Annotated in this window: 46 protein-coding genes; 16 read left to right on the forward strand and 30 right to left on the reverse strand. The window is 30.4% G+C overall.

The genetic code is table 11. The features are described 5' to 3' along the window. Positions 1 to 248 precede the first annotated feature (248 nt). Complete coding sequence (locus RH99_RS00550; protein ID WP_010232985.1) at positions 249 to 2,150, reverse strand: sigma-54-dependent Fis family transcriptional regulator; 1,902 nt, start codon at positions 2,148 to 2,150, stop codon at positions 249 to 251. A gap of 374 nt (positions 2,151 to 2,524) precedes the next feature. Here RH99_RS00550 and RH99_RS00555 point away from each other — a divergent pair, with 374 nt between their 5' ends. The 3 genes from RH99_RS00555 to RH99_RS00565 all read left to right on the forward strand — a co-directional run bounded on the left by RH99_RS00555 (position 2,525) and on the right by RH99_RS00565 (position 5,969). Then, positions 2,525 to 3,511 (forward strand): zinc-dependent alcohol dehydrogenase, encoded by a 987-nt coding sequence (locus RH99_RS00555; protein WP_010232987.1) that lies wholly within the window; start codon positions 2,525 to 2,527, stop codon positions 3,509 to 3,511. A gap of 32 nt (positions 3,512 to 3,543) precedes the next feature. Beyond that, a complete protein-coding gene (locus tag RH99_RS00560; protein WP_010232989.1) occupies positions 3,544 to 4,563 on the forward strand; it encodes a 2-keto-3-deoxygluconate permease in 1,020 nt (339 codons plus the stop codon). 260 nt (positions 4,564 to 4,823) lie between these two features. Beyond that, positions 4,824 to 5,969, forward strand: a complete 1,146-nt coding sequence (locus tag RH99_RS00565; protein ID WP_010232990.1) for a glycerate kinase — start codon at positions 4,824 to 4,826, stop codon at positions 5,967 to 5,969. Between the two features lie 175 nt (positions 5,970 to 6,144). On the opposite strand, the gene RH99_RS00570 is transcribed toward RH99_RS00565, so the two are convergent. The 5 genes from RH99_RS00570 to RH99_RS00590 form a co-directional block, all read right to left on the reverse strand. Then, positions 6,145 to 7,431 carry a DUF2399 domain-containing protein gene (locus RH99_RS00570; protein ID WP_010232993.1) on the reverse strand — a complete coding sequence of 429 codons (1,287 nt, stop codon included), beginning with the start codon at positions 7,429 to 7,431 and terminating at the stop codon, positions 6,145 to 6,147. Between the two features lie 19 nt (positions 7,432 to 7,450). Continuing rightward, entirely contained in the window at positions 7,451 to 11,512 is a 4,062-nt protein-coding gene (locus RH99_RS00575) for a TIGR02680 family protein (protein WP_010232996.1), read from the reverse strand. Beyond that, positions 11,499 to 12,674 (reverse strand): TIGR02678 family protein, encoded by a 1,176-nt coding sequence (locus RH99_RS00580; RefSeq protein ID WP_010232998.1) that lies wholly within the window; start codon positions 12,672 to 12,674, stop codon positions 11,499 to 11,501. The genes RH99_RS00575 and RH99_RS00580 overlap by 14 nt, the downstream gene beginning before the upstream one ends. After that, positions 12,674 to 14,212: a TIGR02677 family protein gene (locus RH99_RS00585; protein WP_243441426.1), complete on the reverse strand. Its 1,539-nt coding sequence runs from the start codon at positions 14,210 to 14,212 to the stop codon at positions 12,674 to 12,676. The genes RH99_RS00580 and RH99_RS00585 overlap by 1 nt, the downstream gene beginning before the upstream one ends. Positions 14,213 to 14,377: 165 nt before the next feature. After that, positions 14,378 to 14,590, reverse strand: coding sequence for a hypothetical protein (locus tag RH99_RS00590; protein ID WP_010233002.1), 213 nt, complete (start codon positions 14,588 to 14,590; stop codon positions 14,378 to 14,380). Positions 14,591 to 14,912: 322 nt separating this feature from the next. On the opposite strand from RH99_RS00590, the gene ppnP reads away from it, so the two are divergent. The 4 genes from ppnP (at position 14,913) to RH99_RS00610 (ending at position 18,722) form a co-directional block, all read left to right on the forward strand. After that, a complete protein-coding gene (gene ppnP, locus RH99_RS00595; protein ID WP_010233003.1) occupies positions 14,913 to 15,227 on the forward strand; it encodes a pyrimidine/purine nucleoside phosphorylase in 315 nt (104 codons plus the stop codon). Continuing rightward, the gene (locus RH99_RS00600) at positions 15,217 to 16,737 is read left to right on the forward strand and encodes a SulP family inorganic anion transporter (RefSeq protein ID WP_010233004.1); all 1,521 of its coding nucleotides are present in this window, start codon (positions 15,217 to 15,219) and stop codon (positions 16,735 to 16,737) included. The genes ppnP and RH99_RS00600 overlap by 11 nt, the downstream gene beginning before the upstream one ends. Before the next feature lie 116 nt (positions 16,738 to 16,853). Next, on the forward strand, positions 16,854 to 17,432 hold the full coding sequence (locus tag RH99_RS00605) for an LOG family protein (RefSeq protein WP_010233005.1): 579 nt from the start codon (positions 16,854 to 16,856) through the stop codon (positions 17,430 to 17,432). Positions 17,433 to 17,918: 486 nt separating this feature from the next. Then, positions 17,919 to 18,722, forward strand: coding sequence for an alpha/beta hydrolase family protein (locus tag RH99_RS00610; RefSeq protein ID WP_010233006.1), 804 nt, complete (start codon positions 17,919 to 17,921; stop codon positions 18,720 to 18,722). 84 nt (positions 18,723 to 18,806) lie between these two features. On the opposite strand, the gene RH99_RS00615 is transcribed toward RH99_RS00610, so the two are convergent. Both RH99_RS00615 and RH99_RS00620 read right to left on the reverse strand, forming a co-directional pair. Continuing rightward, a complete protein-coding gene (locus tag RH99_RS00615; RefSeq protein WP_010233007.1) occupies positions 18,807 to 19,982 on the reverse strand; it encodes a S41 family peptidase in 1,176 nt (391 codons plus the stop codon). A gap of 59 nt (positions 19,983 to 20,041) precedes the next feature. Continuing rightward, positions 20,042 to 20,401, reverse strand: coding sequence for a winged helix-turn-helix transcriptional regulator (locus tag RH99_RS00620; protein ID WP_010233009.1), 360 nt, complete (start codon positions 20,399 to 20,401; stop codon positions 20,042 to 20,044). A 193-nt stretch (positions 20,402 to 20,594) separates the two neighbouring features. On the opposite strand from RH99_RS00620, the gene RH99_RS00625 reads away from it, so the two are divergent. The 6 genes from RH99_RS00625 (at position 20,595) to RH99_RS00650 (ending at position 26,058) form a co-directional block, all read left to right on the forward strand. Then, positions 20,595 to 21,404 carry a nitroreductase family protein gene (locus RH99_RS00625; protein WP_010233011.1) on the forward strand — a complete coding sequence of 270 codons (810 nt, stop codon included), beginning with the start codon at positions 20,595 to 20,597 and terminating at the stop codon, positions 21,402 to 21,404. Positions 21,405 to 21,718: 314 nt separating this feature from the next. Next, positions 21,719 to 22,417 carry a response regulator transcription factor gene (locus RH99_RS00630; protein ID WP_010233014.1) on the forward strand — a complete coding sequence of 233 codons (699 nt, stop codon included), beginning with the start codon at positions 21,719 to 21,721 and terminating at the stop codon, positions 22,415 to 22,417. Continuing rightward, positions 22,418 to 23,353: a sensor histidine kinase gene (locus RH99_RS00635; RefSeq protein ID WP_010233015.1), complete on the forward strand. Its 936-nt coding sequence runs from the start codon at positions 22,418 to 22,420 to the stop codon at positions 23,351 to 23,353. It begins immediately after the preceding gene. Positions 23,354 to 23,522: 169 nt separating this feature from the next. Continuing rightward, complete coding sequence (locus tag RH99_RS00640; protein WP_010233016.1) at positions 23,523 to 24,446, forward strand: ABC transporter ATP-binding protein; 924 nt, start codon at positions 23,523 to 23,525, stop codon at positions 24,444 to 24,446. Next, a complete protein-coding gene (locus RH99_RS00645) occupies positions 24,439 to 25,137 on the forward strand; it encodes an ABC transporter permease (RefSeq protein WP_010233017.1) in 699 nt (232 codons plus the stop codon). Before RH99_RS00640 ends, RH99_RS00645 begins: the two co-directional genes overlap by 8 nt. A gap of 213 nt (positions 25,138 to 25,350) precedes the next feature. After that, positions 25,351 to 26,058, forward strand: a complete 708-nt coding sequence (locus RH99_RS00650; RefSeq protein WP_010233018.1) for an ABC transporter permease — start codon at positions 25,351 to 25,353, stop codon at positions 26,056 to 26,058. Positions 26,059 to 26,239: 181 nt separating this feature from the next. Here RH99_RS00650 and RH99_RS00655 read toward each other — a convergent pair whose 3' ends face one another. The 18 genes from RH99_RS00655 to RH99_RS19100 form a co-directional block, all read right to left on the reverse strand. Then, on the reverse strand, positions 26,240 to 26,728 hold the full coding sequence (locus tag RH99_RS00655) for a GNAT family N-acetyltransferase (RefSeq protein ID WP_010233019.1): 489 nt from the start codon (positions 26,726 to 26,728) through the stop codon (positions 26,240 to 26,242). Between the two features lie 104 nt (positions 26,729 to 26,832). Further along, a complete protein-coding gene (locus RH99_RS00660) occupies positions 26,833 to 27,333 on the reverse strand; it encodes an NUDIX hydrolase (protein WP_010233020.1) in 501 nt (166 codons plus the stop codon). 156 nt (positions 27,334 to 27,489) lie between these two features. Continuing rightward, positions 27,490 to 28,368 (reverse strand): sugar phosphate isomerase/epimerase family protein, encoded by an 879-nt coding sequence (locus RH99_RS00665; protein WP_010233021.1) that lies wholly within the window; start codon positions 28,366 to 28,368, stop codon positions 27,490 to 27,492. A gap of 58 nt (positions 28,369 to 28,426) precedes the next feature. Next, positions 28,427 to 29,800, reverse strand: coding sequence for an ABC transporter substrate-binding protein (locus RH99_RS00670; protein WP_010233022.1), 1,374 nt, complete (start codon positions 29,798 to 29,800; stop codon positions 28,427 to 28,429). Between the two features lie 39 nt (positions 29,801 to 29,839). Further along, on the reverse strand, positions 29,840 to 30,682 hold the full coding sequence (locus RH99_RS00675) for a carbohydrate ABC transporter permease (RefSeq protein WP_010233023.1): 843 nt from the start codon (positions 30,680 to 30,682) through the stop codon (positions 29,840 to 29,842). After that, entirely contained in the window at positions 30,679 to 31,617 is a 939-nt protein-coding gene (locus RH99_RS00680) for a carbohydrate ABC transporter permease (protein WP_010233024.1), read from the reverse strand. Before RH99_RS00680 ends, RH99_RS00675 begins: the two co-directional genes overlap by 4 nt. A 166-nt stretch (positions 31,618 to 31,783) precedes the next feature. Then, positions 31,784 to 32,320, reverse strand: a complete 537-nt coding sequence (locus RH99_RS00685; protein WP_010233025.1) for a glycerol-3-phosphate responsive antiterminator — start codon at positions 32,318 to 32,320, stop codon at positions 31,784 to 31,786. A gap of 267 nt (positions 32,321 to 32,587) precedes the next feature. Beyond that, entirely contained in the window at positions 32,588 to 33,427 is an 840-nt protein-coding gene (gene ablB / locus RH99_RS00690; protein ID WP_010233030.1) for a putative beta-lysine N-acetyltransferase, read from the reverse strand. After that, a complete protein-coding gene (gene kamA / locus RH99_RS00695) occupies positions 33,420 to 34,727 on the reverse strand; it encodes a lysine 2,3-aminomutase (protein ID WP_010233032.1) in 1,308 nt (435 codons plus the stop codon). Before kamA ends, ablB begins: the two co-directional genes overlap by 8 nt. 193 nt (positions 34,728 to 34,920) lie before the next feature. Continuing rightward, a complete protein-coding gene (locus tag RH99_RS00700) occupies positions 34,921 to 35,529 on the reverse strand; it encodes a 50S ribosomal protein L25 (RefSeq protein ID WP_010233033.1) in 609 nt (202 codons plus the stop codon). A 476-nt stretch (positions 35,530 to 36,005) separates the two neighbouring features. Then, on the reverse strand, positions 36,006 to 36,797 hold the full coding sequence (locus RH99_RS00705; RefSeq protein WP_010233035.1) for an ABC transporter permease subunit: 792 nt from the start codon (positions 36,795 to 36,797) through the stop codon (positions 36,006 to 36,008). A 37-nt stretch (positions 36,798 to 36,834) separates the two neighbouring features. After that, entirely contained in the window at positions 36,835 to 37,635 is an 801-nt protein-coding gene (locus RH99_RS00710) for an ABC transporter permease subunit (RefSeq protein WP_010233037.1), read from the reverse strand. Between the two features lie 4 nt (positions 37,636 to 37,639). Then, positions 37,640 to 38,521 (reverse strand): ABC transporter ATP-binding protein, encoded by an 882-nt coding sequence (locus RH99_RS00715; protein WP_010233039.1) that lies wholly within the window; start codon positions 38,519 to 38,521, stop codon positions 37,640 to 37,642. 19 nt (positions 38,522 to 38,540) lie between these two features. Next, entirely contained in the window at positions 38,541 to 39,170 is a 630-nt protein-coding gene (locus RH99_RS00720) for a TetR/AcrR family transcriptional regulator (RefSeq protein ID WP_010233040.1), read from the reverse strand. A 239-nt stretch (positions 39,171 to 39,409) separates the two neighbouring features. Then, positions 39,410 to 42,904, reverse strand: a complete 3,495-nt coding sequence (locus tag RH99_RS00725) for an AAA family ATPase (RefSeq protein ID WP_010233043.1) — start codon at positions 42,902 to 42,904, stop codon at positions 39,410 to 39,412. Then, positions 42,891 to 44,114 carry an exonuclease SbcCD subunit D gene (locus tag RH99_RS00730; protein ID WP_010233045.1) on the reverse strand — a complete coding sequence of 408 codons (1,224 nt, stop codon included), beginning with the start codon at positions 44,112 to 44,114 and terminating at the stop codon, positions 42,891 to 42,893. Before RH99_RS00730 ends, RH99_RS00725 begins: the two co-directional genes overlap by 14 nt. 235 nt (positions 44,115 to 44,349) lie before the next feature. Further along, entirely contained in the window at positions 44,350 to 46,020 is a 1,671-nt protein-coding gene (gene abc-f, locus RH99_RS00735; protein ID WP_010233048.1) for a ribosomal protection-like ABC-F family protein, read from the reverse strand. Between the two features lie 498 nt (positions 46,021 to 46,518). Then, entirely contained in the window at positions 46,519 to 46,689 is a 171-nt protein-coding gene (locus RH99_RS19100; protein WP_010233052.1) for a hypothetical protein, read from the reverse strand. Between the two features lie 145 nt (positions 46,690 to 46,834). Here RH99_RS19100 and RH99_RS00740 point away from each other — a divergent pair, with 145 nt between their 5' ends. After that, complete coding sequence (locus RH99_RS00740; protein WP_010233055.1) at positions 46,835 to 48,049, forward strand: FprA family A-type flavoprotein; 1,215 nt, start codon at positions 46,835 to 46,837, stop codon at positions 48,047 to 48,049. An 83-nt stretch (positions 48,050 to 48,132) separates the two neighbouring features. Here RH99_RS00740 and RH99_RS00745 read toward each other — a convergent pair whose 3' ends face one another. After that, positions 48,133 to 50,058 (reverse strand): GTP-binding protein, encoded by a 1,926-nt coding sequence (locus tag RH99_RS00745; RefSeq protein ID WP_010233058.1) that lies wholly within the window; start codon positions 50,056 to 50,058, stop codon positions 48,133 to 48,135. Between the two features lie 143 nt (positions 50,059 to 50,201). On the opposite strand from RH99_RS00745, the gene RH99_RS00750 reads away from it, so the two are divergent. After that, positions 50,202 to 50,828 (forward strand): hypothetical protein, encoded by a 627-nt coding sequence (locus tag RH99_RS00750; RefSeq protein WP_010233060.1) that lies wholly within the window; start codon positions 50,202 to 50,204, stop codon positions 50,826 to 50,828. 351 nt (positions 50,829 to 51,179) lie between these two features. Here the strand turns inward: RH99_RS00750 and cls are convergent, their stop codons facing one another. Both cls and RH99_RS00760 read right to left on the reverse strand, forming a co-directional pair. Further along, positions 51,180 to 52,709, reverse strand: a complete 1,530-nt coding sequence (cls, locus tag RH99_RS00755; protein ID WP_010233062.1) for a cardiolipin synthase — start codon at positions 52,707 to 52,709, stop codon at positions 51,180 to 51,182. 69 nt (positions 52,710 to 52,778) lie between these two features. After that, entirely contained in the window at positions 52,779 to 54,287 is a 1,509-nt protein-coding gene (locus tag RH99_RS00760; RefSeq protein WP_010233064.1) for an FGGY-family carbohydrate kinase, read from the reverse strand. A 721-nt stretch (positions 54,288 to 55,008) separates the two neighbouring features. Here RH99_RS00760 and RH99_RS00765 point away from each other — a divergent pair. Further along, positions 55,009 to 56,955 (forward strand): purple acid phosphatase family protein, encoded by a 1,947-nt coding sequence (locus tag RH99_RS00765; RefSeq protein WP_010233066.1) that lies wholly within the window; start codon positions 55,009 to 55,011, stop codon positions 56,953 to 56,955. 281 nt (positions 56,956 to 57,236) lie between these two features. Here the strand turns inward: RH99_RS00765 and RH99_RS00770 are convergent, their stop codons facing one another. Further along, positions 57,237 to 57,425 (reverse strand): hypothetical protein, encoded by a 189-nt coding sequence (locus RH99_RS00770; protein WP_010233068.1) that lies wholly within the window; start codon positions 57,423 to 57,425, stop codon positions 57,237 to 57,239. Positions 57,426 to 57,671: the final 246 nt, after the last annotated feature.

The raw sequence follows: 57,671 nt of genomic DNA on the forward strand, positions 1-57,671 counted from the left end.
ACACGTAGTATATCTTATTTTTATAATTATTATATTAATATATTTTATACGATTAAATTGTTGATTTATTAACCTTCAATATTATTTTAGCACAATTTACTTTAATTTACAATACATTTATGATATTTTAATAATTTTTATAATGTTTTATTGTTAATTTAGCAATAATATATTCCCTTTAATAAATTTTTTCATTTATATTAACACCTATGTCACATCAAAACATTGTATCCATAAAAATCTATCTTTTATCTTACATCAAATTTTTTTATCTTTCTCCACAGAGTTGAACGATCAATTCCAAGAAGTTCTGCCGCCTTTTTTTTATTAAACTGTGTCTTTATTAATGCTTGTTCAATAATTTCTCTTTCAGAAGCATGCATGTCTATATTAAATGAATTATTGTTACTATTTAAAGTATAGTTGTCATCAAGCTCTCTATTATATAGGGAATCATACATATCAGAATAGCTCACAGTATCAGAATTACTTAGTACACATACCCTCTCCACTATATTTCTGAGTTCTCTTACATTCCCCTCAAACTCATAATTTTCTAAAAGTTTTTCAGCTTTAGAACTTAATGAACTTATTTTGCTTCCTATCCTCTTATTAAATATATTAATATAATACATAAATAACTGTAATACATCTTCCCTTCTATAATTAAGTGATGGAATATTTAACCTTAGAACATCTAATCTGTAGAGTAAATCCTTACGAAAAAGTCCATCCTTTACGAGCTGATATATATTTTTATTAAGTGCAGATATAATTCTTACATTTACTGATATAGTCTTGTCATCGCCTATTCTCCTAACCTCATGTTCTTGCAAAACTCTTAAAAGCTTACTTTGAAAGGCCACAGGGAGTTCTGAGATTTCATCAAGGAACAAGGTTCCATTATGTGCAAGTTCTATTAGCCCAACTTTACCACCCTTAACAGCATTAGTAAAAGCCCCACTGCTATATCCAAACAACTCACTTTCTATTAAATTTTCTGGCAAGGAAGCACAGTTTATTGCTACAAAGGGTCCATTTCTACGTGGGCTAGCATTATGTATGCTTTGAGCAAAGAGCTCCTTTCCTGTCCCTGTATCCCCAATAATTAAAATATTTGATGAAACGGATGAAATCTTTTTAGCCTGTTCAATTGTCTGTGCCATAAGATCACTTTTATATATAATATTTTCAAAAGTATATTTTGCCTGAAGTCCATTTACACTCAATTTTTTTCTGATTTGAATTTCATTTTGTTGAACATTTTCAATATTAGTGAAATTTATCATAATACCATTTATAATGCTACCAATATATATAGGTATATATGTTGCAGTTATATTGATATCATCAATTTTATGAAGTTCATTAGATATTTCTTTCTTCTGTAAAAGTACATTTTTGATATTATCATACATAAACGGAAATACATCCTTAATGTCTTTTTCATAAAAGTTTTTCTTTTTATAAAGTTTTTCAAGATATTTTTGAGCTTCCGGATTCATTAATGTTATTTTGAAATCCTTGCCTACATAGATTAAACTATCCTTGGAATTCTCTATAATAATTTTTGAAATTTTACTGCTCTTTATAATTTCATAACTTCTTATTGCTTCATTAATAGCATTCAAAATGGCTTCCTTACCCGTTTTTATTATTAAACACTTAGCATTTTGTTTTTTTACAAATCTACATACTGAGTATCCCCCTACAAAAGCATCACAACCATCTTTCTTTGCAGCTTCAAATATTGAAGGAATATTTTCTGCCTGTTTTTCATTGTAAATTTCTATATTGCAATTTAATAAATCAAAAAAAGGTTTAGCTTCTAATATGGATGTATAATCGCCCATTAAAGCAATCTTCTTAGGACTATACCTTTCATTACACATTCTCAATGCATTTATTATATCTACGGCACTTATAGTTAATTTAATTTTAGGCATTAATGGTTTATATTTTTTTATTTTTTCAAAGGTTAATCCCCTTGCAATTACAATATCCCCTTTTAGCTCATCTACATTTATCTTTTCTGCATGTACTACAGATATATTTTCGTAAAGCATATCTTTTTGAACATGATTATCAAATATCTCCTTTACGTTCTCCTCCATTTCAGGATAAGGAACAACAAAAACTATATTAATCATATTATCATCACTCCGCTCTAATATTTGTAAACGTTTTATAAGTTGCATATGCAACATTCACATATTGCAATCATACAACATATTTAACTTATTTCCAACAAATTTGTAAACGATATCTTTCTGAGGCTTTCATTTTAAATCTTTTTAAAATTTGCCTATATCCATATATATGCTTGTATTTCCTAATAAATTGACTACATTAATCTGAATTTATTCTTTATAAAATTAATATATAGTATAACTTGGCACATCAATTGCTTTATATAAATGTGTGTACACAAAATACTTATTAATCAATCTTGCTTAGTAAGAGTTTATCATTAAACTAGATTTAGATAATTACATTAAATTAAAATTCGAAGGGAGAAATAGACATGAGTGTTATAACAAGAGCAGCTTTATTAAAAGGACCATACGATATTGACTTAGTAGAAAAGGAATTAGTTTGTGGTGAGGATGAAGTAATAGTAAAAAATAATCTTATAGGAATATGCGGTTCAGACAAAAACTTTTATAGAGGTTTCATGCCTAAGAAAACTGCTGAATTCAGAAAAGAACCTAAATTTCCATTTGAACTTGGTCATGAAAGTGGTGGTGTAATAGTAGAAGCTGGAAGCAGAGTTACAGACTATAAAGTTGGTGATAAAGTTATTGCCTTCGGTTGGAACAATAACTACGCTGATTATTTCAAAACTCCTACTTGGCAGCTTCAACCAGTTCCAGAAGGATTGGATCTTGATATTGCAAGTCTTGGAGAACCAATTTCCTGTGCAATGTATTCTGGACTTAACAGCGGAGTACAATTAGGTGACACAGTGGTAGTAATGGGAGGAGGTTTTGCAGGACAAATTATAGCTCAATGTGCAAAGAAAAAAGGAGCCTTCAAAGTTATTGTAGTAGACGTTCTTGATGGAAAACTTGAACTAGCTAAAAAACTTGGTACTGACGTAACTATAAATTTAAAGAAAGAAAACGTAAAACAAATTGTAGATGAACTTACAAATGGAGTTGGTGCTGATGTTGTAGTAGAAGCTGCCGGTACTCAGGAATCTTTTAATATGGCAAGTAATATTATTAAACACAATGGCAAATTTGTATTTTATAGTTGGGTAACTCAACCTGTTACTTTAGATATTAGCAGATGGCATGATGATGGTATTGAATTCATTAATACCTGCCTTGTTCATCACACTTGGCATCACAGATATGTATGGACACCTGAAACTTTAAGACCAGTGCAACAGGGAATTATAGATATTAAACCTCTTATAACAAATGAATTCAAACTTAAAGATATTAAAGAGGGCTTTGATCTAGCTGACAAAGATGATACAGCTATAAAAATAGTATTCCGTCCTTAGTTTTTAATCTATTTATATAGGGGGAAATTTTTATGAAAATAATGAAAACCATGAAAAAGCTACCAGGAGGCGTTCTTCTAGCCCCTGCAATTATTGGTATATTACTTAACACCTTCTTCCCGGATGCATTAAAGATTGGCGGCTTTACAACCGCCCTTTTTAAAGCTTCAACTACAGGCTTCCTTGCACTTTTTATGCTTTGTGCCGGTTCTCAAATAGATGTAAAAAAGGCAAAGGTAGCCCTAGCAAAAGGTGCTGTACTAACAATAACAAAAATTCTTATAGGCGCCTGTATTGGCCTTCTCATAGGTAAAGTATTTGGTAACTCTGGAATCTTTGGTCTAAGTCTTCTTGCTATAATTCCAGCTATGACAAATTCAAACAGCTCGCTATTTGCAGTTTTATCCAGTGAAAATGGAGATGATACAGATGTAGGTGCGGTATCCGTAATAGCACTGAATAATGGTCCACTCTTTACAATGCTGATTTTAGGTGCATCTGGCTTTGCAAGTATTCCTGTAATTTCATTTGTTGCCGTTTTAATTCCAGTTATAGTTGGCTTTGTACTTGGAAATCTAGATCCCGATTGGAGAGAATTATTAAGTCATGGTCATATGTTAATACCATTTTTAGGTTTTTCTATTGGTGCATCTCTTAATTTACAAACTATACTTAATGCTGGTGTTCCAGGTCTCATATTAGGCATAATCACCCTTGTATTTACAGGACTTGGTGGTTACTTTGTATATGGAATATTTCATTGTAAAAGAGCCGTTGGTGCAGCCATAGGAACTACAGCCGGAATTGCATCCGCTACCCCTATGGCACTTGCAGCTATAGATCCAACATTCGCTCCTTTTGCGAGCAGTGCAACAGTACAAGTATCTGCCTCCGTTATAATCACTGCACTGTTATGCCCATTACTTGTAAATTATCTAGGAAAACGAGAAAAAAACCGACATCCTAAAGCAATATTAGAAAATAGTACAAAGGTCGTACAAAATACATTGAACATTGAAAATTCAGAAACTATAAACAATATAAAAAATTAAATACTATTTTATATAAATTTGCTTCATTTTCGAAAAGCCATTGTAAACGTTTTATATATAAAACAGTATAACTTTCTTTGGGGCTGTCTCAAAATGAATCCACCATGGAAAATGTTTACAATAAGGATATGTTAATTTTTAAAATTATATTTAAAAATATTGCTTTTAATGAAGTTAACAGCTAAATACATCTCTAATGCATTTTGAGGCAGCTCCTGCTATAATAAAATTGAACATATCTCATGAAGGGAAGCGAAAGTATGAAAATCGTAATTGCACCTGACTCATATAAAGGAAGTTTGACTGCCTTAGAGGTGGCAAACAGCATAGAAAATGGAATCCGCAGAGTATTTAATAATTCAACTGTTGAAAAAGTACCTATGGCAGACGGTGGTGAAGGTACAGTACAATCATTAGTTGATAGCACTGATGGGAAAATAATAAATACAGTGGTTAAAGGTCCTATTGGAAAAGATGTTACAGCCTTCTATGGCATACTTGGAGATGGTAAAACCGCCATAATAGAAATGGCTGCTGCCTCCGGCCTTCCACTTATTTCTAAGGAAGAAAGAAACCCTATGATAACTACAAGCTTCGGTACAGGACAACTCATAAAAGATGCACTGGACAAAGGTTGTAGAAACATAATTATTGGTCTTGGTGGAAGTGCTACTAATGACGGAGGACTTGGGGTAGCTAAGGCACTGGGAGTAAAGTTCTTTGATAAAGAAGGTAATGATATTGAAGAAGGTGGAGGCAGTCTAGATAAATTAAGTTCTATAGATGTGTCTGATATAGATCCTAGAATAAAGGAATGCAGCATAACTGCTGCCTGCGATGTAGATAATCCTCTTTGTGGCCCTAAAGGCGCATCTCACGTATTTGGCCCACAAAAAGGTGCTGATGAAAATATGATTGAAGTTTTGGATAAAAATTTAGCAAATTATGCTGAAATTATTAAAAAGAATCTATCCCTTTATGTAATAAATACTCCAGGTGCAGGTGCTGCCGGTGGGCTTGGTGCAGGACTTATAGCCTTCTTAAATGCAAATATTAAAAAAGGTATAGATATAGTAATAAACTTAGCAGACCTTGAGGAAAAAATTAAAGATGCAGATCTCGTATTCACTGGTGAAGGAATGATAGATTTCCAAACTGCCTTTGGTAAAACCCCTTTTGGCGTAGCAAAAATTGCTAAAAAATACAATATCCCCGTTATAGCAATTGCAGGAGGAATAGGAAAAGATGCTGAAACTCTTTATTCAAAGGGCTTTGACAGTATTTTTTCCATAGTTGATAGTCCTATGCCTCTTGATGATGCTATGGAAAATGGAAAGATATTAATTGAGAGAACTGCTGAAAGAATTATGAGAGTTTTTAAGGCTTGTAATTATAGTACTAAATAAGATTATAACCTAACTTTTAAAGTTCTCTATTATATTGATAAAATTGAATATTATGCCTGTGGCACTTTCCTTATACCATTAGTAATGTAGTTGCCATAGCTATAAGGTATAAATAGAGACTAACATTGGAATATTAATCCTTTATCAGTCTCTATTTATATGATTTAATTTACTATTAATTATTTTCTATTATATCCTTTACATACGACTCAATAAGTAACTCCTGGTACCCACACATTTTATCCTTTTCCATTTCTTCCTTCACCGCTAAAAGCTCCTTGCTTTCCAGCTTTAAAAACTTGCTTTCTCTGCCCTTAAAGTTCTTATTTCCCTTTATTTTTAAATAATCCTCAATTGTATATCTCCACAGTACTAATTTATCTTTATATCTACATTTAAGCTTGTCAGCTATCATAAGTCCCTCTGGATCAAAGTCCCCAGAATAATACAATATAACGTTATATTTAATAAGCCTATCCAAAAGCATAAAAGAAGCACTATTAAGCTGTCCTCCAGTACAAACAAGTGGCTTTTTTCTTTTCTCTATATTATTTATTACCTCTGAAAATACAGTTGGATTTTCAAAAATAAATACCTTATTATCATTAAATTTCAGCTTATCTACATTGTTAAGGTTTTTTATAGATACATGCAGAGGTTCGCATCTATCATAAAAGCCCTTCCATCCCTCATGTTCTACTTCGTTATTATAAGCTGATATTCCATATACTGTAGTAAATATAGACAATTCATCTCTGGCAATACCAGCTGCATATAATACTTCATTTATCTCCTCTACATTTTTAGGATATCTTATATTCAAATAATAACATAAACCACACATAAATAAATTGAAGGATGATGTCCCTATATCAAAGAAATGAGGATCCTTTGTAATTCGTGATGAAAATATAGGCAAAGGTTCTAATTTATCAGAATTTAATTTTATCTTTGATAAGGCCTTAATAGTTAAATATAATTTTTCATTTAATTCTTTACTATTTGCATTATACTCCTTAATAAAAGTTGAATAACCATACTTCTTTTGATTTAAAGCAGCCTTAAACCAGCTTATACCTCTTTCAAATTCACAAGTTCTTTCTATAATACTATTAAAATATTCCGCTCTTAAAAACTCTTCCTTCTCTTTTAATTCTCTATTAGTAATTAATTCATCTTTAAAGTATTGCCTCATAAAATCTTCAAAAACTAAATCTTTAAATTTTCCCTGCATAAAGTAGTCTATAAATTTTTTTATTGATAATTTTCCTTCTTTTTTCCCGAAAAGTTTATACTCCACAGCTCCTAATACTCTACTTTCCTCTTCAGTTATATTTGATAATATAATGTAGCCAGAAAATCTTCCTACAGACTTATACTTATTGAGTATTTCCTTGAAGATTCTATTTAATTCTTTCTTACCTTTAGCATATTTTACTGCTTCTTTTGTTAATTCCTTCATTTTATCACCTAATTATTCTCTAAACTAAGCACTTTTTTTCTATGCCATTCCAATGATATCTTATGACTGATACAATATCATCATTTTCCTCTCTCAGAAGTTCACAAATAGAAAGGTTATCTACGGTATCATAATCTCCCCAAAGTATTTGAGAATTCAAAACATAATCAAGCTTAAGATCTTTTAAAAGCTTAAACATATCCCTTATATTATTTTCATCCACACCTGCAAAAGCTTCATCCATTGCTATTATTCTTGGACAATCTTTTCTTGCATTTTCATATCTAGCATATACAGCAGAAAATAATGGAATATACATGGACATTGCCTTCTCTCCACCAGAAAATTGAAAGAATGCATTGTTAGTAAGCTCTCTTTTTCTTTCGTTTTTTTTAGTATAGAACAACTTAAATTCAAACCACTTTCTATAATCAAGCACTTCTTTAATTATGCTTTGATAATTTCTGGCTTCTCCAGTTTCCTCGTGAGAACGTATCGCTTCCCTCACTTTATCTCCAAAATGTACTGCCAATTTTTTCATATCATGGTCATTTGCTCTTCCCCCTCTTTCCATCATATCTAAAAGTTCCGTTATATCAAGCTGATCTTCTCTCTCAGCTTTTTGGGGTATCCATTTGAGACTTAAAGTTAATCCACTGGAAGTATCTCTTTCTTCCATAAGTGAATTTATCTTATCTACCCACTGTCTTGAAAGATATATTTTTGCACTTATCTTACTACTTATAGTGTTTAAAAGTACTTCTTCAAATATTCTCCTTTCCTCTGTACTAATTAAAAGCTTTAATTCTTCTATGTCCCTATTAATGGTTTCAAGTAAACCATTAAATGCCATTTTCTTACCCTGAACTCTACAATTTATATCTATTCTTCTTCTTTTATTGATAAAATCTAAATCAATGTCTTGGCTACTTTCTTCAAAAATATGTACTATTTTTGAATTAAATTCTCTAAGTTCTCCAGAATTTTTATGATGTGCTTCAATAAGCTGTTCAGAATAATAATTTCTGTCTTTATCCTCTGACATTTGAATTGTCTGAAGCACTTCTTTTAGCATTTCTATATCCCCTTGTTCTTCAGTCTGAAATATATATTTAAGTGAAACTTCTTCTAAAAATATATTTTCTAATACTTTTAAATATCCTTGTTTTTTAATAAGCTCTTCTTTATAATTATTTAAATCTTTCTCAGCATTCTTTAGGGAAGTTTCAACTTTTCCACTTTGCTTTTGAAGTGCTGCAATTTGCATAGGATTACTATTTTTTATTGACAGACAATGATCAATTTCTTTTTCAATAGCCCCAATATCAAATGTTTTTAATGTATCCTGTAAGGCTTTTTCCTCTGTTTGTGAGTTTTTAAATTTATTTTTATTTATGGATATTTCCCTGTAAATATTATCTATATCCTCATTTAAAGTTTCAATATTTTCCTCAAGATTTTTAATATTTATAGCAGCATTTTTAATTTCTACCTGAGTATATTTAATCTCCATAAGTTGACTTTTAAAATCCATTGCCAATTCTTCTGCTTCTTCGTAGTAGGAATATTTTTTAACAATATTTATACCTTGAGATGTTTCATATATTTTTGACTTTAACTCATTTAAAGCAGATTTTAATTTAAATACTTTATCCTTAACTTTTATTGTTTCATTTTCAAGTCTTTCAATTTCTCTTATTACTGCTGAAATTATATTTACACTTTCCTGCAAATCTTCAAAAGATGGTCTGCTACTATATTCTTCAGCCAATATTTTAATTGTATTATTTATTCTCTGAACAAGTTTTTTCAGTTCTTCAACAGCTTTCTCATTTTCTGAAATCTGTTTTTGTCTATCTTGTATAAGCTTCTCCCTATGCTTTTTTCTTGCACTAAGTCCAATATATTTTGGCTCATAAATTTGTGATGCTTTACCTCTCAATGCTCCAAAAACATAATTACCTTTTTCATCTAATGAAAATAATTTATCCTCATCAAAGTATATACCTTGAAGAATATTGTATACTTCTTCAGGTAAAACTCCCTTAAGTTCTTCTGTATTTACCTTGCAATAATTTGATAAATTATATCTCATCATATTACCTGTTAGGAATATATATTTATCCCACTGATTTTCCTCAAAAGCTAAAGCTTTTTGTCGATTCTCATTATTGACTATAAGTGCATCTAGTATACCCATATCATTTAATGCACTTTCAATAACCTTTCTTAGATTATCCGGTATATCTTTATCAAAATCAATTGCCTTATATAAAGGTATAAAAGATATTCCCTGCTTTGATAACCTTTCTCTATTTTTTTCAACACCTGCTTCTCTTTCAGGCTCTATGTTCTTTTCCATTAGCAGTTCTTCAATTTCATTCTCTAAAACTTTTATTTCTTCTTTTTTCTGTTCAATATTTTTATTTGTAAATTCAAGTTCAACTTTATTTTTAGCATTTATTGAATTGAAACTTGATGTAACTGAATTATCCAGTTCTGTAATAAGCTTATTCTCTGCAGTTCCATCTATTTCATTTATAAATTTAAAGACTTCATTTAAATTTTCCTTTGACAGCTTTAAAGTTTCATTTTTTTCTTCCCATTTAATATATTTTTCCTTAATTTCTTCCTTTACCTCTGTTAAAATCATATTACTTTTTTCAAGTTCTTCTTCTTTTAATTCTTTTTCATTAATCAATAGGTCACATTGCTGCTGATATTTATTAAAATTTTCTTCTTCACTTTCATAATCCCTTAAAAGTTTCTTAACCTCTTTGATTTTACTTATGTATTTTTGTAAACTTGATTCTAGAAATGAAAATTCATAGGTTTCTACATTATCTAAAACCTCTTTTTCAATATATTCACCTTCACTAAAATAAAAATCCTGTGCCAGATCTTTAAGTTCCCTAAGCTTTTCTTTAGCCCTAGAAAGCAGCAAATCTCTATTATCTGATACTTCTTTCAGCTTCCATCCTTTGCTTTTCTCATCTTTTTTCTTATTTTCCAGCTGATTTTCCTTAATTTCTACTTCTTTTCTAAATTCCTGAATTATATTATTAATACTGTTCAACTTTTCTTTTATTCTAAAAGCATCATTGTTTCTAAGACTATCATATTTTTCATTGGCATAACTTAGTTCATCTGAAAGCCTTATAAGTTTTGAACCTGTATCCTTTTGTTCATGAATTAATTTTTCATGTTCTTCTTCCAAAGTTTTTATTTCTCGTTTTTTTGTTTTTACTTCCCTATTTGCTGAATCATATTCTTTGGCCTTTTCATAAAGGCAAAATCTGTTATATTTATCATAATAGTATTTAATGCTATTTACTGCCTTAAGTGCCTTTTCTTTTTCCTCTAGGCTGTTTTGGAGTTGATCCATATTTTCCATAGATTCAGACATTGGTCTTAAATCATCTTCTGACAAAAGCTTAAGTGAATCCGTTAAAATATCATATATTCTAGTTGGTTTAAAATCCTTAGAGAGCTTAGGACTTCTTACTTGAATAAGAAGAGTTAGAAGTTCATCATAGTTCTCTACATCCTCATACCCAAAGAGTACTTCATTTACTTTTGCCATATATTTTTGCTGTGAATCTGTAAAAAAGCTACTGGCTCCCATTTCATTTTGAAGTTGTTTTTTTGTCAAAGCCACCTTAGACTCTAGCTTTTTATAGAGAAAAATATCCTCATTCACTCTTCTTCCATCATTTATAATGAAATACCATGAATCCATAGACTTACCCCTTTGTGCTTTAACTCCCATACCTAATGTAAGATAAGTTTCACTATTACTTCTTTTAAATTCTAAATATAGATAAGCTGTCTTCTCCTCTGTATTTTCGTCTAATAAATAATTTTCAAGCTTACGGGAACGAGTTCCAAAGGGATCAAGTCTTTCAGGAGATTTATTTCCATCCAATAATAAGGGTATAAAGCTCTGCATAGTTACTGATTTTCCACTACCATTTGTTCCTCTTAATAAAAGTTTTCCATCTGAAAGCTGAAATTCTTCTTCGTCATAGTACCAAAAATTTAAAAGTCCAAACTTATTTGCAATCCATCTACTTTGTTCCATTATTTTTTCCCCCTTTACCCTCAGCTTTTTGTTCTTTTAAATTATTATCATAATCTCTCGGATAATCCCCTACAACCTTTGCTACCAGAGGATATATATATATTTTATTATCCCTTTTATCCACCATAGAATAATTCTCCATATAATCAACTACATCAGCATATAATTTTTCTATACTGCACTCCCTATATTCCTTAACCCAGCCATGACCTTTTGATGACTTAACTGATTTTAAAATATTCATAAATTCATCTTCACCAATTATTATAACATCATTAATTTTTCTCTTCAGCTTTCCATCTTCTATCCATTGAAATATGTTTTTATTCAAATGAAGTACCACATCACTTATACCTAGTGAAGAAGGGAAACTATTTTTTACGTTCTCATTTTCATTTGGAACAACTATTGCGCCATTTCTATGTACATGTAAAGACCAATTTAAGTATTTCTTAAAATCATCTTCAATTCTTCCCCTAAATTTTTTTATATAATCATAATCTTCATCTTCAGCCCCTTCATTATACACAACAGGAGATAGTAAAAGCCTTCTATAAACTCTATTTCTTCTCATAAAACCTCTTTCACTATCTATAAGATTTTTATTATACTCCTCAAAATCTTTATAATCTTTACATTTCATTATATCAATAGAGAAATTTCTCACAAAATATTTAGAAATACCTGTATTTTCATAAAGTGCTTCTGATTCTTCATTTTGGGCAAAATCTTTATCCTCTTCTTCATTTACTACAAATAAATTGAGCTTTATAGCAAACTTTATAACATTTACAAGCTGCCTTCTTATTTTATATTCTGTCCAATTTATAGCTCCATTTAGACTGTTGGATGACATAAAATCCACTATATGAGATAAAAGAAATTGCTCTTCTTTATCCTTATCCTCGAGAAACATAAGTAAAAACATCAAAAACACATATTCATTTTTATCCCTAAAATCCTCAATTCCCATCCACTTTTCTGCAGTTCCTGGAAGCTTTTCAAGCTTTATAAAATCATTTCTCATCATAATATCATATCCAAGCTTTTCAGTAATAAAGCTCTTGTAATTCTTTAGACTATCTTTAACAGAATAATACAGTTCTTTATCCCTATCTTTTAAGATAAAATAACTTTCCAACAACTTCTTTAATTCTTCCATTACAAATTTTGCTCCTCAAATTTTATAATATAGTGAGGCATAGTAAAAACTCCATCTTCACATTTTACTTCTACGCTTCTTTCCACTAAATCATTTTTAATACTATACTCTTTACCAAACTCAGTCTTTGATTTTTTTAGCTTTGAATTTTTAGCTTTTGAAAGCCATCTTAATAGTACAAATCTATCCCTAGCAGTAATTTTTGGAAGTCTTTCAAAATCTATTTCATTATTCACTATAAGCCTTTTTATAACTGCTTCTTCCCTAGCTCTTTTAGCCATAATATTTTTAAGCTTTTCTTCCTTTTTCTTACTCTTATCTACTATTGGATTTTTAATAGTTTTTTCCCGGTAATTTCTAACCCTTGGTCTTAATATTACTTCTGTAGGAATTTCATCATATATACTACTGTTTATACTCTCTGTATCTCTAACTGGATTTGCTTTTATGTGATGCATGTTAAAAACACCGAATACAAGAGATGATAATTTATGTGCTTCACCTATACTTTCACACTTATCAAACATATAGGCAAGCTTTCTATACTCTTCTTTTCTATTGGAACTATTTCCCCTTTTATCTGCAATCTGTGCCGCAAACCTTGTTATTCTCCTTATTATTTCATTTGTATTGTCAATTAGCTGTTCAATAAGTGGAGCCCTGTTATTGTAACTTAAAAACCATTCCTTTATACTTAAAAATCTCCCCTTATTTATGTCCTTATATTCTTCTTCCTTAATTTCCTGAGTTGAAATACCTTTTTCATATTCATAGGTACACTGAATTAACTTTTCAATATCTTCTTCAGTAACATTTTTAAGAATTTCTTTTATGAGCAAGCTATTTATTTGTAGACCCCTTATAAAATCCCTAAGATAACTTATAAATCCCTCTTTATATAGGAGAAATTCAGTAGTCTTCATCATTTCCTCAGATTTAGGAGAATAGAATCTACTTACATAGTCCTGATAATTTTGATTTAACGCCTTAAAGTCCCCATTTAAATTCTTCCACCAATTATAAATTTCCTTATTACTCTTTGATAAAATGTTTTTAATTTCCTCAAAATCAATTTTAAAGCGCTCCACCATACTAGCTTCAAGGGAAGCATTATTTTCTACTGTCATGTTTTCAAGAGTTATTAACATTCTCTCTATTTCAATAGTATAGGGAGATAAGGTATACCTAAACTCCTTATTTTTAAACTGTTCTATTGACTTAACCTTAGATGAATCAGCCATAGCTAATAGGTTTTTCCAGCTAGTCAGTGCCTCCAAATCCGCCTTTAAATTGTCTATGGTATAATCACTGAAATCTTCATACTCCTTAAGTTTCAGCATTATATCTTCCTTATAGAACTCATATTTCATCTTTTCATAGCTATCATACATTATTCTAATTATAGCCCTGTATCTCCAAGTATTATCTGTAGACAGATATCTAGTTTCATCCACCTGTTTTTTTAACTTAACATCTAATCTCATACCATCACCTAAATTATCATAATTATTAAATCTACTAATATTATAAATCAACATACACTATTTTAATAAACAAATGTATTACAATGCGTCATTATTGTTTCAAATACTTTATGAAATCTTATGAATTTCTTCTAAACTATCTATTTACTTATTATAATCTATATTACTACTATCTTTCTACCTATTTTATATTACTTATTATTCCTTAAAATTGAAAATTCATGCAAACATAAGTTCTTTTTCAAAGTAAAAAAATCCAGTAAACCTGAAAGAATTTACTGGATTGTATGTTTCAATATATTTTATGCTATCTTCTGTTAACCATTTAGCCCGTCCTTTTTTTACTAGTTGCTTGGCTCTTTTCAAATAAGTTGATGCAATTGAATTATCTTTATTATCTATAACACAAATGTTTTTTATAATGGGTATCATCCCCTTGCTATAGTATTATGATTCTTAGTTTTTTATAATGGGTGCCTTCCCCTGAATCATTAAATTAATTGTACCATGTAAAGGTATTCTTGGATAGCTATTTCTGCAAATACATCTATGAATTTTTACCATATACCTATATAATTATAAAGTACTAATACTTTATCAATGAATCTGATTTCAAAGTCTATTTTATTACACCAAACTTTAGAAGTAACTATCTAGATGGATAACACTGTCATTGAAATCTTATACTCTATTAAAGTAATTAGTATTTAACTAAATAAAATTTACATTCTTATGAAAATTAGGAGGAAAACTAATGAAAAACTTTGAAAATGTATCAATTGTAAAGAAAGCTAATATCTATTTTGATGGAAATGTAACAAGCAGAACAATATTATTCGCTGATGGTGAGAGAAAAACTTTGGGAATTATGATGCCTGGAGAATACGAATTTGGAACTGGAGCAAAAGAACTAATGGAAATTACAGCAGGCATTCTTGATGTACTTCTACCTAATAGCACTGAATGGGTAACTTTTACAGCCGGACAATCCTTTGAAGTACCAGCTAATTCTAGTTTTAAATTAGTAGTAAAAGAAGTTACTGATTACTGTTGTTCTTATGGAGAATAGTATACACAAAATCAACTTTAAAACTGAAATACTCTCTGGACTTACAGTTGCTTTTGCTTTAATACCTGAGGCCTTAGCTTTTACCTTTGTTGCGGGAGTAGAGCCCTTAGTAGGATTATATGCTGCTTTTATAGTAGGATTTATCACATCAATTTTTGGAGGAAGACCTGGAATGATATCAGGCGCAGCAGGATCACTGGCTGTTGTTATGGTAGAACTTGTAGCTAAAAATGGTGTAGAATATTTATTTTTAACCGTAATTTTAATGGGTATTATTCAAATTATAATTGGATTGTTACGATTAGGTAAATTTATTAGACTTATCCCTAAACCCGTAATGTTAGGATTTGTAAACGGACTGGCTATTCTTATTTTTATAGCCCAATTAGGCCAATTTAAATTAAGAGATACAAATGGCTCATTACATTGGATGACTGGAACACATCTTTGGACTATGATTGGATTAGTACTCGTAACTATGGCTATAATTAAGCTTTTACCTAAATTAACCAAAGCAATACCAGCATCATTAGCAGCTATCATTATTGTTTATATATTAGTAAACTTTTTAGGTATAGATACAAAAATGCTTGGGGATGTAGCTAAAGTTGGTGGTGGATTTCCAGTATTTAAGCTGCCAAACGTTCCATTAAACTTGGAAACTTTGAAAATAATATTACCTTACTCGGTAATTCTTGCGGCAGTTGGATTAATGGAATCCCTTTTGACACTGGCTCGTATAGATGAAATTACAGAAACAAGAGGACAGGAAAACAGAGAATGCATGGGTCAAGGGCTAGCTAATATAGTCACCGGTTTCTTTGGTGGAATGGGTGGCTGTGCCATGATAGGACAAAGTATGATTAATATTAGTTCCGGTGGACGTAGAAGATTATCAGGGCTATCAACATCTATATTTTTATTAGGATTTATATTATTCGGATCTAGCCTTATAGAAAAAATTCCCTTATCAGCATTAACAGGTGTAATGTTCATGGTTGTAATTGAAACATTTGAATGGTCAAGCTTTAAAATTATGAAAAGTATACCTAAATCAGATGCTTTTATAATAGTATTAGTTTCAGCTGTTACAGTATTTACAGATTTAGCTATTGCTGTAGGTATTGGTGTTATTGTATCCTCGCTTGTCTTTGCTTGGAAAAAAGGTAAAAATTTAAATATAGAATCTACTATTCATAAAAGTGGTTTTAAAGAGTATTATATAAGTGGGACAATATTTTTTGCTTCCTCTCGCGATTTTATAGAAGCTTTTGATATCAAAAATGATCCAGATAAAATTATTATTGACTTCAAATATGCAAGAGTTTCTGACTATTCAGCTGTAGAATCTATAAATATGCTAACGGAAAAATATAGAAAACCAGGTAAAAAACTTTACTTGAGGAATTTGAGTAAAGAATGTTATAAATTAATAGAAGATGCAGATGGGATAGTAGAAGTTAACATAATTGAAGAAGTAAAATATAAAATGGCAAATGATACTTTATAGCAGATAAAAGTTAACTAAAATTTAGACTTTGAGATGAAACTTTTTGTAGATATTATTTTAGATAAAGATATAAAACTAAAATTTATATATAAAATAATTTTCAGGAGGGACTATCAATGAAAAGAATATGTGTCTACTGCGGTTCCAGTTCTGGTATCCGTCCAGAATATAGTGAAATCTCTAGATTACTCGGTAAAATACTAGCTAAAAACAAAATTGAATTAGTCTATGGTGGATCAAGAATAGGACTTATGGGTGAAGTATCAAATGAAGTTTTAAAAAATAATGGAAAAGCTATCGGTGTTATGCCTAGAGGACTTTTTACAGTGGAAACAGCCAGCGAACATTTGACTAAACTCATTGAAGTTGACACTATGCATGAAAGAAAACAAACTATGACCGATCTTTCTGATGGCTTTATAGCTCTTCCAGGGGGACTTGGCACTCTTGAAGAACTATTTGAGATGCTTAGCTGGGCTAGAATTGGTATTCATCAGAAGCCTATAGGACTATTAAATATATGTCACTTCTTTGATCCTCTTATAAATATGCTGAAAAACACCTGTAATGAGGGTTTCATGAAAGAATCAAATATGAATCTATTCTCTGTTTCGGATAATCCTTTAGAATTGATTCAAAAAATGAATGTATATGCTCCTCCAGCAATGGAAGCTAGATGGCGTAAATTGGGTTAATAATATTTTTATAGTAACTAAAAATATTAAGATGTCATAAGGCATGTGAAAATAAATAACAAGTCAAAGATGCGACGTCTATTTTGAATTATACAAGGAAACAGGTCCTGATGATAGTGGTGCTATCAGATGATTCTGCTGACGCAGTAGAATTCAAAATAGGCTAGCATACTGACTAGTTATTTATTTGAATGTGCCTAAAGCAAAAGTTAATAAATAAATTCTAAAACCAATTTAATACACAAAACGAAGCTGTCTCACAGTGCATATCTATGCATTGTGAGACAGCTTTTTAGACATCTTACTGCTAAAAATAATTATTGAAATTTAACCTTCTAATAATTTATACCATTTATTTCCTTAAGTTAAATTATAATACAATAACTTAACATATTTCTATAAATCTTAACCAATAAAAATAGGTTACTATAAGGCTTAATGTAGTATAATATATACTATGATAAACATTATATGGAGGTATTTTTAGTGCAAAGATCAGTAGAAATTAAAAATAGAGGATTAGCTCTAAGGGGAATGCTGCATACTCCAGAAAAAGTTCAAGGGAAAATTCCTATAGTCTGCATGTTCCACGGTTTTACCGGTGACAAACTCGGATCACATTTTATGTTTGTAAGACTATCAAGACTTCTAGCAGACAATGGTATTGCTTCTGTTAGATTTGACTTTATGGGAAGTGGTGAAAGTGATGGCAATTTCGCTAATATGACTCTTTCTAAAGAACTGGATGATGCTAAATTAATTCTCAATTATGCTAAATCTCTTGATTTTGTTGACACAGATAGAATAGGAATTTTAGGCTTTAGTATGGGTGGCGCTGTAGCAAGTATGCTTGCTGGAGATTGCAAAGATGACATTAAAACTCTTTGTCTATGGGCTCCTGCTGGAAACATGGCAAAAATAGTTATTGAGGGAAAAAGCAAAGCGGATATTGAAAAAGTACGTAAAATTGGATGCTATGATTTAGATGGATATCTGGTAGGTATAGATTTTATAGATGATGTACTTAACTTAGATATATTTGATAAATCTCATTCCTATGATAAAAATGTATTGCTAATACATGGTACTAAGGACGCCTCTGTTCCATTCAGTACATCAGAAAAATATCTAGAAATTTATGAAACCCGCGGCGTGCTGCATAGTATTAATGGAGCTAACCATTCTTTTAATAGTAGCGCTTTTGAAAATGAAGTATTAGATTATACAATAGGATTTTTAGAGGGAGAACTCAATACTGTTACCGAAAGAATCCATAGTTTCAATTCATAATTAAAAAATTATTCTTATGCCAAAAACTCTGTTTATAAAAAAACTGTGAAATTATTATAATTGATATAATACTTCACAGTTTTTTTATTTTAATTCTAATATATAATCTAAAAATGGATCAACATTGTTTTTATAATCCTCTATTGAAAAATCAAGCTTAATATCAGGTAAAAAACACATAGCTTTATCGTCTTCAATAACTTTATAATATTTTGTAGAATAATATATCTTAATACCATAGTTTTTGAGAACCATGTTTTCCACTTCACCATAACAATTAGGTTTTCCTCCAGTGGACTCACCAACAAATACGGCCTCTGTTTTCTTCTTTAAAGCTAATACATTTAGCAGAGCAGAAGAAAAGGTTTCACGTCCTACAATTACAAATAACTTTCCCTTTTTATTAATGATATTATTACTACTTAAATATTCAATAAAATTATCCAATAGCGTAGAGTTTCCACCTACATTGTCTCTCACATCAATAACAAGTTTATACACATTATTATTTTCTATAGTATCAATTAATTCTTTACAAAAATCGCATATTTTTATATCCATATCCTTACATCTATTGTATTTAAAGTACACCACTTTTGAATCCTCTAAAAATTTAAACCAGTAATATTTATCTGTATTCTGTCTATATAGCGGCAGAAGTTTTTCATCTTTATCCCCTATAGTCTTCTTTTCTATTTTACTTATTTCACCTGCAAGCATAGACTCTATTTCTAAAGTTGTACTTGTTCCATATATATCCTCTATAGTAACCTTTAGGCTGCTAAAATCATCAATTACTTCCAATCCATAGAGCAGCTCTACTGCTGGAAGATATTTTGGAAATTGTGCTTTAAAATACTCCTCATTTTCATAGGAAATAATTTTTCTAAGTGAATTCACTAATTCATTAATTTTTATACCATTTATCTCTACTAATCTGCATCCCACTAATTTTTCATACTTATCTATTGAAGAAATTATGTATATACCCTCCTCAAACCAATATAAATGAATAGGACACAGATATCGAACATTCATATTAATGTAAGTATGAGCATCTTTCACTAAAGCAACAATCTTCCCAATTTCAACCTGAATCTCATAGTTGTCTAGGTATTGAATCTCTCTTTTTAAATTATTAATTTTATTATAGAATTCATCTTTATTCAAGTTAAAAAATAGATTTTTATGCCTTTTAGGAAGCTCTATAGACAAATAGTCTATGTCTTCTAACCATTTTGTTTCCTCGTTTTTATTCATGCTTTATCCCTTTCTGGATATAGATAAATATTTTTCAATTATACCTACTATTAATTTATTTATTCCGCTTTTATATGATTTTTATCATGTAATTGAATTGAGTGAGCATAATTAACTCCCCATTCACATAAAGTTGATAAAACTGGTACAAGACTTTTCCCATAATCAGTAAGAGAATATTCCACTTTGGGTGGTACTTGAGTATAAACAAATCTATTAACTAATCCACTTTCTTCTAACCCTCTAAGTTGTTGAGTAAGCATCTTTTGAGTAATGTGTGGTAGGGTTCTTTTTAACTCACTGAATCTCATAGTTTTTTCGGCTAAATGCCAAATAATAAGTGGTTTCCATTTACCACCTATAACGTCTAAAGTTAATTCCATAGAGCAATTGTATTCAATATCTTTAAATTTTATCATTATTTTCACTCCTTCTTACTCGTTTAATAGAGAATGGTTACTCAAATTTTCAGTATATAAATAGGTACTATATTACTTATAAGTACCTACTTCCTAATAATAATACTATGGTATATATTATATCTTATAAACTATTTTATCATAGTAATTTAAATTTGCCTTAAAAATATAAAATAATTGGAAGTGAATATTAGTGAAATTAATTAAAGTAAACCAATCATCATGTATTAAATGTGGAATTTGCACAAAAGTATGTCCAACAAGAGTTCTATGTATGCAAGAAAATGGTCCACAAGCGATTAATTCAAAATCATGTATTGCTTGTGGTCAATGTGTTGCTGTATGTCCTCATGGTGCAATTGATAATGTTAAAGCACCATTATCTAATCAAGTGGATATAAAAAGTTTTCCAGCCATAGACTCACAAACTGCTGAACAACTCCTTAGATCTCGTAGATCAATACGCTGTTACAAGAATACACCTGTACCTCGAGAAAAATTATTAAAATTAGTTGATATTGCACGTTTTGCACCTACTGCTAGTAATTCGCAAAGAATATCCTACATTGTTGTGGAAAATAAAGAAATATTAAAAACAGCAGTTAAAGTAATAATTGAGTGGATGGAACAACAACTTGAAAATTCACCTCACTGGAGTTTTTCAAGCCATGTTCATGCTTATAGAGAAGATGGTGTGGATACAATTCTACGTAATGCACCACATCTTATTTTAGCCACTGCTTCAAGAGACTTTAAAAACGGAAGAGAAAATACAATTTCTTCATTCTCTTATGTTGAATTATTTGCAACTACCATTGGATTAGGTTCTTGTTGGGCTGGATTATTTGAAATGTGTGCATTTTCAAATTATTATCCATTATTAAAACTATTTAATATTCCTACAGACAAAGTAATAACTGGAGCTGTTATGGTTGGATTCCCAAAATATAAATATAAAAGATTAGTAGATCGTGATCCATTAGATATTACATTTATAAAATAAACTCTAAGTAAAAATAAAGTCTAGAATAGCTTTTATACTACTCTAGGCTTAAAATATAATATTTATTAAACAATTCTTATTAAATCACTATATTGAATTAATTTCTATCTATTTCATAGATAAATAGTATAATAGATTTCATAACTCATCAATAAATATTTGTCACATTTATTAATAACTTTCTTTATTCTTTGTGGTAAAATCAGGATAAGCGCTAAGGCCTCGTAAATAAATAACCAGTCATTACTAGTCTATTTTGACTTATTATTTATTTTCATATGCCTTATGTATTTAGGAAAAGAGGTATGATGATTATGCACAATAAGATTTTAATTATTGAAGATGACATATCCATTAGCGAAATGGTTAAAAATTACTTAATAAAGGATGGATTTATAGTAACAACTGCTTTTGACGGCGAAGAGGCAATCGTTAAATATTTAAATCACGATTTTGATTTAATTGTTCTTGATTTAATGATGCCTAAGTTAGATGGTATGGAAACTATGAAAATAATTAGAGAAAAGAGTTCAGTCCCTATTTTAATTATGTCTGCAAAAGATAGTGATGTTGACAAAGCAATAGGATTAGGTCTTGGAGCTGATGATTATATTTCTAAGCCTTTTTCTATGATTGAAATTTCTGCAAGAATTAAAGCAGCTATTAGAAGAGCAACAAAATATTCTAATACTCATAAAATAGAAGAACCGCCAGTAATTAAAGTAGGAAATCTTACTATTAACATAGGTAATTTTTTAGTTAGTAAAAATAATCAAACTATACAACTTACTTCTAAAGAATTTCAAATACTAAAATTGTTTAGTAAAAATCCTAATAGGGTTTTTACTAAGGCTCAAATTTATAGTTTTATTTGGAAAGACGAGTACTTTGGAGATGAAAATGTAATCAATGTACACATGCGAAGACTAAGAGAAAAGATAGAGGACGACCCATCAAATCCACAATACATAAAGACTTTATGGGGCATTGGGTACAAGTTGGAGGTTAATTAATTGATTGCTTTATTGTTAATAATTATTTTTATTTTAATTTCCATAATACTTTTTCAGTATAAAGCTAAAAAAGAAAGAAGTAAGAATTTAAAATATATTGAAACCAAGCTAAATAAAATCATACGGGAAAACACTAACGAAAAACTCTTAGTTGTTACTGAAGATACTGAGCTTAGAGAATTACTTGTAGCAGTTAATAGCCTTTTAGATTTTAGTCAAAAAGTATTGGCAGACTATAAAAAGAAAGAAATATCTATGAGTAAAATGCTTTCAAATATTTCTCATGATTTAAAAACTCCACTTACAGTAGTATTAGGATATATTGAAACTATAAAACTGGACAAGAATATAAGTATTGAAGAAAGAGAGATTTTACTTTCTAAAGTTCACAATAAAGCTCTTGAAGTAATTGAGCTTATCAATAAATTTTTTCATTTAGTAAAGCTTGAATCAGGAGATAAAGAAATTCCTATAACAAGAGTTAATATGAATGAGGTTTGTAGAAAAAGTATATTAGAATTTTATGAAAATTTAACTTTAAAAGGTTATGAAGTGAATATTGAGATTCCTGAAGTAAATATTTATGCCTCCGGTAACTTGGAGGCTCTCGAAAGAATAATGAACAATTTAATTTCTAATGCCATTAAATATGGAATTGATGGTAAATACATAGGCCTCAATTTAAGCTATGATGATAAATTTTCCTATGTAGAGATTTGGGATAAAGGTAAAGGTATTGATGAGATTAATGTTGAGAAAGTATTTGGGAGGATGTACACACTTGAAGACTCAAGAAATAAATTATATCAGGGAAGCGGTCTAGGACTTACAATAACTAAAAGGCTTGTTGAAAAATTAGGCGGAGAAATTTTTCTTAAAAGCCAGCCCCATGAGAAAACTAGCTTTACTTTTAAGTTGAAGAGAATAACTTATTAATTTAGGCAGCTTTCACTTATTATTTTTCAAATGCTTTATATGAACAAGATGCTAAAATTTAAAGCATCTTGTTTTTTAACTTAAGAATTTTGTAAGATTTGTTTAATAAAAAAGAGAAGTCTATATCATACAATAAAATTACAGTAGATAAAGAAAAGAGGAATGCAACATGAGTTATATATTAAGGACAACAAATTTAGTAAAAAAATTTAGTGAAAAAGAGATTGTAGCTAATGTAAATATGAACATTAAAAAAGGAGAAATATATGGTTTCTTAGGTCCTAATGGAGCAGGCAAAACCACAATTATGAAGATGATAGTAAATCTTGTTAAACCCAGTAGCGGAGAAATTGAAATTTTTGGTGAGAAACTTAATAATGAGGCCTACGAAACTTTAAAACGAATAGGAAGCATTATTGAGTATCCTGTGTTTTATGATAAGCTCACTGGCAAAGAGAACCTAGAACTTCATTGTGAGTACATGGGATATTACGATAAAAGTGCCATTGATAAAGCTTTAGATCTAGTAAACTTAAAGGGTATCGATAATAAGGCAGTTAAAGATTTTTCTCTAGGAATGAAACAAAGGCTTGGAATTGCCCGTTCAATTATAACTAAGCCCGATTTATTAATACTAGATGAACCAATCAATGGTCTTGATCCAATAGGAATTAAGGAAATCAGGAATCTTTTAAAAATGTTAAATAAAGAATATAACATAACAGTTTTAATATCTAGTCATATTTTAGGAGAAATAGAACAAATAGCTGACACCATAGGGATAATTAATAATGGAAAGTTAATAAAAGAAGTTTCCATGGATAGCATCAGAGAACTTAATACTGAATATGTAGAAATAATTACCGATGATTGTATAAAAGCAGCCTATGTTTTAGAAAATGATTTAAATATTTCTAACTTTAAAATTATAGATAATACTTTAATAAGAATATATGACTTAAAGTTAGCTCAAAAGGATATTTCAAAAACTCTAATTTTAAATGGTGTTGAAATTGAGGCTATAAATAAGAAGAATAGTACATTAGAGGATTATTTCTTAAAGCTTTTAAATGGAGGTGAGCCAAGTGCTTAAATTAATGAAATTAGAAAATAAGAAGTTTAAAATCTTTGGATGTCTAAAAGGAGTTATTATTGCAAATCTAATTATTCTAGGTTTTTTATCTATGATTCTTTATGCTTCAAATGCCAATAAAGAAATAGCTTTTAGTACCTATAATGATGTTTTTTTGTATACAGGTATTTTTGTAAGAGCTACTTTTTCAATTTTTGCAGCGGTGTTAATTTCAAGATTAATAATTGGTGAATATACGAGTAGAACAATAAATGTTCTGTTTACCTATCCAATAAACAGGAAAAATATTATGGTGGCAAAGTTAGCTATTGTGCTAATATTCACTTTCACAACCATGGTAATATCAAGTCTTTTCTTAAGTTTTAGTCTATTTCTTTTAAATATGTTTACAAATGCCATTCAAGATTCTTTAACAGCCGATATTTTAATTAAAAATCTAATTAATATTATTGTGTATTCAATAGCTTTTGCCTTTGTAAGTCTAATTCCTGTATATGTAGGCATGAGAAAAAAATCGGGATCAGCCACAATAATAACCTCTGTTATATTAGTAAGTTTATTAAATAGTGGAAATAAAGGCAATTCATTAAGTTCTATTATAATAATTCCGATCATCCTTGCAATTATAGGAGCAATTGCTTCTTACTTATCAATAAAAGATATAGAAAAAGTAGATGTGATTAATTCTTAAATAAACTTCGAAATTCATAAACTCCCTAACTATTTCAGGAGTGCAACCAACAAAACCGACAAATTCCATTATTTAAGAGGAATGTATTTAGCAATTAACAAAAATAATAAAGAAAATATTTTCAAAATATATTGATTATAGACAATTAAAAAAGAAAAATTTTAAAACCTAGTATAAAAAGTTTATACTACCATTTATAGAGGAAGGATAATTATGTTGAAATTAATTAAATTGGAAATAAAGAAATATAAACTTAAAAGATATATCATGGGAATAATTATAGCTATTATTTCTATAATGGCTTTTCTCACTATGTCATTTATTGATAATAGAATAAATTCACCACAAGATTTAGATACGTATGAAAGTGTTATATGGATGACAAATGTTTTGACAACAGATGTATTCTTAATATTTTCTTCAGCATTAATAGCAAAAATTATTATAGGAGAATATAGGGATAAAACAATTTTGGTAATGTTCTCCTATCCTGTAAGTAGAAAAAAACTTATGTTTGCAAAATTGATTATAGTTGTTGTATTTGCAATGTCATGTATACTGCTTAGTGATGCATTGTGCATATTATATGTGGTGACATTAGATTCTATTGTTAATGTTATTGCAGGAAGTTTTAGCTTTAGTTATATTTCTGATGCATTTTTATCATTTTTAGGATTCACTGTTATGGGAGGGATCCTATCATTGCTGCCTTTTACTGTTGGTATGAAGAAAAAATCAGTGCCTTCAACAATTGTAACAGCAGTTGTGATAGCAGTTTTAATGCAACCTGTAATAGGACATGCTCCAGAGTTAATAGATACACTTATTAAATTAATCATTATTACTCTGATTTCCTTGGCATTGACAGTATATACCATAATAAAAAATATAAACAATATAGATGTTGTAGATGTTGCTTGATTTAATATTTACGAGTAGATGGCTTTTAGATTCAATATATTAGTAGAGGCAGGATCACACCTCAATTCATCAGCATTATTGTCAGTGTAGTATCCTGCAACATGCTGATATATTCTTTGTATAATAAAAGTCCGGCATCAATAGAATTATATCTGCAAATTAATAAATTAATTCTATATTTCTAATAAAATGATTTATGGTATATGTATATATCTACAATCTCATTATTATATTTTATAAATGCATTTTTTATTTGACCTACACGAATAAACCCCAATCCTTCCCATAAACATACTGAAGCAATATTAGTTGAGACAACAGAATTAAACTGCATTGCCTTATATCCACATTCTTTTGCGATTTCTATAGAATGCTGTCCAAGCATTTTACCAATACCTTTACCGCGAAATTCTTTTTTTATTGCGTAAAGTGCATTGGATATATGCTTTCCCCTTCCTGGAAAGTTACCATGTAGAATATAGAAACCTATTACTTCCCTGTTGAATTCTGAACAGTATATTGCCTTTTGATTATTTAATATTTCTAAGATTTTATTAGTAGAAAAGTGCTCTTTCCAAAAGAAACTTTCACCTTCATCAATAACTTCATTCCATATTGATTCAATGGAATGTATATCCTCATTTTTGAATTTTCTAATAATTATATTCATATTTTACTATTCTCCATTTTTTTAATATTGTAGAATGATGAATTACTGTGTTATATTAAGTAATAATCATTACTTAATTGAATCTAATAGAAGATTATGAACGACTATATTATTTTAAATAAATCCTCAAGATATGTAAATGTATCCGTAAATTCCCCTGTTTCTATCAATGATAGAATATGACTTGGAGTGGCCCACTTTGCTCCACATACCTCTTCAGGCTGATAAATAATTTCTTTTATATCTACTTCTTCCTTAAACAGCCATACATCTACAAAGTCTGAAGAGTCATTGTGTTGCCTTTTTAATTTAAAGAGACACTTTCCATTTTTAGGAGATAAATCAATACTAATTTCCTCCTTCACTTCTCTTAACGCAGTTTTCAAGCTATCTTCACTAATAGTTGCCGCACCACAAGTTGTTTCCCACATATTGGGAAATATCTTTTTGTTTGGTGTACGTTTTGTAATTAAAAATTCTCCTTTTTTATTTTTTATCCACACATTCACAATGAGATGGTATTCATCTTGTCCCATAGTATTTCCACGTTGAATAGTTTTACCTGTTTTATTACCATTTCCATCGAGTATATCCCAAAGCTCCATATTAATTACCCCCAATATAAAAGTTCTTACAAAGAAAAATAATATTAATTCACTCTATCACAGCCTTTTTCTATAAAATAGTGAAAAGGTAAAGACTTGAATTAATCTCTACCTTTTACCTACACACCATGCATGAGAATTCCAGCTATATGATATTTACTCTGCTATAGATAATAAATATTTTCCTATTTCAAAAGTATATTCAAGTGCTGCTTGTCTTAATGCATCAGGCATCCTCATTGTTGCATTATGAATTTCATAGGTAAAGTCTCCTGTATAATTTATTTCTTTTAATACTTTCATTATTGATGTCCAATCAATATTTCCATGAAAAGGAGCTATATGATCATCATATATTCCCAGATTATCTGCCACATGAGTGGCTTTAAGACGATTACCAACATATTTAAGACTTTGCACCTGATCACATCCTGTAAGATTTGCATGACCAAAATCCCAACATATTCCCACATTATCAGATTCTAATGAATCAACTAAATCACATAATTCTTCAACATTTGCTGTATAACGACGTCGTGGACGACCCTCTACTAAAAAGTCTGCCATATTTTCTATGGCGATGCCTAGATTATGCTTTGCAGCTATTTGAAGTTGAGGTTTAAAGTACTCAATATTTTTTTCTTTGGCTACTTTTATGGACCTGTTATCCCATATTGCTGTACCTGCATGAAGAATTGCCCATTTTACTCCAAGGCGTCCTGAAGCTTCAATACACCTTGAAATCATTTTTTCATAAAGCTCTCTATTCTCAAACTTACTATCAATAACATTATAAAATGGAAGGTGACATTGTGAAAATTCTATTCCAAGGATTTCTGCTTCCTCTGCTATTTTTTCAACTTCATCTCTCCAGTTGTCACTAAAAACTTCACAATGTTCCTTTACTGCGTCACAAAAGTTTATATCCATAACTTGATAGCCTATTTTACTACAAATATGCATACTATCTATGAATGAAATATACTCCTTATTCTCCTTCATATAGTGAATATTAGTTGATGTTGAAAGTCTCATTTATATAATCCCCCAATTTAAATTATTATTTATTTTTTGAATATTTACTTGTAAATTATTATTTTTTATTGGCTCTATTATAATTATTAATAAGTTGATTCCCCTTCTCAACCATTTCATTTATTCCAGTATTCATATCTATTTTACCATCTAAAATTGAAGTAACAGTATCTGTTTCAAAGGATTCAAACTCCTGAAATGAAGGCATCCACATTTCCTGCAATTTAGGACTTGATTTGTGAAGCTGATCAATAGCTGTTTTAAATAAAGGATTTTTATTAAGATGTTCTTTCATTTCAGGAAGATCATATGTCTTCTTATTAACAGGGAAATAACCTGTTCCTGTATGCCATTTGAACTGTGTTTCAGGTGAACTCATATATTTTAAAAATTCTACCATAGCTTTTTCTTTATTTTTATCATTTTTATTCAATGCATAAAGCGCTGAACCACCTGTTGCAACTCCAATATTATCTCCTTCATTTACTTTCGGCAAAAATGCTGTACCTAATTCAAATTTTCCACCTATTTGGTCTAATATAGCAGGTAAACTTGCAGTTGAACCTAAGAAAATACTTGTTTCTCCTGCTGAGAATCTTTTCATGGCATCTGTTCCTGTATAATCTAAGCCCCCTGTTTTGTATATTTTTTGCCACTTTGTAAGGACTTCTTTCATTGTTCCATTCTCTCCGAAAACTACTTTTGTAGGATTGCCATCACGTCCATTTTGCTTATCAACTAAATATGACCCTCCATTTTGCATAGCTATCCAGCTCATTGGCGCATAAAAATTAAGTTGATGCACCATACCATATCTTACGACTTTATTACCTTGTTTTTTAGTCAATTTTTCAACCTGATCAGCTAATTCATCTAATGTAGCTGCTGGTTTTTCTTGGTCAAGTCCAGCTTCTTTATATTGATTTTTATTATAATACATAAGCATTGTAGAGTTTGAAAAAGGCATACCTAAAAGTCTGCCTTTGTAGGAGGCAGCTGCCAATGCATTTGGCTCAATATCTGATAAATTAAGCTCTGGATATTTTTTTTGTAAATCAGCCATCCATAATGTATTTTTAGATTCTTTAATTGTAAAAACACCTAAAGATGCTGATTGTACAAGGTCAGGCATATTTTTCACATTATTAGCTTGTATAACAGCTTTTAACTTAGTATCTGTATCCTGATAGGTTCCCTGAAAAACTGCCTTAACAGAAATTTTTTTTTCTTTACCAATTGTATTGTTAAAATTATCAACAATTCCTTTAAGTGCAGCACCTCCGTTTCCACCCATAGCATGCCACAATACAATTTCAGTTTCACCGTTACTGTTTGTTGAAGAAGATTTGTTACTTTCTTGTGTGCTAGAACATCCTACAAGTGTTACCCCCAGTAATAAGCTAGCAACTAATACTTTTAATGTTTTTTTCATTTTATTAAACACCCCTTTTAATATTAATATATCTTTTTATTAATTAACTATAGAACCTGATGTAATTCCACTTATAAGCTTCTTTTGGAAGAATACAAATATAAATATTGTTGGTATTAATATCAATACAGTACCTGCCATAAGTGGGCCATAAGAGGATGCTTCTGGAAAATTCAGCATGGTAATACCTACTTGTACCGTTCTCATTTCTGGTGTATTAGTCAAAAGTAGTGGCCATAAATAAATATTCCAAAGTCCAACAAAAGAAGATATAAACAAAGATGCCAGTATAGGTTTTGACAATGGAAGTAAGATTTTTATGAAAAAGAGAAAATTATTACATCCATCTATTTCAGATGCCTCTTTTAGAGATACACTTATAGTTTTGAAATATTGTCTAAGCATAAATATATAAGTTGCTGAAAGAAAATAAACTAGCATAACTCCTGCATAAGTATTAATAAGTCCAAATTTTGAAATAGTAAGGTAATTGGTAATGATCATTGCATCACCTGGCAGCATAATAGTACCCAATATAAACATAAACATGAACTTTTTACCCTTAAAATTGAAAAGTGCCAAAGGATACGCTGCAAGGCTGGCAATCGCAAGACGTATAACAGAACCTACGAAGGCTATTACAAAAGAATTAACTATTAATCTTATTAAAGGACTTTGCTGAATAGCCTTTACGTAGTTGCTTATAATAAAGTTATTTGGAATAAATTTAGGTGGATAACTTATTATTTCACTTTCTGGCATAAATGAAATCATTATACAGTAAATAACAGGTGAAATAATAATAAGACCTATTAATATACATATAATTGATAACAGATTGTTTACCTTTTTTCGCGTTGTTAAACTTGAAGTTTTAATCATTGATAATATACCCCTTTCTTTTCATATCTAAAGCAGAATAATAAAAGTAAAAAAGTCATGAGAAACACAATAACACCAATAGTTGAGGCATAAGCATAGTTGGTTGAGGTTATACCAGTTTCATATAGCTGAAAAATTAGAGTTTTAGTAGATGCTTGAGGCCCACCATTTGTAATAACCAATGAAGGTCCTGACATCATCATAGCACCTACTGCATTAGTACAAAGTACGAAGAATATAGTGGGAGAAGTCATGGGGATATAGATATTTTTCAATTTGCTCCAAAACCTTGCACCATCTATTTCAGATGCTTCTACCATCTCCTTCGGCACCCCCCTTAAAGCGGCTAAAAATAATAGAAAATCAAAACCTATACCCATCCATACAGATACAATACTTATAGAAATCATAGCTGTCTTAGGATCATCGAACCACTTTAAGTCCAATTTGAATATATAGTTTATAATACCAATTCTAGGATTTAACATCATTTTAAAAATAAGAGAAACTGCAGACATTGAAATAGCCATAGGGAAAGTAAACATGGTTTCATAAACAGAGGAAAATTTGCGTTTATTATTTGCTAGCAGCGCAAGTGAATAACTTATAATAATCCCTGCTGGCAGCACCATTGCAACATGATACAGAGTATTTTTTAAACTTATATAAAAGTTTTTATCGGTTAGAAGGTCCTTATAGTTACTAATTCCTACAAAGTTAACAATATTACCATTAAAATCTACCAGTGAAAAACTATAAAGCACATTTTTTATAAAAGGATAATATCCAAATATAATACATAAGATTACACATGGTATTAAATAAATATAGGATTCTATAGCTTTGGATACTTTTCTTCTCATCCTTTTTTTATTTGTTATCCTATGAATGTCCTTTGATAAAACAGATGTGTTTTTGCTTAGTTTATACAACAAACTACTGCACTTCCTTTCTTTATATATGTAATTTTTGAAAATATTTCAAATTTTTTTCGACAAAAAAACCCATTGTAATACTATAAATAACTAAACCTCTAACGTTTTAAACTATTTATTCATATTACAAAGGGTTTTCTCTCAATCTCTACCCTGAATTATTAAATTACCATAGCTGCACACCTGCAGTAGAAACATAATCAGCTCCACTATGAATAGCTTGTTTCACTTCTTCTTCACTGCGTATTAGTCCTCCAACAATAATGGGTTGTCTTATTCTACTTTTTACATATTTTATGACCTTTGGCATTAAACCTGGCATTAATTCTACTTGATCCGGCATAGTCTTATTAATAATCTTAATAGCCGACTCTACAGCAGTAGTATCTATAGCAAAAATTCTGAGTGTTGCAGCTAGCCCCAGTGCTTTTGCTGCTGATATATTATTGCCTCTGGTGGATATTATTCCATCGATATTAAAATTTTCATGTAGATACTTAATAGCAATTGAATCTCTTCCAACACCATTTATCATTTCCATATGTACAAAAGCTTTTTTTCCTGAATTCTGTACTTTAATTACTAAATCTTTTAAAACACATATATCTCCTGTTACAAGGTTGACTCTTTGAACCTTACTTTTTATAACACTGTCAACTTTAGATAAGTCGGTTACAGATGCTATAATTGGATATTCCTTCATTGTTATCACACCCTATTAACTTAAGACTTTAATAACATTGTATAGTTATCATGTTAATATACTATTATCTCTGTATTAAGTTCTAGTTAATTAAAATTCTTATGAAATATGAAAGCAATTTAACACCCTAAATTAAATCAACTCCTAAATTAATTTAATTTGTCACGCAAATTTATAGCATAAAAAAACAGAAGCAATTCATAATTCTGCTTCGTTAAAAAATGCACCTGACCATTGTCAAGTGCTAATATTATTAATCAAACTATCTTACTCAAAAAGTTCTTTATACCATACATTCATACTCTCTATTCTACCTGAAATATTAGTGTTATTAATTAAGGTACCTGCAAAAGTATATGTTTTCTTCGAAAATGTAGTATTCATACCATATGATACAGCCCTTGCTATACTATAAGCGGTTTTAATTTCTCTACTTATCATTTCTTCTTCCATCTTTCCTAGCAAATATACTGCAAAGCCTTTTCCCCTGTATTCCGGTAGTGTACCAAAGTCTGTCATTTCAACATTTAAATTATTTATGTCCATTTCTGAAGAAGATACTGCTATGAGTCTATCACCGTCCCAAATAGTAAAATATATAACATTATCTCTCATGGTTTCTAAAATATACTCAGAATTATATATTGGAAATGGATATGTTTCAAAAATCTTTTTATAAAATGATGCAATATACTCTGCATCATTTTCTTCTGCTTTTCTATAATTAAAATGTTTTAATATACTACATATATTCTTTTCATTACTTTTTTTCATTGACTCATTTAAAACATTTTTAATAACTTCTTTATCTTTTTCTTCTTTCCTGTCTATAGAAAAATATTTAGCTACAAAAATGCCTTCTTCTGTACCATTATAAAATTTAGGGACTATGGCTTCTACAGAATATCCTTGGTTTAAAAATAATAATTTTGAATTTAAAGGTATTTTGGCAATGATTTTAGTATATTTATTTTCTCTTGCTATTCCTTCTAAAATATCAACGATATTATAGCTGTCATCTTTGTGCATTTTCATTAAATATATTCTATTATTTTCTTTATCATGTTGAATAGTTGACTTACCTATTTTGTTTGTTATGTTATTCATTAACTCGTCTCTCTATTCTTTCATTGTTATTTGGTGTAAATGAAATAGTATCATCATAATCTGAAAGTAATTTTTCAACACCTACTACTTTTATTTCCTTATTATTATCCACTTTTAAAGTTAAATCGCATTCGTCGCAATTTAAATCACATGAAGTAGTTTTATAATTATCTGGTTCTTTATAGGTTGTTATTACACCTTCATAATTTCTTAAAATGACTTTATCATTAGACCAAGATACTAAGTAATTTGGCATTACTGGAATTTTCCCACCACCTCCTGGTGCATCAACAACAAAGGTAGGGATTGCAAAACCGCTAGTATGCCCCCTAAGAGACTCCATAATTTCAATTCCTTTTCCCACTGATGTCCTAAAATGTGATAGTCCTTCTGACATATCGCACTGATAAATATAATAAGGTCTTACTCTATTTTTCACTAATTCTTGAACTAATTTTTTCATAATATGTGGACAATCATTAACCCCTGCCAATAATACAGATTGATTTCCAAGAGGTATACCTGCATCAGCTAACTTTCTTAATGCTTCTCTTGAGGAATCTGTAATTTCTTTTGGATGATTGAAATGTGTATTAATCCATAAAGGTTGATGTTTTTTTAGCATATTAATTAATCCATCAGTAATTCTATAGGGCAGTACCACTGGTACTCTTGATCCTATTCTTATTACCTCAACATGCTCGATTGCACCAACCTCTGTTAAAATCCAATCCAGATATTCATCAGGTAATAAAAATGGGTCTCCTCCCGACAATAATACATCTCTTACCTGTGTATTTTTTCTTATATACTCAATACCCTTTTCTATAATTTCTTTATTTGGAATGTGATCCTTATCTCCTACTTTTCTTTTCCTTGTACAGTGTCTACAATACATGGCACATACATTACTGATATGAAATAGCACTCTATCTGGATATCTATGAGTAATCCCTTCCACAGGACTATCTTCATCTTCTCCCAAAGGATCTACCATATCATATGTGCTAATCTTAAGTTCTTTTTCACTCGCAACTGCCTGTTTAAAAACAGGATCGTTTTTATAATTATTAATATCTATTAAAGATAAATAGTAAGGGGTTATTGCCATAGGGAATTTCTCTATGGTTTTCTCAATGTTTCTTTTATCTTGAATATCTAAATCAATTCCTAACAACTCTTCCAAAGTATCTATATCTTTTACTGTATGACTCACTTGCCATTTCCAATCTTTCCAGTTGGAGTATTTGTATTCCCAAGCACTGCTATTAATTTCTCTTAATTTTCTTTCTATAATCATACTCTTCTCCTTTTAAATTACATATTTTGTAGCTTTACATGTAACAACTTTATATTAACATATGAGTTGTTACATGTAAAGTTTTTCATACTTTATCTAAAGAGAAGTGCGAGAATAATAATATATTTAATAGTTTCACATAACAAAAAACACGCATAGTATTTTACTTTGCGTGTTTAAAATATTTTAATTATTATTCAGCTTTTACCGCTTCAGTTTCAGTAGTAGTAGTAGTAGCTTCATCTTCAATTTCTTTTTCAATTACTAAATTTGTTACAGCTGCATATACTTCATCTAATTTATCATGTGATTTTATACTTTCATCTAAATTCAACTCTTTAAAAGTAATTGTATCTCCTGCATTTTTTTGAGACACGTCCACATGTATTACTTCTGGAATTAAATCTATCTTTCCTAAAACTTCTGCCTCTTGTTTGTTAACATTAAGCTGTAATTGTTTTGATACTAATTCCTCTTCTCCCTTAAATACAATAGGAACTTGTAATTTTACATTTTGATCCTTGGACACAAATTGTATATCTATATGTACAATTTTATTTGTAAGAGGTTGTCTCTGAATTTCTTTAATAAATCCAGATTTCTTTTCATCTCCAAATTGAATTCCTAATTTTGCATTCATTCCATGTTTTGAAAGAATTTTTTTTAATGCTATCTCTTTGACTTTTATAGATTCAGCTTTTTCAGACTTACCTCCATAAACTACACCTGGTACAAAGCCCTCTTCTCTAAATTTTCTTGTCTTGTTCACTCTTTGTTCTACATCTAAAATTATTTGTTCCATGATAAATCACTCCTCTTAGCCTTCATAGACCATTTTTAATGTTTGAATCGCTAGCATCCGTAAGAGCTTTATTAACCTCTGATTCAACTTTTACTAAAGTAGTTGATTGTAATAAATTTAAGTTTCTTACTCGTGCGGGTATAGTTAGTGATTTAAATATCTAATTATATTATAACACTGTTGTCCAGTTATAGTTCATTTAATTGGTGATTTCAATATATATTTGCATGTATTAGTAGTTTTTTACACTGTATAAAATATTATAATAGCTTCTCTCTATCCCAGTCTTACTGCCACTTCTCCTGCTTCAGGCTAAATTACTATAAGCTTAGAATATCTTAATAAAAAAGCAATAGTTAAATAATAAATACAACTATTTAACCATTGCTTTTATCCAAGACATATAATTTTTTTACATAATGCCACAATTTCAACCTTTGCTAAAAGCCTGATTTTTATAAAATTTAACTGCTAAATTATACGTTAAGGTCTCGCCTTTTGTAAAAGAAATATGTTGAAACAGAAAAAGCAGCAACAAGTAGAAGCGAGAGTATAACTATAGCAAGGCTTAGACCGTTACCCTCTACCAAACTTTTATAGTTGAAATATTTAAAAGGTGAAAGCAGGTTAAGTCCATTCAGACTATCTGTCAAATCTGTTATTTTAGATATGACAAAAGATACTAGAAGTATCCCTACAGAAAGTGACCCCGAGGCTTTAGGCTTTCTCATAAATGCCGCCAGCGCCGCTCCGATGGACAGAAATATGAGTTGTACGATGAACATACTCAAAATAAACATCCCTATCTCACTGGAAATATCGTTTCCCTTATTATAAGCGTCAACCATAGCCAGCGATGAAACAAGCGTGACAATATTTAATATAATTATATTAACAAGGGCGGCAAGTAGTTTTGAAGTAATTATAGTGGTTCGTGATACTGGTTTAATTATCAAAAATTCGGTGGTCTTGTCGCGTTCCTCTTTTGCGATGATACCTGCTCCAAGCAATACAGCGTGAATAGCAGCTGTAAGCTCAATGTAAAGAAATAACATTGCGAAATAACCAGCCATAGTAGCCACATCAAATGAACCCATTCCCAGTAGTGCTCTAATGGAATAGGGCATTTGCTGAAAAATTTCATTGTTCTGTCCTGAAGAATAAGCCGTATACTTGCCCATTCCACTCAAAATCAGCAAAAACATGCAGACACTCCATATAATCAAGGCTTTCCTGTTAGACTTTAGTTCCCTTAAGAAAATATTCATAATTAAAACCCCCTTTTAATCCAAACCCATTAGCAGATCAGCTCACGGCATGGATATCCTTTTTCGTATAAATGATATAACTTGCAACAATAGCAGCTATAACAATGACTGCTCCAGCTATGAGATAGCTCACCTCATAGCTGGCATTTTTAATGATGTAGGTTATATCGAAGTATTTAAAGGGAGAGATAAAACGTGCCCCGTCACTTTTGCCGGTGGCAATAAGTGCCCCTATAATATAAAACCCGAATACAACGCCTAGAGAGATCGGTAATACAGATTTAAGCTTTGTAAAGAATACCGAAACAAACACTCCTATTGCCAGGAAAATAAGTTGGATAAACAGTAGGGTAAGGCTGATCATAAAGAACAACTTGTTGTTATAATCCGATGTTTTAACAATATTTGCAACCATAGAAGCCCCAGCATAATAGATCACATTGGTTACCAAAAGCATGGTTAGTGCAGCTAGAAGCTTTGAGCTTACTATGGCAGCACGTGAAACAGGCTTAACTAGTAGAAAATCTGCCGTCCTTTCCCTAGACTCTTTTGAAAGGATTGAAACACCGATATTCATTGCTTGGATGGCTCCACAGAGCGTAATAAAACTAAATACCATGGAATAAAACCCCAGGATAGAAGTAATATTGTCAAGTGAAATACCCAGCATCGCCCGGACAGACGCAGGGTATGCACCTAGTAGCTTTTTAAAATCTGCCGCATCCTTTGCAAGGCTTGTATAGAGAGAAAAATAAATTATAACCAACGCTATCATGGCACATATCCACATAATTGTAGATTTTTTTAGAGACTTAAGCTCGTGCAGATACATATTCATACCCTTAGTCCTCCTTTGCATAGTAATGCATGAAGATCTCCTCAAGATCAGGCTCTTCAATTGATATATTGTTAAGTTCAATATCAGCAATCTTTTTCATAACTGGGTTAACATTGCCTTTAAATATAAATTTAGCACTATTTCCCTCAATCTCAAGACTACTCACCCCACTGATATTGAAATATTCCTTGGGAATACCAGATTTTGCATCTATACTAATTCTTTTATAATTGTTCTCCTGCAGTGTGCTCATCTTTTCAAGTTTGATGATTCTGCCCTCTTTGATGAATGCAACACGGCTGCACATACGCTGTACCTCACTGAGGATATGTGATGAAAAAAACACTGTAGCGCCCTTTTTGCTTTCCTGCTCTATTAGCTCAAAAAACTTCTGCTGCATCAATGGGTCAAGTCCACTTGTCGGCTCATCCAATATTATTAGTTTTGGTTCATGGAGCAGCCCCTGAACAATACCGACCTTCTTTTTGTTCCCGAAGGAAAGGTCATCTATCTTCTTTTTAAGATCCAGATTCATAATCTCCGCAAGCTCATTGATTCGTTTAGTACAGTCCTTTTTGTAGAAGCTGGCAGAATATTTGAGCAGATCAATCACCTTCATATTATCGTAGTAAAACACCTCAGATGGCAAGTAACCAACCTCTTTTTTTACCTCAGGGTGCTCGATGCAACTCTTTCCAAAAATGGTTGCACTGCCTTCTCCGGGATAGATGAGACCCAGCAGTGTTCGTATGGTAGTTGATTTTCCAGCTCCGTTGGGCCCAATGAAGCCAAAAATTTCGCCTTGCTCAACATTTAAATTTACATCCAAAATTCCTCTGGACTTACCATAATTCTTGGTAAGATTTTTGATTTCGATAACACTCATTAACATTACCCCCTAAATTTTATTTATAAAAAGCGCTTTTCAGCAACTCTATATATAGGTCAAATTCCTCTACCAATGCATTGGTATCAATATTGGATTTGTAAGAGGGATCACGTTTTATATGATCCAACTCACGGTTGCCGAAACCCTGTGCAACCCAGAATATAATTTCCGAAACGCGCTTTATATCCATTCCATCTTTAAGTACCGAAGTATCGATATTATTAAAGAGCCTTTTATAGCCTTCTTCTGAAATTATTTTCATTCGCTTCTCAAGTTCCTGCTTTATTTCCATGCTGTCCTCTACGGCTGAGGCTATAATAAAGTCATATAGCATAGGATACTTTTGAATGAGTTCGATCTTTAGGATCACAATCCCCCTCCACCTTTTTATGATATCAGCTTCCTCATAATTTACTTTATTGTAAAATTCATTTAAAAATATATCTTCGGAATAGTCATAGAGAAACAGGAACAAGTTTTTTTTATTGTTAAAATAGTGAAAAAGCAATCCCTTGGAGATATTAGCTTTTTTGACGATTTCATTTGTGGAAGCGTTTCTATAACCCCTTTGAGCAAATTCCTCCAATGCTGCGTTGATAATACGTTCTCGTTTCTCAGGCTCAAGGTTCATAAACTTGGAAATCAAGTTATCTACCTCCTTATTCTAAGTAATGACCGTATCGGTCAATGAAATTATAACGCCATTGACCACACAAGTCAATATTTAATATAACTTTTTCTTTTTTTACTTATTATCTGATTTAATTGCTCTTTTAGGAATTTATTTTTTGTTTTAAATCAACCCTTGGATTAGCTATTACGTAAGATTATATAACAAAAAACAGAAGCAGTTATACTTCTGTTTGATGATAGATCTACTCTATACTAGCTTCTCTCTATCCTAACCTTACTACCACCAAATCCTGCCTCTGCAGCCGTTACTATAAGCTTTACTGGTACTCTATTCTTTATTGATTCAACATGACTTATTATACCTATTGAAAGTCTGTCATTGTGAATTTTCTCTAAGGAATCCATAACAACCTCTAGAAGGTTATCATCAAGAGTTCCAAAACCTTCATCTAGAAAAAATAATTCTAAAGGTGCTGTACCTTTCAATTGTATCTGAGCTGATAGTGCCAAAGCTAAAGCTAGTGACGCTACGAAGGTCTCTCCTCCTGATAAGGTAGATGCATCTCTCTGTGCTCCCCCATTTTTATAATCTCTTATAAGAAATTTACCATTGTCATCAACCTCTAACCCATAATTTCCTGCAGTAATATCTTTTAGCCATTTACAAGCTTCAATAGATATATATTTAAGTTGATTTGCTGCAACAAATTCAACAAATTTTTTCCCTTTGAATAATTTGTCAAGGTCATCTAAAAGACTTAATTTATGATCTAGTTCTCCTTTGTCTTTTAAAAGCTTCTGCTTTTCTAAAAGACTCTCACCTATAGATTTAACCTCTGTTTCCAGTTTTATTTTATTTTCTTCTAAATTTCTTAAGGTTTCATCTTTATTATTTTTTACATTTTGTATTTCAATCCACTGTTCTTCTGACAAACTTCTATTATCAATTTTCTTTTTAAGACTTTCTATAGTACCCATAATCTTAGCACGGAGATTCTTATACTCCTCTATTTGTAGTTTCAGCTTATGAATTTCTTCTTTAACCATAAAGTTGCCCTTAGCATTATCTATACTCTTAATACCTTCTTCGCTTAAAGCATTTTCAAGATTTTCTTTATCCTTTATAACTCTTTCCTTTAAACTAGATAATTCACTTTTAGTGGCAATTATATCACTATTACATTGGTTATACTGAATTTCTATTTTATTTTTATCCTTTTCTAATTTTTCATATTCTTCCTTTATTAATCTTATGGAATCACATATTTTTGCACGAAGTCCCTCTAGATCATCTATATTTCCAACTTTATTTTTTATAGATTTTTCTTTTTCTTCTATATTTTTATTTTTTTCAATAAGAGTAGTTCTTTTCTCTCTAAAATCTTCCCTTAGACTTCCTAATTCTTTACCTAAATTTTCTTTTATCAATAACCAACTATCAAGTTTGTTTCTTAAATCTTTTATTTCTTTCTGTAAAATAGTCTTTTCCTTTTCCTTTTGAGAAATCTCATCCCTTTTCCCTTTAAAGTCTTCAACTTTTAGATCTACTTTTAATACTGATAGTTGTTTATTAGCTTTTCCAAATTGTTCATCTAATTCTTTTAAATCTTCTTCTACTTTTTTTAACTGCTGCTGATTTTCAATTAATCTTGTATTTTCTCTACTGTATTCAACCTCTAAACTACTCTTCTCTTCACCTAAAGATTTACTTTTCTTATCTAAATCTATCTTTTTAGCATTAAATATACCTACATTATGCTTTAAGACATCAAATTTATTTTTAAGCTCTTCCACTGAATCACTTTTAAATTTTTCACCCAATTCATGAATTTTTAATTGATTTTCTTCTACATTTTTCTTTTCACCTTTAATATTAGTTTGTGCCTTTATTATTTCTTCTGTTAATACTGTGTATTTTTTCTCTTTACTGCTTAAATCTACTTTTAACTGATCTATATTATTGGATTCCAGTACTGTAATATTTTCTATAAAATGATGTTTGGATCCGCATACAGGACAAGCTTCTCCTTCTAACAATGCCTTTCTTAAGGTATGAGCTATATTTTCAGTTTCAATTTTCTTTATAGAATCCTTTAGTTCACTAATTTCTAATTCCGCTGAAACTTTATCCTTCTCTTTATTATCCATCTGTTTTTTTAAAGCTTCAATATTTGTGTTACTCTTATGTAAATCAGCATTATAGTCCTTATATTTACTCCATTTGTCTCTTAAAATGGATAACTTTTCTTGAAAATTTAATAGTGTATTTTCATCTCCAGGACAATTTTCTACAAGCTGCTTAAATTCTTCATTATACTTAATCAATAGATTTTTACTTTCTTTAAGTTTTTCTAATAAATTTTCACTTTTAATCTTAGCTTTTTCAATATTTGATAATATATTTTCTTTACTTACTAATAAATTATATTTCTGCTTTGATAAATTCTCACAAGTATTTGAAATTACTATACCATCATTAACTTTTTTCTTATATTCTTCAGGTACTATCAAATCTTCTACTCTATTTTCCTTTGCAATAATACTATCATTAAGATTTTTAAGATTTTTTTCGTTCTTCTCTATTTCTGAATTTATACTTTTCCCATTTCTTTCTATTTCATCAATATTATCTTTTAATGAGACCGTTTCCTTCTCTAAATCATTTACTAATTTTTTTTCCTCTATTGCGTCTATAACCTTCTGCTGTTTTATAGTTAATTCAGGTAGTTCGTTTTCCTTCTTGCCTTTAGCTACTTCTAATAAAGATTCTAATTTTACTTTGTTTTCCTTTATAATTTCTGATTTACTATTTAAATCAGAAAGCTTATTTGTTATATCACCAGTTTGCTTTAACGTAGTTTCATAACTATCAACGTAGGGCTTCACCTTTAAAGCACTTTCAGCCAAAGTAACTTTTCTTTCACTTTCATTTATTTCGTCTGCTTTTTCTTTAAGTTTATTATCTCTATCTAATTGCTCCTTTAATTCATTTTGAAGATTCCATAGTTCCTTACCCTTACTAAACTTTTCTTCATAGAGCTTCAATTCCATTTGGAATTTATCACATTGCTGTTTTGTTTCCATGAGAACTTTTGTCTTTTCCTTTAGTGCTTCATCACTGATATGTTCATATCCCTTTAATTCTCCCTCCAGTATGCTTGCTTTTTCCTTTTCCGCTCTAATCTTGCTATTTAACTTAATAGAAAGGTTATCTCCATATTTTTGAAGGCTAAATAATCTCTCCAGCATATTTCTTCTATCTTTTCCTTCTAACTTTAGAAATTCACTAAATTTTCCCTGAGGCAGCACCACAGTTCTTGTAAAATCCTCTAGCCTTAATCCGATTATTTCTTCACATTTTCCTGTTACAGTTTTAGCTCCTTCTTCTAAAATCACTTCATTTTCATCAGTTATATCTATTATCTTTGCAGACCTAGTTCTCACACTTCCTGTTTTACGTTCTCTTCTAAATTCTCTATCTACCCTATATCTTTTTATTTCTCTTGCAGAAATTTGAAACTCAAAACTCACATTTAAGCTATCACAATTGGTATTCATATAATTTGAACTTTTCCTTGCCACTTCTCCATACAATGCTAAAGTAATACCATCAAGTATGGTAGATTTACCGCTTCCCGTTGGACCAAATATACCAAATAGACCTTTATCGGTTAACTTTTCAAAGTCAACACTCTGACTCTCTATAAAACTATTTAACCCTTTTATCTTAAGTTTAATTGGTCTCATCTTCATCTTCTCCTTCCCTTATAATAGATAATAATAAATCTACTACTTCTGGTTGTGGTTCAACTTCTCTTTCCTTAAAATAGAATTCTTTAAAAATATCTTCAAAGGATTTTTCTGAAAAACTATTTATATCTACCTCTTCACTATTTTCTCCAACTATCTTAGGTACAATTTCCAAAATATCATTTTTGGCATTTTTCATTAGCTTTATTTCGTCTTCTCTTATATATCTGTCAGTTGTTATCTCAAGATAAACCCAACAATTCTTTTCTTTGTTTTCTTCACATATGTTAATTGCCTCTTCAATACTTTTACATTTCCACACCTCTATAGGCTTATAGAGCTTAAATTCCACTTCTTGAATATTGCAATCTTCACCTGCTTTTGCCTCTACGATAAAACATTTTTTCTTAAAATTAATTTCCTTCTTATTATAATGTATTGGTGATCCCGCATATCTAGCTCTTCTATCTGTACCCGGTACTACCTGTGGTTTATGAACATGCCCTAGGGCAATATACTGAGCATTTTTAGGAAAACAGCTTCCATCTACAATGAAACTTCCTCCAAGTTGGATGCTTCTCTCCGATCCCGCCTCTTCACTTCCCATAGCAAATAAATGTGATACTGCTATATTTATAGTATCCTCTCTGTAGTTTCTACTTAAAGTTTCAAATAAAGTCTTTATTCTGTCACTATAGGATTTTAATCTTTCCTCTTCTTCGTCCATTGCTCCATATAGAACTTCATTTAATCTCTTTTCACTTGGATATGGCACTGTAAGAATCACAGATTTTTCACCATTTATTTCTAACTCAATAAAACCTTCTCCTGAATTAATAACTCTATGATTACCATATTCCCCTACCGGAACTACTGACTTAGGAGTACCCACCATTATAATTCCATGATCCCTGGCTAAGGGGCCTGCTGCTACCAATCTATCCGGATTATCATGATTTCCTGATATAACTAAAGTTAATCTTTCACCATTAGCAGATAATTTCTTCAGTGTATTGTAAAACATTCTTTCAGCCCTAGCTGGTGGATTAGGGTTATCATAAATATCTCCTGCAATAATTATCAAATCAATGTTATTATTTTTAACTATTTGAGCAAAGTCATTAAGAAATGCCTCCTGCTCGTCCATACGACTACAACCCTCTAAATTTTTACCTAAATGCCAGTCAGCTGTATGTAAAATTCTCATTTATTTCCCCTCCAAGCTGAATATTCATCTACAATAATTCCTACATTTTATTAATTCTATTCCTTTAATACTATTTTAACATCTTAATAAATCTTATCAATTAATTTATGTACAATAATCCTAAACTTATCGTGGTATAAAAAACTCTCAGCAAGTAATATTCATTGATAGAAACTAAAAGAAATAAGAACGTACACAGCTTTTATTTTAAAAAATCTATGTACGTTCCAATTTTTCATTTAATATTAAGATATTTTATTTTTAACTTCATCTTTAATTGCTTTAACTCTTTTAATATTTTATAATATTCATTATCTAGCTCTTTAACATCATCCTTTTTAGCGGGAGCAGATAATTTGCCTATAACTTCTGAAAGACGATTTTCAAGTACAAGTATTTGTTTTTTAATCTCTTCTTCTCTATCAGTTACAGGATTATTCTTTTTCTCAATATATTCTTCATAACTTCCTTTTGAAGTTAAAATCTTGTGGTTTTCAATATATATAATATTATCTGCTAAAGAACTTATAAATCTTCTGTCATGAGAAACAAATATAATGCTTCCACCATAATCCTTTAATACTTCTTCCACAACCTCAAGGGAATCTACATCTAAATAGTTAGTTGGTTCATCTAGTATAAGTAAATTTATATCACTTAATATAAGTTTTGCAAAGCAAACTTTAACCCGTTCTCCACCACTTAGAATCTTAACTTTTTTATGAACTTCTCTATCCTTAAATAAGAGTCTCCCTAGTATAATACGAATATAAGTTTCATCATAAACACTGTCTATAGTGACATTTTCAAGTATACTTAGTTCATCATTTACAATGTCAAGTTCCTGACTATAATATCCTACTTTTAGTGCCTTAGATTTCTTAATTGAACTTTCACTCTTCATAATCATCTTTATAAGAGTACTTTTACCACAGCCATTAGGTCCTATAATAGCATTTTTCGAGTTATTAAATATAGTAAATTCTGCATTTTCAAATATAGTTTTATTTTGAAAGGATTTATTAATATTATTACCCCATATGAGCACATTATTATAAAGCTTATTTCCATCCGGTACATCTAATTTTATCTTTTTTATCTCGCCAGGCTTTTGCTTTATGTCCATATGGTCCAATCTTTTCTCCATATTCTTTATGTTTCTATCAAGACTGGCCTTTGCTTTTTGACCACCCATTTTATGAAGTCTTGCCTCAGAATTACCCATACGGGTAGGTGTCCTTTTTATAGAATTTTCTCTCCTTTTTACCTGTTCAACAGACTCTTTAATCCTTCTTTTTTCTCTATTATATTGTTCATATTCAAAAGCTTCCCTGTTAAATTCCTGATTTTTCTGATCTTTATAATCACTGTAATTACCTTTATATTCTTTAATTTTACCCTTATTTAAATCAAATATGCTATTGCATAATTTATCCAAAAATTCTCTATCATGAGATACAATTATAAAGGCACCCTTGTATTCTTTAAATTTTTTTTCAAGGAATTCTACACCCTGAATATCTAAATTGCTAGTGGGCTCATCGCCAATTATCATAGGGCTATTGTCATAAAAGCCCTTAGCCAGCTTAAATCGGGTCTTTTCTCCACCGCTCAAATAATTATTCCATGTTGTATTAGCTCCAAAAGCTTTAGCTGCCTTACTATTTATGGTGCCCTGATCCTCTTTATCAAGCTGTTCTATTATACTAAAATCAACATATCTTTTAACAGAGCCCTCATATTCACTATCTATTCCAGCAAGTATATTTAGCAGTGTGGTTTTACCTTCACCATTGATACCCACCAGCCCAATTCGGTCTTCTGAATAAACTTTTAAATTTTTTATATTAAGTATAAGTCTATCCCTATAATATTTTTTAACATTTTTACATTCTAATAACAACACAAAAAACCCCTCCTTAAACCCAGAGAGGATATAACTTTGCCAATATAAAGATTACTTATAAAAGTACAATACAAAGTGTATTTATATAATAGAATACACAAATAAACCTATGATAAAACATAGATAAAATAAATACTCTTACTAGTAATAAAGATATTATAAAAGCAACGATACACTATCCACTCATAGGTTTTAATAAAATTAAGCGCAAAAACTCTAAGTCTAATTTAAAGTTTTTAATTATTTTACTAAACAGTCCTTATAAGTGAATTACATTCTCATGACTTCAAATACCTTTACCCTTTCATGTATTTATTAATTAAATTTATACCTTGTGATTTTATTGTAGCATGCTATTGTGGTAAAATCAACAGTCCTCATTCACTTAGGCACATTCAAATAAATAACTAGTCAGTATGCTAGTCTATTTTGAATCCCACTACGTCAACAGAACCCTCAGATAGCTCACTATCTGAAGAACCTATTTCCTTGTAGGATTCAAAATATACGTCGCATCTTTGACTTACTATTTATTTTCATATACCTTATAGCGGTAATAGTTATTTCATTATGGGCATGTTTTCTATCACAATTATTTATTGTTTCAGCATATCTTACCTCAATATTAGGTAATTTATCATTTCTAAAAATCTTACTATTTAAAGACAAAAAAGTTCCTCCTTACTATTTAAGATTAATAAATCTATACCTCATGTAGTAATAATTATTAATAAGTAGACTTGTTTTTAAGTATAACAGTGTTAAAATAAATTATATACAGTAAATACTAAAATACGAAAGGGGGGCACTAGCTTTGCATAGTGTACAAGAAATTTCTCCACAAATATTCTGGGTTGGAGGAAGCGATAGAAGGCTTGAACTTTTTGAAAATATGTTTCCTCTTCCAAACGGAGTTTCATACAACTCATATGTAATATTAGATGATAAAACAGTGCTTTTAGACACAGTTGATTCATCAATCACTAAACTATTTATAGAAAATATAAAACATGTTCTTGCCGGTAGAACTCTGGATTATTTGGTTATTAACCATATAGAACCAGATCATGGCGCTAATATTGAGGAAATAGTAAGACTTTATCCAGATGTAAAAATAATAGGAAGTAAAACAACATTTAAGTTTTTTGGTCAATATTTTGATAAAGATATATCATCTAACAGTATAGTAATAGAAAAAGAAGGTACAGAAATATCACTTGGCAATCATACTCTTAGCTTTTATTTCGCTCCTATGGTGCACTGGCCAGAAGTTATGGTAACCTATGAAAAATCTGAAGGTATCTTGTTTTCTGCAGATGCATTTGGATCTTTTGGAGCACTATCTGGAAATATTTTTGCAGATGAAACAGATTTTGAAAATGTCTTTTTAGATGAAGCAAGAAGATACTATACTAATATTGTAGGAAAATATGGAAGACAGGTTCAATCTGCTTTAAAAAAGCTTTCAACACTTGAAATTAATATGATTTGCTCCGTTCATGGTCCTATATGGCACAAAAAGGACATTCCTTACATTTTAGACAAATATAATCGCTGGAGTCTTTATAAACCTGAGAAAAATGGTGTTGTCTTTGTCTACGGATCTATGTATGGAAATACAGAAAATGTGATAAATGCTCTAGCGAACAAACTTGCTCAAAGAGGTGCTAAGGATATTCGCATGTACGATGTATCCAAAACTCACCCTTCTTATATAATATCTGATTTATGGAAATATAGTCATATGGTAATTGCTGCTCCAACATATAATCTGAACCTTTACTACCCAATGCATACACTATTACATGAATTAAATGCATTAGCCTTTAAAAACCGTAAAGTTTCAATTATAGGAAACCATACTTGGGCAAGTGCTGCAGTAAAACAAATGAAAGAATTAATAGCTTCTATGCCTAATATGGAAGTTATAGGTCAACCATTAGATATAAATTCTACACTTAAAGCAGAACAAGAACAAAAACTTGACAAGCTAGCTGATGACATTTGTAAATCCTTGAGTGAAATATAAAAACTTTTTATATAAGCCATGAAAAACCCTGAATATAATATTATTCGAGGGTTTTTCATGATGTATTTCCTATTTCCAGATTACTATAAACAGTGCATATACCCCTTTGCCTCATCTCCACTGACCAGAAATGCTTGTCCTTTTGAGCAAAAAATAGAGGTGGATGTATAATCAATGTCAGCATTCTTATTATATCCTATTTTCTTTATTACCTCTTCCTCATTGTGACAGATATCATATCCATCAAAAATAAAGTTTATTTTTCCCTTACCTTTTGTTATTGCGGTAAATTCTATCCCATAATTCATAAAGGTAGCCACAGGGCCCCTTCCTATTATAATAACCTTATTGAGAGAGGTTTGTGGAGCTTCAAAAGAACCCTTTAATTTTTGTATATCAGATAAAATCCTTCCCATATAATCTATATCTGCTTCCATTTTAAATCGATAATAGGGTTCAATCAGCACATTTTTTGTATTTTCAAGCCCCTGTCTCAAAGCTCTAAAGGTGGCTTCTCTAAAATCTCCTCCACTGGTATGTTTATTATGTGCTCTTCCAGTGATTAAAGTAATCTTTAAATCGGTTATAGGAGAACCTGTTAATATACCATGATGCTCCCTTTCATAAATATGTGTACAAACCAAATTTTGATTTCCAATAGTTAAATCATCGGTATGACATACACTATTAAATATAATTCCACTATTTCTCTCTGCAGGCTCTAATTTAAGATGTACTTCTGCATAATGTCGTAATGGTTCAAAATGTCCATATCCTTTTGCCTCTGTTAGAATAGTTTCTTTATAAAGTATTTCACAAGGGCCAAAGTCTACCGATAGATTAAATCTTTCTTCTACTAGCTGCTTTAAAACTTCTAGCTGAATGGTTCCCATAATATGAACCTGTATTTCATAAAGTCTTTCATCCCAATTTATATTTAAAGCAGGATCTTCTGATTCCAAAAGCTTAAAATAACTTAAAACATCTTTTGCATTTATGGCGTCATCAAATATAACTTTTGATTTTAGCGTTGGAATCATTTCATAATAAATTTTTTCTTTTAATGAACCAACTCCATCGCCTATAGCTGCACTTGATAGGCCTGTCACTGCAAAAAGCTCCCCTGCAAAAACCTTATCTACAGCTTTAAACTTATTTCCATTATAAATTCTTATTTGACTTACTTTTTCCGGTATTTCTTCTCTAACTCTTAAAGTTCCACTTAGTGCCTTTATAAAGGTCAATCTATTTCCCTGCTCGTCATGACGTATTTTATATACTAGTCCACTAAATTCTTCTTTATCACTGTATTCTGTAAAAGTTAATAAATCCAATACTTCTAAAAAGCTTTCTATACCAACATCTATTAGTGCTGAACCACTTAGACAGGGAAAGATTTTATTTTCTTTAATCATATTCTTCATAGAATTTATCCATAGATTTTTCTCATAGCCATCTTCTAAATATCTTTCAAAAAGTACTTCATCTCTTTCTGCAATAAACTCTATAAGCTCAGAGCTCATTTCACCCTTACTAAGGGCTTCTGTTATAAAACATACATCTTTAGTTAAATTCAAAGAAATTTCTTCAAGTACATCCTGAGCACTTGCACCCTCTCTATCCATTTTATTAATAAAGAAAAATGTGGGTATGCCATACTTTCTAAGCAGTTCCCAAACTAATTCCGTCTGTCCCTGGATCCCTTCTACTCCACTTATTATAACAATGGCATAATCCATTATTCTAATGGCTCTCTCCATTTCTGGTGAAAAATCTGCATGTCCTGGAGTATCCACTAAATAATAAGTTGAAGATTTATAATTAAAAATACCCTCATCTGAAAATACTGTAATTCCTCTTTCTTTCTCTATATTATGACTATCTAAAAAAGAACTTTTATGGTCAACTCTTCCTCTACTTTTAATACTCTTTGTATGATACAGTACTTGCTCCGCGAAGGTAGTCTTTCCAGCGTCTACATGAGCTAATATTCCAATTGACTTATTCATATTTGCACCTCTATAAATTGATTATATAGATTATTATAAATTAATCATAGTTTTAACTCAATTTTATTTATTTTAGAAAGTAATTATAAAAATTGTGATACAATATAAGAATTAAGAAATTTAAAAAGAAATAAGGAGAATATATGAATAAAGACGTATTATTAAATAACACCGAATTTGAACAATTAACTGCATCTGAAATTTGGGAAAGACTATATAATAGAGAACTTAATTCTAAGAAGAACATTCTAGAATACATTGATATAACAGCGGTGCTTAAAAAGGGAACTATAAATGAGGAGAAGATTAAAGATACATATAATTATATTTATAATCACATAGAACAATTAAAGGGTTCAATAAAACCAAATACAATGATGTATCTAAAGAATAAGCTAAAAACACAGCTTGGAAAATATGTTAAAGAAAAGGATCCAAAGCCAGTGAATCACTTTATAGAATTTTTTAAAAAGGCCTATCCTGAAAACACTAGAAGGAAAGATTTCACCTGGGTTCTAATGGATATAAATAGTATATCCGAAGAGCAGATATGGACTACTTTAACATACATAAATAGGGAATGTCTAAACAATAAGCTCACTCTGAATTCTGATCAAAAGAAGGATATAATAGCAATAATAGAATTTTTACTTAATAAGAACAATATTAAGTATATAAATGATCTTAGAAACCTTAAACAATTAACAGATAGATTAGATATAAGTATTGTAAATGTTGGTAAATCATTTAAGGCATATGAAAATAAATAGTAAGTCAAAGATGCGACGTATATTTTGAAGCCTACAAGGAAATAGGTTCTTCAGATAGTGAGCTATCTGAGGGTTCTGTTGACGTGGTTGGATTCAAAATAGACTAGCATACTGACTAGTTATTTATTTGAATGTGCCTAAGGTATATTATAAATAAATTTAGACTTAAATTCGGTTAGAATTAAAAAGCAAGTAATTTATGTATTTAAAAAATCACTTGCCGAATTGAAGTTTATTATTCTTCAATTATTCCAATATAGAAATATAATTTCTATATTAACAGCTGCCACCAAGTTTTTTATTGTTCATGGCCTCTAGCTACTACCTTTTATTTTTAATCAGCAGTAAAATCTAAAGAAGTGGTGCGAATAACCTGAGAAGAGCTTGAAGAACTTTAATGTACCAAGGTCTATGTTTCCATTCATTAAAACTCATTTCCTTACCAACTTCAAAAGTTTCCATTATATCTTTTTTCATATCCTTTAATACCGAAGCTCCACATATCCAAACACCATTTTCAAAATGAAGATTAAAACTGCGGTAATCCATATTTATACTACCTGTTATCGCATTATCATCATCACTAATAATAGTTTTTGCATGTATATATCCTGGATTGTATTCATAAATTCTCACTCCAGCTTTTATAAGTTTTCCGTAATTTGAACGTGTCACCATATGTACATACCATTTATCCCATATTCTAGGGGTAACAATTCTAACATCTACTCCACCCATGGCTGTCAAACATAATGCATCCATCATTGAATCATCAATAACTAAATAAGGAGTAGTTATATAAACATATTCCTTTGCATTATAAATTACTTGTCGATACATAACTTCTGCTGGATTATGAGGATTGTTAACTGGGCCATCACTAAAAGGTTGATAAAATCCGTCTCCAATTATTTTTACAGTGGGTTCATATTTTAAATAATTTTCTTTTATTTTACTTTCAGTTTCCCACATCTGAAGAAATGTTACAGTAAGGCTCCAGACCGCATCTCCCTTTATCCTAATAGCAGTATCTTTCCAATGTCCATACTTGTTATACAAATTAGCATATTCATCAGCAAGGTTAGTTCCTCCAGTATATCCAATATTACCATCTATAATTGCTATTTTCTGATGATTTCTATAATTAATATAGAGTCTATAAATATTTTTATGTAACTGATTAAAGGGAATAGCCTTTATATTTTTACTTCTCAATTCTTTAACTATATTATTTGGTGCTGTCATAATGCTTCCAAAATCATCATATAAAAGCCTAACCTCAACGCCTTGTGCAGCCTTTACTTTAAGTATTTCATATATATGATTCCAAAGTTTTCCCTCTGAAACAATAAAATATTCAAGGAAAATAAATTTCTTTGCATTTTTCATGTCTTCAATCATATCTTTAAACTGCAATTCTCCCAATTCATAATACTTACTTTCAGTATGATTATATAAAGGAAATCCTTCTTTTTCTAAATATTCCGAAATCCTTTTCCTAATTGGATAATATTGCTGAAATTCCAATTGAATTTGAGAATCTCTTTTAAGCCATATCCTTCTATTTGATAAAATCCTTCTGATTTTTTTACTTCGCAACGCCTGTGTACCACTTTGCCCCCATAAAATATAAAGTAAATACCCAAATACCGGTAATAAAATAATAATAGTAATCCACGCAATGACGTAAGTAGAATTACTTTTTTTATTTACCAGAATCAGTACTCCAATCAATCCAAAAATCTCAACCACAAAATATAAATAAACTGATTTTTGTCTTAAATTGATTACAAGAAAAGCAAGCAAAAATATCTGAGCTAAAACAGCTATTCCTACCGTAATAATACGGATCATACTATAGATTTTTTTCGGTTTTCTCATGAAATTGCCCACTCCTTAATACTAAAATTATAACATAATTAATTACATCCCTTTGGTATTTGTAATTAATTATGTTATTGTTTTTAAAATGTCTTTTTGAATTTTATATTGCCTCTTATAAAATTTAGTGTTATCTAAATTAGGTATATACTTATTAGCAACTTTCGCATTACTACTTAATGCTATTTTTAAATTTTCAATATTACCTACTGCATAAGACCCGATAATACAGTTTGTTAGCACTGCCCCTTTTGACACCTGAAGTGTTCTAACTTTACTACCTATTACATCTGCCTTAATTTGATTCCATAAATCATCTTTACTTCCACCTTCAGTTACTGTAATCATATTAATATCAATGCCTGCATTTCTATAAATATCAGTAATATTCAAATATTCATAAGCAATTGACTCCAAAATCGATCTCCACAAAACGTATTGGTCTGTGTCTAAGGTCATATTTATAAAGCTGCCCTTAAGATTTGAATACTCTCCATAGGTATCAGTTAAATAAGGTAAGAAAAATACACCATTGCATCCCTTGGGAACTTTTTTCGCTTCTCTGCTTAATTTTTCATAATATGCATCATCATCTGACTTCTTACAAATATTGTCTTTAAACCAACGTAAGGCCAATCCACCAGTTCTTACAAATCCCCAGTAAAAATATGTATCTTCTAAAGTTCCAGAGTTGAAAATAAGACCACTTCCTCTTCTACTGAGCTCTGGTATAATTCCATTTGTAGAAACACAAAACATGGCACAAGTTCCTGCAACATCAACAGCCCTATTTGCTTCAAATATTCCGTTTCCAAGCATAGATTGCATAGTGTCACCAGCACCGGCACAGATAGGAATCCCCTCATCAAAACCTGTTTCTTCAGCAGCTTCTTTTGATAAACTTCCAATAATATTCCAAGGCTTTACAATCTTAGGAAAATAACTTTTATCTATCCCAAGAATATCAAGCTGTTCATCTGACCACTGCTTGTCATAAACACGATATCCAAGTCCCCAACCAGACATAGTTCCCCAATCAATAAAAGCATCTTCACTACTTAACCCTGCAAGTCTAGATAAAATATATGGAGCATTGTGTACAAACTTTTTCCCTCTTGCTTTAAATTTTTCATCATTGGCTAAAATCCATCTTGCATGCATGGCTGGAAACATACAGCTAGAATCAGCATTGCCTGTTTCGTTTTGCCATATTGATAAATTTAAATTGTTAATGACTTCAACATCATCCTGAGTTCTAGAATCTAAATAATTAATGTATGGTGTAATAGCCTTTCCACTCTCATCTATGCCAACAATTCCACATATAATACCATCACCCATAATAGATTTAACTGAACTTATGGGTATTTGTTTATCCTTTAGCTGAACAGCACACTCCCTCATACCTTTTTTAGTAAGATATAAATATTCGTCAGCATCCATTTCTACCCAACCAATATGAGGATATTTTAGGGTGGTTTGGTTCACTGATTCAGCTATACAATTCATATCTCCATCATATATTGCAACTTTTACGCTTTGGGTTCCAGCATCAAAGCCAAGAAAATATTGCTGCACTTTAACATCTCCTCATTTATCTTCGAATAATTTAATATTATATTTTTCATATTAAATTATCATGTATATATTTATAATAGTAATATAGTATATGAAAAAAAAGATTTTATCAAATAAAATTATAACTATTAATGGCTTTCAATATTCAAAATTGGTTTAAACAAATAGCAATCCCTCAAAAAGTGCAGCATTATAAAATTAAAACTTTAAGAAGAAAATTTTACAGAGTTTGTGGAAACATTTGTTGAAATGAATACTACAGATATATTTAACACCAATTCTTGAAAAAACTGCAAAGGCTGATGCAGTTATTCTCGATTCTCCAATTTATTATCAAGCAGTTACAGGAGCTATGATTTTAATTTTATCATTACAACTATTTCTATTTAAATACTCCCCTAAAAGAATCTATATTATTAGGTACTAATATAAAAGCAGCTGAACAACTTCCTACTGCCGCATGTGTTTTTCCAGTCATTATAAATTCCTCCAAATCTATTCATAGTGCGTCTTAATTATATATAAGATGATACCACATAACTAATTAGGTGGTAAATTATAATTGTTACGACCCAGAGGTTATAGAAATAACTGGAAGTTATTTTTTGCTACTAGCCATGGATTTTACATAGAGTTTACATAATTTTACATAAAATACCTTATTAGAAGAATTTTAATCTGTTAATATAAAGTTAAAATATAGAATTCAGGGGGATAAAACATGAAATATTTTAACAAAAAAGTCTTAAGTCTCGTTATCGCAGTAAGCACTATATCAACTTCAGTTATTGGTTTAAACACTGTTGCTTTTGCTGCAGACACTAGCATAACACCTGTTGTTGACCCATCTGCCTCAGTTGGTACAGTTACTAAAACTATGGTTACCTTTGATGGTGACACAAAAACTACTAAAGGTTTTACCTGGTATACCTCAAAAGCATCAATTAACAGTGATCTACAAATAGTTGAAAAAACCTCAGACACTGCCAATTTTGCAAAAGGTAAGTCTTTCACAGGAACTACAGCTGTTCCAAGTAACAACACTTCAGCTACGCCACCAGCTAATACCACAACTTCAAAACCAGAATATGTGCACAAAGCCACAGCTACAGGACTTAAAGCAAATACGACCTACTACTATCGTGTTGGTGATGCTTCCATAGGTCTTTGGGGTGCTACTTCTACCTTCCAAACTGCTCAGGAAAGCGGTGCCTTTACTTTTCTTGATTTAGCAGATCCACAGGCTAAAGATTATGATGAAGCTCTTCTTGCCGCTTCAACCTTTAAAAAAGCCCTTAATACAGTGCCAAATTCAAAATTCCTTGCACTTAACGGTGATATAGTTGATGACGGAAGTATAGAATACGAATGGGATTGGCTTTTCAATAATATAGGACAGGGCTTTCTAAATACTACTATAGCTCCTATAGCAGGAAATCATGACAACAAATCCGGTGCTTTTGTAGATCATTTTAATCTTTCTGCCGCACCAGGCTCCGATACTACTACAGGTGTTTATTATTCTTATGATTACAGCAATGCACATTTTGTAATGCTCAATAATAATGAAAACACTAAAGTAAATGACCTTTCCAAGGCTCAACTTGATTGGATGAAAGCTGATATTCAAAAAGCACGTGCTAACGGTTCACAGTGGATCATTGTTGATATGCACAAGGGACCTTACACTACATCAAATCATGCTACTGATAGTGATATAAATGATCCTGTAAATGGATCAAGAAAAACTGTTGCACCTCTTATGGCACAGCTTGGAGTAGATTTAGTTCTTCAAGGTCATGATCATATCTATGCAAGAAGTAAGCCAATAAAAGCAGATGGTACTGCAGCTTCAGAAGATTTAATTACAGAAAACAATAAGGGTCAGAAAACTCAATATCAAGTAAACCCAGACGGTACTATTTATCTGATTCCTGCAACTGCTGGTCCAAAGGTTTACTACAAAAATACTAAAATAGATCCTAGTTATTATTCCCTATTTGATCGTGCTGAAGAAAACCACGCTGCTATTTATGGCCAAGATCCTGCTGATAGTACAAGGCCTAAGCGTTCCCAAATACAAAACTTTGAAAGTATTTCAATAGATAAAGATAAGCTTTCTGTCATTTCTTATGAAATAGATCAGAATAAAAACAATGCACAACCTTATATTATTGATACCTTTGGTATTGAAAAACCAACTATTGCAAAAATTACAGAAGATCAAACTGACACTTTACCAGGAAACAATAAGTCTGCAAATTATACAGTTTCCATGAATAACATTACAAAGGCAAATACTTTTGAGACGACTGTAAAATATGACTCAAATCAGTATTCATTGAATAATATTGATTACTTACAGCCTGGTCTTAAACAGATTTCAAAGGATGATAAAAACGGTACATTAAAATTAGTATTTACTAAGGAAAATGGCGGTACCATAACAACTAGTAAAGACTACACAGATTTAGTAAAACTACACTTTACTTCTAAAGGATCTAAATCTAAAGGAAAAGATTCAGCTGTACGACTTTTAAAGGCAGAATTTAGAGGACTTAACACAAAAGCTGTATCTGCTAGAATAAATGATCCATTAGCTAACTTACATGCTAATTCTTTCTCTAAGACGCTTTCAAATTTATCAGCTCCAGGCCATTTAAAATAACATATTTAAGTTTATCTTATATCCTTTAAACTATTTATTATAAAAAATCGCCATAGAAATTTATCTATGACGATTTTTGCATTATTTATTTGCCATCAATAGCAAAACAAATTGTGTTCACAATTTGTTAACATCACCCAAGGGTTTTTCATATATGCCTGAGAAGAAATCTTACAATTCGAGCTTTTTACTATATTCCCTAATAATGCTAATAGATTTTTTAGCTCTATCATTTCATTATCAGCTAAATGATATTCAACCAGTTCTTTTACACTTAGAAACTAACTTGCCTTTTTTAACATTGTAAGATTATTGACATTTAAATCACTTGATATTAAACCATATACTTCCTCGAAATCATCTTGGAAAGCCCGATAAACAACTTCAAATCCAATAATCAATCCGCCCAAGACCCCACCTGTTAATGTAGTAATTGAAAATAAGAGTAACCACTTATCTACACCTATCATTTTAGTTCTCTCTTTCAAAATGAAGTAATTTAAGGCTATATTCATTCAAAGTATAGCCTTATCTGATGTAATTCATTCATTATTTAATATAAATTAATTTGCAAATATTATATCATTAACTTATGTACTAGTATTAATAATTTTTATATTAGAGGAGTATAAATATATGAAATTTTTAATTACCATGCTTTTAACTTGCTAAATTGCAATCATTGCAATCAAAGATGGGATTATTTTAAGATATTC

The sequence above is a fragment of the Clostridium arbusti SL206 genome (assembly GCF_000246895.1).
Classification (GTDB): domain Bacteria; phylum Bacillota; class Clostridia; order Clostridiales; family Clostridiaceae; genus Clostridium_I; species Clostridium_I arbusti.

What these genes read in the sequence shown, in the direction of transcription:
- RH99_RS00715 (WP_010233039.1), bottom strand. Translation starts at nt 38,521, where the DNA reads ATGAGTGTTATCGAAATCAAAAATCTTACCAAGAATTATGGTAAGTCC.
- RH99_RS00725 (WP_010233043.1), bottom strand. Translation starts at nt 42,904, where the DNA reads ATGAGACCAATTAAACTTAAGATAAAAGGGTTAAATAGTTTTATAGAG.
- RH99_RS00565 (WP_010232990.1), top strand. Translation starts at nt 4,824, where the DNA reads ATGAAAATCGTAATTGCACCTGACTCATATAAAGGAAGTTTGACTGCC.
- RH99_RS00745 (WP_010233058.1), bottom strand. Translation starts at nt 50,058, where the DNA reads ATGAATAAGTCAATTGGAATATTAGCTCATGTAGACGCTGGAAAGACT.
- RH99_RS00700 (WP_010233033.1), bottom strand. Translation starts at nt 35,529, where the DNA reads ATGGAACAAATAATTTTAGATGTAGAACAAAGAGTGAACAAGACAAGA.
- RH99_RS00560 (WP_010232989.1), top strand. Translation starts at nt 3,544, where the DNA reads ATGAAAATAATGAAAACCATGAAAAAGCTACCAGGAGGCGTTCTTCTA.
- RH99_RS00570 (WP_010232993.1), bottom strand. Translation starts at nt 7,431, where the DNA reads ATGAAGGAATTAACAAAAGAAGCAGTAAAATATGCTAAAGGTAAGAAA.
- RH99_RS00660 (WP_010233020.1), bottom strand. Translation starts at nt 27,333, where the DNA reads ATGGAGCTTTGGGATATACTCGATGGAAATGGTAATAAAACAGGTAAA.
- RH99_RS00670 (WP_010233022.1), bottom strand. Translation starts at nt 29,800, where the DNA reads ATGAAAAAAACATTAAAAGTATTAGTTGCTAGCTTATTACTGGGGGTA.
- ablB (WP_010233030.1), bottom strand. Translation starts at nt 33,427, where the DNA reads ATGAATAACATAACAAACAAAATAGGTAAGTCAACTATTCAACATGAT.
- RH99_RS00585 (WP_243441426.1), bottom strand. Translation starts at nt 14,212, where the DNA reads ATGTTGATTTATAATATTAGTAGATTTAATAATTATGATAATTTAGGT.
- RH99_RS00575 (WP_010232996.1), bottom strand. Translation starts at nt 11,512, where the DNA reads ATGGAACAAAGTAGATGGATTGCAAATAAGTTTGGACTTTTAAATTTT.
- RH99_RS00765 (WP_010233066.1), top strand. Translation starts at nt 55,009, where the DNA reads ATGAAATATTTTAACAAAAAAGTCTTAAGTCTCGTTATCGCAGTAAGC.
- RH99_RS00730 (WP_010233045.1), bottom strand. Translation starts at nt 44,114, where the DNA reads ATGAGAATTTTACATACAGCTGACTGGCATTTAGGTAAAAATTTAGAG.
- RH99_RS00685 (WP_010233025.1), bottom strand. Translation starts at nt 32,320, where the DNA reads ATGAAGGAATATCCAATTATAGCATCTGTAACCGACTTATCTAAAGTT.
- RH99_RS00675 (WP_010233023.1), bottom strand. Translation starts at nt 30,682, where the DNA reads ATGATTAAAACTTCAAGTTTAACAACGCGAAAAAAGGTAAACAATCTG.
- RH99_RS00640 (WP_010233016.1), top strand. Translation starts at nt 23,523, where the DNA reads ATGAGTTATATATTAAGGACAACAAATTTAGTAAAAAAATTTAGTGAA.
- RH99_RS00550 (WP_010232985.1), bottom strand. Translation starts at nt 2,150, where the DNA reads ATGATTAATATAGTTTTTGTTGTTCCTTATCCTGAAATGGAGGAGAAC.
- RH99_RS00665 (WP_010233021.1), bottom strand. Translation starts at nt 28,368, where the DNA reads ATGAGACTTTCAACATCAACTAATATTCACTATATGAAGGAGAATAAG.
- RH99_RS00555 (WP_010232987.1), top strand. Translation starts at nt 2,525, where the DNA reads ATGAGTGTTATAACAAGAGCAGCTTTATTAAAAGGACCATACGATATT.
- RH99_RS00705 (WP_010233035.1), bottom strand. Translation starts at nt 36,797, where the DNA reads ATGAATATTTTCTTAAGGGAACTAAAGTCTAACAGGAAAGCCTTGATT.
- cls (WP_010233062.1), bottom strand. Translation starts at nt 52,709, where the DNA reads ATGAGAAAACCGAAAAAAATCTATAGTATGATCCGTATTATTACGGTA.
- RH99_RS00750 (WP_010233060.1), top strand. Translation starts at nt 50,202, where the DNA reads ATGAATAAAGACGTATTATTAAATAACACCGAATTTGAACAATTAACT.
- RH99_RS00590 (WP_010233002.1), bottom strand. Translation starts at nt 14,590, where the DNA reads ATGATACCCATTATAAAAAACATTTGTGTTATAGATAATAAAGATAAT.
- RH99_RS00650 (WP_010233018.1), top strand. Translation starts at nt 25,351, where the DNA reads ATGTTGAAATTAATTAAATTGGAAATAAAGAAATATAAACTTAAAAGA.
- RH99_RS00630 (WP_010233014.1), top strand. Translation starts at nt 21,719, where the DNA reads ATGCACAATAAGATTTTAATTATTGAAGATGACATATCCATTAGCGAA.
- kamA (WP_010233032.1), bottom strand. Translation starts at nt 34,727, where the DNA reads ATGATTATAGAAAGAAAATTAAGAGAAATTAATAGCAGTGCTTGGGAA.
- RH99_RS00620 (WP_010233009.1), bottom strand. Translation starts at nt 20,401, where the DNA reads ATGATAAAATTTAAAGATATTGAATACAATTGCTCTATGGAATTAACT.
- RH99_RS00580 (WP_010232998.1), bottom strand. Translation starts at nt 12,674, where the DNA reads ATGGAAGAATTAAAGAAGTTGTTGGAAAGTTATTTTATCTTAAAAGAT.
- RH99_RS00770 (WP_010233068.1), bottom strand. Translation starts at nt 57,425, where the DNA reads ATGATAGGTGTAGATAAGTGGTTACTCTTATTTTCAATTACTACATTA.
- RH99_RS00600 (WP_010233004.1), top strand. Translation starts at nt 15,217, where the DNA reads ATGGAGAATAGTATACACAAAATCAACTTTAAAACTGAAATACTCTCT.
- ppnP (WP_010233003.1), top strand. Translation starts at nt 14,913, where the DNA reads ATGAAAAACTTTGAAAATGTATCAATTGTAAAGAAAGCTAATATCTAT.
- RH99_RS00605 (WP_010233005.1), top strand. Translation starts at nt 16,854, where the DNA reads ATGAAAAGAATATGTGTCTACTGCGGTTCCAGTTCTGGTATCCGTCCA.
- RH99_RS00655 (WP_010233019.1), bottom strand. Translation starts at nt 26,728, where the DNA reads ATGAATATAATTATTAGAAAATTCAAAAATGAGGATATACATTCCATT.
- RH99_RS00615 (WP_010233007.1), bottom strand. Translation starts at nt 19,982, where the DNA reads ATGAATAAAAACGAGGAAACAAAATGGTTAGAAGACATAGACTATTTG.
- RH99_RS00710 (WP_010233037.1), bottom strand. Translation starts at nt 37,635, where the DNA reads ATGAATATGTATCTGCACGAGCTTAAGTCTCTAAAAAAATCTACAATT.